The organism is Bradyrhizobium valentinum (assembly GCF_001440405.1).
Classification (GTDB): Bacteria; Pseudomonadota; Alphaproteobacteria; order Rhizobiales; family Xanthobacteraceae; genus Bradyrhizobium; species Bradyrhizobium valentinum.
This window is the reverse complement of the sequence record NZ_LLXX01000131.1, coordinates 43279-99907: the sequence shown is the minus strand read 5'-3', so window position 1 is coordinate 99907 and position 56629 is coordinate 43279. Positions and strand designations below refer to the sequence as shown.

At 63.4% G+C, this 56629-nt stretch carries 56 protein-coding genes and 1 tRNA gene (1 of these 57 cut by a window edge); 30 read left to right on the top strand and 27 right to left on the bottom strand.

The window, feature by feature from the left end:
• Both CP49_RS23165 and CP49_RS23160 read right to left on the bottom strand, forming a co-directional pair.
• On the bottom strand, positions 1 to 1450 hold the 5' portion of the coding sequence (locus CP49_RS23165) for an EAL domain-containing protein (protein ID WP_057852492.1). It extends 1034 nt beyond the left edge of the window; the window shows 1450 of its 2484 coding nt (coding positions 1-1450); the start codon lies at positions 1448 to 1450; its stop codon lies off the left edge, out of view.
• Between the two features lie 247 nt (positions 1451 to 1697).
• On the bottom strand, positions 1698 to 2777 hold the full coding sequence (locus tag CP49_RS23160) for a hypothetical protein (RefSeq protein WP_057852510.1): 1080 nt from the start codon (positions 2775 to 2777) through the stop codon (positions 1698 to 1700).
• A 245-nt stretch (positions 2778 to 3022) separates the two neighbouring features.
• Here CP49_RS23160 and CP49_RS23155 point away from each other — a divergent pair, with 245 nt between their 5' ends.
• Entirely contained in the window at positions 3023 to 4093 is a 1071-nt protein-coding gene (locus CP49_RS23155) for a patatin-like phospholipase family protein (RefSeq protein ID WP_057852509.1), read from the top strand.
• Between the two features lie 3 nt (positions 4094 to 4096).
• Here CP49_RS23155 and CP49_RS23150 read toward each other — a convergent pair whose 3' ends face one another.
• Entirely contained in the window at positions 4097 to 4525 is a 429-nt protein-coding gene (locus CP49_RS23150; protein ID WP_057852491.1) for a CBS domain-containing protein, read from the bottom strand.
• 189 nt (positions 4526 to 4714) lie between these two features.
• Positions 4715 to 5512, bottom strand: a complete 798-nt coding sequence (locus CP49_RS23145) for a rhomboid family intramembrane serine protease (RefSeq protein WP_057852490.1) — start codon at positions 5510 to 5512, stop codon at positions 4715 to 4717.
• Positions 5513 to 6082: 570 nt separating this feature from the next.
• Here CP49_RS23145 and CP49_RS23140 point away from each other — a divergent pair.
• The 5 genes from CP49_RS23140 to CP49_RS23120 all read left to right on the top strand — a co-directional run bounded on the left by CP49_RS23140 (position 6083) and on the right by CP49_RS23120 (position 9699).
• Positions 6083 to 6637: a PAS domain-containing protein gene (locus tag CP49_RS23140; protein ID WP_057852489.1), complete on the top strand. Its 555-nt coding sequence runs from the start codon at positions 6083 to 6085 to the stop codon at positions 6635 to 6637.
• A 229-nt stretch (positions 6638 to 6866) separates the two neighbouring features.
• Positions 6867 to 7643 carry a transporter substrate-binding domain-containing protein gene (locus CP49_RS23135; protein WP_057852488.1) on the top strand — a complete coding sequence of 259 codons (777 nt, stop codon included), beginning with the start codon at positions 6867 to 6869 and terminating at the stop codon, positions 7641 to 7643.
• 24 nt (positions 7644 to 7667) lie between these two features.
• Entirely contained in the window at positions 7668 to 8330 is a 663-nt protein-coding gene (locus tag CP49_RS23130) for an amino acid ABC transporter permease (RefSeq protein WP_057852487.1), read from the top strand.
• A gap of 3 nt (positions 8331 to 8333) precedes the next feature.
• A complete protein-coding gene (locus CP49_RS23125) occupies positions 8334 to 8984 on the top strand; it encodes an amino acid ABC transporter permease (protein ID WP_057852486.1) in 651 nt (216 codons plus the stop codon).
• Positions 8971 to 9699, top strand: coding sequence for an amino acid ABC transporter ATP-binding protein (locus CP49_RS23120; RefSeq protein WP_057852485.1), 729 nt, complete (start codon positions 8971 to 8973; stop codon positions 9697 to 9699). Before CP49_RS23125 ends, CP49_RS23120 begins: the two co-directional genes overlap by 14 nt.
• A gap of 2 nt (positions 9700 to 9701) precedes the next feature.
• On the opposite strand, the gene CP49_RS23115 is transcribed toward CP49_RS23120, so the two are convergent.
• Positions 9702 to 10289 (bottom strand): hypothetical protein, encoded by a 588-nt coding sequence (locus tag CP49_RS23115; RefSeq protein ID WP_057852484.1) that lies wholly within the window; start codon positions 10287 to 10289, stop codon positions 9702 to 9704.
• A 177-nt stretch (positions 10290 to 10466) separates the two neighbouring features.
• The gene (locus CP49_RS23110; RefSeq protein ID WP_057852483.1) at positions 10467 to 11240 is read right to left on the bottom strand and encodes an enoyl-CoA hydratase-related protein; all 774 of its coding nucleotides are present in this window, start codon (positions 11238 to 11240) and stop codon (positions 10467 to 10469) included.
• Positions 11241 to 11516: 276 nt separating this feature from the next.
• Between CP49_RS23110 and CP49_RS23105 the strand changes: the two genes are divergently transcribed.
• Both CP49_RS23105 and CP49_RS23100 read left to right on the top strand, forming a co-directional pair.
• Entirely contained in the window at positions 11517 to 12134 is a 618-nt protein-coding gene (locus CP49_RS23105; protein ID WP_057852482.1) for a PilZ domain-containing protein, read from the top strand.
• A gap of 331 nt (positions 12135 to 12465) precedes the next feature.
• Entirely contained in the window at positions 12466 to 13092 is a 627-nt protein-coding gene (locus CP49_RS23100) for a transglutaminase-like cysteine peptidase (protein ID WP_057852481.1), read from the top strand.
• A 131-nt stretch (positions 13093 to 13223) separates the two neighbouring features.
• Here CP49_RS23100 and CP49_RS23095 read toward each other — a convergent pair whose 3' ends face one another.
• Positions 13224 to 13541, bottom strand: a complete 318-nt coding sequence (locus CP49_RS23095; RefSeq protein ID WP_057852480.1) for a hypothetical protein — start codon at positions 13539 to 13541, stop codon at positions 13224 to 13226.
• 88 nt (positions 13542 to 13629) lie between these two features.
• Positions 13630 to 14088 carry an Hsp20 family protein gene (locus CP49_RS23090; protein ID WP_057852479.1) on the bottom strand — a complete coding sequence of 153 codons (459 nt, stop codon included), beginning with the start codon at positions 14086 to 14088 and terminating at the stop codon, positions 13630 to 13632.
• 238 nt (positions 14089 to 14326) lie between these two features.
• On the opposite strand from CP49_RS23090, the gene CP49_RS23085 reads away from it, so the two are divergent.
• Positions 14327 to 15214 (top strand): alpha/beta hydrolase, encoded by an 888-nt coding sequence (locus CP49_RS23085; RefSeq protein WP_156438589.1) that lies wholly within the window; start codon positions 14327 to 14329, stop codon positions 15212 to 15214.
• 156 nt (positions 15215 to 15370) lie between these two features.
• Positions 15371 to 15877, top strand: a complete 507-nt coding sequence (locus CP49_RS23080; RefSeq protein WP_057852478.1) for a hypothetical protein — start codon at positions 15371 to 15373, stop codon at positions 15875 to 15877.
• Between the two features lie 381 nt (positions 15878 to 16258).
• On the opposite strand, the gene CP49_RS23075 is transcribed toward CP49_RS23080, so the two are convergent.
• From CP49_RS23075 to CP49_RS23055, 3 genes are all read right to left on the bottom strand, one after another.
• Positions 16259 to 18013 (bottom strand): ShlB/FhaC/HecB family hemolysin secretion/activation protein, encoded by a 1755-nt coding sequence (locus tag CP49_RS23075; protein ID WP_197423192.1) that lies wholly within the window; start codon positions 18011 to 18013, stop codon positions 16259 to 16261.
• Between the two features lie 324 nt (positions 18014 to 18337).
• On the bottom strand, positions 18338 to 23083 hold the full coding sequence (locus CP49_RS23070; RefSeq protein ID WP_197423191.1) for a beta strand repeat-containing protein: 4746 nt from the start codon (positions 23081 to 23083) through the stop codon (positions 18338 to 18340).
• 715 nt (positions 23084 to 23798) lie between these two features.
• A complete protein-coding gene (locus CP49_RS23055) occupies positions 23799 to 24218 on the bottom strand; it encodes a hypothetical protein (RefSeq protein WP_057852473.1) in 420 nt (139 codons plus the stop codon).
• A gap of 25 nt (positions 24219 to 24243) precedes the next feature.
• Between CP49_RS23055 and CP49_RS23050 the strand changes: the two genes are divergently transcribed.
• Positions 24244 to 24558, top strand: a complete 315-nt coding sequence (locus CP49_RS23050) for a hypothetical protein (protein ID WP_420807633.1) — start codon at positions 24244 to 24246, stop codon at positions 24556 to 24558.
• The gene (locus tag CP49_RS46235) at positions 24555 to 24722 is read left to right on the top strand and encodes a hypothetical protein (RefSeq protein WP_197423190.1); all 168 of its coding nucleotides are present in this window, start codon (positions 24555 to 24557) and stop codon (positions 24720 to 24722) included. Before CP49_RS23050 ends, CP49_RS46235 begins: the two co-directional genes overlap by 4 nt.
• A 30-nt stretch (positions 24723 to 24752) precedes the next feature.
• Here the strand turns inward: CP49_RS46235 and CP49_RS23045 are convergent, their stop codons facing one another.
• The 3 genes from CP49_RS23045 to CP49_RS23035 all read right to left on the bottom strand — a co-directional run bounded on the left by CP49_RS23045 (position 24753) and on the right by CP49_RS23035 (position 26137).
• Complete coding sequence (locus CP49_RS23045; protein ID WP_057852472.1) at positions 24753 to 25160, bottom strand: PAS domain-containing protein; 408 nt, start codon at positions 25158 to 25160, stop codon at positions 24753 to 24755.
• A gap of 42 nt (positions 25161 to 25202) precedes the next feature.
• Positions 25203 to 25733: a gamma carbonic anhydrase family protein gene (locus tag CP49_RS23040; protein WP_057852471.1), complete on the bottom strand. Its 531-nt coding sequence runs from the start codon at positions 25731 to 25733 to the stop codon at positions 25203 to 25205.
• Positions 25734 to 25807: 74 nt separating this feature from the next.
• A complete protein-coding gene (locus CP49_RS23035; RefSeq protein ID WP_057852470.1) occupies positions 25808 to 26137 on the bottom strand; it encodes a DUF6949 family protein in 330 nt (109 codons plus the stop codon).
• A 221-nt stretch (positions 26138 to 26358) separates the two neighbouring features.
• On the opposite strand from CP49_RS23035, the gene CP49_RS23030 reads away from it, so the two are divergent.
• Positions 26359 to 27075 (top strand): hypothetical protein, encoded by a 717-nt coding sequence (locus CP49_RS23030; protein WP_057852506.1) that lies wholly within the window; start codon positions 26359 to 26361, stop codon positions 27073 to 27075.
• A 247-nt stretch (positions 27076 to 27322) separates the two neighbouring features.
• On the opposite strand, the gene CP49_RS23025 is transcribed toward CP49_RS23030, so the two are convergent.
• Together CP49_RS23025 and cysE are read right to left on the bottom strand one after the other, a co-directional pair.
• Entirely contained in the window at positions 27323 to 27541 is a 219-nt protein-coding gene (locus CP49_RS23025) for a DUF3126 family protein (protein WP_025590201.1), read from the bottom strand.
• 195 nt (positions 27542 to 27736) lie between these two features.
• Positions 27737 to 28564, bottom strand: coding sequence for a serine O-acetyltransferase (gene cysE / locus CP49_RS23020; protein ID WP_057852469.1), 828 nt, complete (start codon positions 28562 to 28564; stop codon positions 27737 to 27739).
• Between the two features lie 405 nt (positions 28565 to 28969).
• Between cysE and CP49_RS47675 the strand changes: the two genes are divergently transcribed.
• Positions 28970 to 29062: an ELP5 family protein gene (locus CP49_RS47675; protein WP_245310825.1), complete on the top strand. Its 93-nt coding sequence runs from the start codon at positions 28970 to 28972 to the stop codon at positions 29060 to 29062.
• On the opposite strand, the gene CP49_RS23015 is transcribed toward CP49_RS47675, so the two are convergent.
• Positions 29048 to 29800 carry an alpha/beta fold hydrolase gene (locus tag CP49_RS23015; RefSeq protein WP_057852505.1) on the bottom strand — a complete coding sequence of 251 codons (753 nt, stop codon included), beginning with the start codon at positions 29798 to 29800 and terminating at the stop codon, positions 29048 to 29050. The two genes, CP49_RS47675 and CP49_RS23015, sit on opposite strands and share 15 nt — an antisense overlap.
• Positions 29801 to 29855: 55 nt before the next feature.
• Positions 29856 to 31013 carry a hypothetical protein gene (locus CP49_RS23010; protein ID WP_057852468.1) on the bottom strand — a complete coding sequence of 386 codons (1158 nt, stop codon included), beginning with the start codon at positions 31011 to 31013 and terminating at the stop codon, positions 29856 to 29858.
• A gap of 273 nt (positions 31014 to 31286) precedes the next feature.
• On the opposite strand from CP49_RS23010, the gene CP49_RS23005 reads away from it, so the two are divergent.
• Both CP49_RS23005 and CP49_RS23000 read left to right on the top strand, forming a co-directional pair.
• Positions 31287 to 31532, top strand: a complete 246-nt coding sequence (locus tag CP49_RS23005) for a zinc-finger domain-containing protein (protein ID WP_057852504.1) — start codon at positions 31287 to 31289, stop codon at positions 31530 to 31532.
• 7 nt (positions 31533 to 31539) lie between these two features.
• Positions 31540 to 32742 carry an FAD-dependent monooxygenase gene (locus CP49_RS23000; RefSeq protein WP_057852467.1) on the top strand — a complete coding sequence of 401 codons (1203 nt, stop codon included), beginning with the start codon at positions 31540 to 31542 and terminating at the stop codon, positions 32740 to 32742.
• Positions 32743 to 32778: 36 nt separating this feature from the next.
• Here CP49_RS23000 and CP49_RS22995 read toward each other — a convergent pair whose 3' ends face one another.
• Entirely contained in the window at positions 32779 to 33201 is a 423-nt protein-coding gene (locus CP49_RS22995; RefSeq protein ID WP_057852466.1) for a hypothetical protein, read from the bottom strand.
• Positions 33202 to 33389: 188 nt separating this feature from the next.
• Between CP49_RS22995 and CP49_RS22990 the strand changes: the two genes are divergently transcribed.
• A tRNA-Leu gene (locus CP49_RS22990) sits at positions 33390 to 33476 on the top strand.
• A 159-nt stretch (positions 33477 to 33635) separates the two neighbouring features.
• The gene (locus CP49_RS22985; RefSeq protein WP_082646180.1) at positions 33636 to 34223 is read left to right on the top strand and encodes a TMEM175 family protein; all 588 of its coding nucleotides are present in this window, start codon (positions 33636 to 33638) and stop codon (positions 34221 to 34223) included.
• Here the strand turns inward: CP49_RS22985 and CP49_RS22980 are convergent.
• Positions 34220 to 34957 (bottom strand): lysophospholipid acyltransferase family protein, encoded by a 738-nt coding sequence (locus tag CP49_RS22980; protein WP_057852465.1) that lies wholly within the window; start codon positions 34955 to 34957, stop codon positions 34220 to 34222. The two genes, CP49_RS22985 and CP49_RS22980, sit on opposite strands and share 4 nt — an antisense overlap.
• 143 nt (positions 34958 to 35100) lie before the next feature.
• On the opposite strand from CP49_RS22980, the gene CP49_RS22975 reads away from it, so the two are divergent.
• Entirely contained in the window at positions 35101 to 35958 is an 858-nt protein-coding gene (locus CP49_RS22975) for an alpha/beta fold hydrolase (RefSeq protein WP_057852464.1), read from the top strand.
• A gap of 286 nt (positions 35959 to 36244) precedes the next feature.
• Here the strand turns inward: CP49_RS22975 and CP49_RS22970 are convergent, their stop codons facing one another.
• The gene (locus CP49_RS22970) at positions 36245 to 37864 is read right to left on the bottom strand and encodes an ABC transporter substrate-binding protein (RefSeq protein ID WP_057852463.1); all 1620 of its coding nucleotides are present in this window, start codon (positions 37862 to 37864) and stop codon (positions 36245 to 36247) included.
• A gap of 278 nt (positions 37865 to 38142) precedes the next feature.
• On the opposite strand from CP49_RS22970, the gene CP49_RS22965 reads away from it, so the two are divergent.
• From CP49_RS22965 to CP49_RS22930, 8 genes are all read left to right on the top strand, one after another.
• Positions 38143 to 39273, top strand: a complete 1131-nt coding sequence (locus tag CP49_RS22965) for a M20/M25/M40 family metallo-hydrolase (RefSeq protein ID WP_057852462.1) — start codon at positions 38143 to 38145, stop codon at positions 39271 to 39273.
• 248 nt (positions 39274 to 39521) lie between these two features.
• Complete coding sequence (locus tag CP49_RS22960) at positions 39522 to 40463, top strand: ABC transporter permease (RefSeq protein WP_057852461.1); 942 nt, start codon at positions 39522 to 39524, stop codon at positions 40461 to 40463.
• Entirely contained in the window at positions 40463 to 41353 is an 891-nt protein-coding gene (locus CP49_RS22955; RefSeq protein WP_057852460.1) for an ABC transporter permease, read from the top strand. Before CP49_RS22960 ends, CP49_RS22955 begins: the two co-directional genes overlap by 1 nt.
• 151 nt (positions 41354 to 41504) lie before the next feature.
• Positions 41505 to 43145 carry an ABC transporter ATP-binding protein gene (locus CP49_RS22950; protein WP_057852459.1) on the top strand — a complete coding sequence of 547 codons (1641 nt, stop codon included), beginning with the start codon at positions 41505 to 41507 and terminating at the stop codon, positions 43143 to 43145.
• 249 nt (positions 43146 to 43394) lie between these two features.
• Positions 43395 to 44930: a M81 family metallopeptidase gene (locus CP49_RS22945; RefSeq protein WP_057852458.1), complete on the top strand. Its 1536-nt coding sequence runs from the start codon at positions 43395 to 43397 to the stop codon at positions 44928 to 44930.
• Positions 44931 to 44935: 5 nt separating this feature from the next.
• On the top strand, positions 44936 to 46108 hold the full coding sequence (locus CP49_RS22940; protein ID WP_057852457.1) for a M20 aminoacylase family protein: 1173 nt from the start codon (positions 44936 to 44938) through the stop codon (positions 46106 to 46108).
• Entirely contained in the window at positions 46101 to 47525 is a 1425-nt protein-coding gene (locus tag CP49_RS22935) for an amidase (RefSeq protein ID WP_057852456.1), read from the top strand. Before CP49_RS22940 ends, CP49_RS22935 begins: the two co-directional genes overlap by 8 nt.
• Positions 47526 to 47672: 147 nt before the next feature.
• A complete protein-coding gene (locus CP49_RS22930; RefSeq protein WP_057852455.1) occupies positions 47673 to 48563 on the top strand; it encodes a crotonase/enoyl-CoA hydratase family protein in 891 nt (296 codons plus the stop codon).
• Positions 48564 to 48723: 160 nt separating this feature from the next.
• Here CP49_RS22930 and CP49_RS22925 read toward each other — a convergent pair whose 3' ends face one another.
• The 3 genes from CP49_RS22925 to CP49_RS22915 all read right to left on the bottom strand — a co-directional run bounded on the left by CP49_RS22925 (position 48724) and on the right by CP49_RS22915 (position 50709).
• Positions 48724 to 49698, bottom strand: coding sequence for an NADPH:quinone oxidoreductase family protein (locus CP49_RS22925; RefSeq protein WP_057852454.1), 975 nt, complete (start codon positions 49696 to 49698; stop codon positions 48724 to 48726).
• The gene (locus CP49_RS22920) at positions 49698 to 50306 is read right to left on the bottom strand and encodes a 2-hydroxychromene-2-carboxylate isomerase (protein WP_057852502.1); all 609 of its coding nucleotides are present in this window, start codon (positions 50304 to 50306) and stop codon (positions 49698 to 49700) included. The genes CP49_RS22925 and CP49_RS22920 overlap by 1 nt, the downstream gene beginning before the upstream one ends.
• Positions 50307 to 50445: 139 nt before the next feature.
• Positions 50446 to 50709 carry a thioredoxin domain-containing protein gene (locus CP49_RS22915; protein ID WP_057852453.1) on the bottom strand — a complete coding sequence of 88 codons (264 nt, stop codon included), beginning with the start codon at positions 50707 to 50709 and terminating at the stop codon, positions 50446 to 50448.
• Positions 50710 to 50858: 149 nt separating this feature from the next.
• On the opposite strand from CP49_RS22915, the gene CP49_RS22910 reads away from it, so the two are divergent.
• Entirely contained in the window at positions 50859 to 51881 is a 1023-nt protein-coding gene (locus CP49_RS22910; RefSeq protein ID WP_057852452.1) for a methionine synthase, read from the top strand.
• Positions 51882 to 51992: 111 nt separating this feature from the next.
• Here the strand turns inward: CP49_RS22910 and CP49_RS22905 are convergent, their stop codons facing one another.
• The 3 genes from CP49_RS22905 to CP49_RS22895 all read right to left on the bottom strand — a co-directional run bounded on the left by CP49_RS22905 (position 51993) and on the right by CP49_RS22895 (position 54037).
• Complete coding sequence (locus CP49_RS22905; RefSeq protein WP_057852451.1) at positions 51993 to 52637, bottom strand: hypothetical protein; 645 nt, start codon at positions 52635 to 52637, stop codon at positions 51993 to 51995.
• Between the two features lie 98 nt (positions 52638 to 52735).
• Positions 52736 to 53233, bottom strand: a complete 498-nt coding sequence (gene gpt / locus CP49_RS22900) for a xanthine phosphoribosyltransferase (RefSeq protein ID WP_057852450.1) — start codon at positions 53231 to 53233, stop codon at positions 52736 to 52738.
• A gap of 72 nt (positions 53234 to 53305) precedes the next feature.
• Positions 53306 to 54037: a competence/damage-inducible protein A gene (locus tag CP49_RS22895; protein ID WP_057852449.1), complete on the bottom strand. Its 732-nt coding sequence runs from the start codon at positions 54035 to 54037 to the stop codon at positions 53306 to 53308.
• 220 nt (positions 54038 to 54257) lie between these two features.
• Here CP49_RS22895 and CP49_RS22890 point away from each other — a divergent pair, with 220 nt between their 5' ends.
• Both CP49_RS22890 and CP49_RS22885 read left to right on the top strand, forming a co-directional pair.
• Entirely contained in the window at positions 54258 to 55676 is a 1419-nt protein-coding gene (locus CP49_RS22890) for a circularly permuted type 2 ATP-grasp protein (RefSeq protein WP_057852448.1), read from the top strand.
• Between the two features lie 16 nt (positions 55677 to 55692).
• A partial coding sequence (locus CP49_RS22885; RefSeq protein ID WP_057852447.1) for an alpha-E domain-containing protein occupies positions 55693 to 56629 on the top strand: 937 nt, incomplete at its 3' end.

The following is a 56629-nucleotide window of genomic DNA, read 5'->3' as shown; positions in this document are numbered from 1 at the left end:
CGATGGCGAATTCGTCGCCGCCAAGCCGGGCAACGAGGTTGTCGCCGCGAACCTCGGACTTCAACCGCTCGGCTACCATCTTCAACAGACGATCGCCCATCGGGTGGCCGAATGAGTCGTTGACGTTCTTGAACAGGTCGAGATCGACGCACAGCACCGCTACGCGCCGGTTGCTGGACGCCGCCCGCTCGAGCGCCTGGTAAAGGCGTTCCTGAAAGAAGTCGCGGTTCGGCAGGTTGGTCAGGCCGTCGTGATGGGCCATGTGAGCGATCCGCGCCTCCGCCTCGCGGCGCTCGGTAATATCGACGACGGCCACCAGATAACCGTCACGTCCGTCGAAAGCGACGCGGCGTCCGAATGTCAGCACATGAATTTCACTGCCGTCGGCCTTGAGATGCCGCCAGTCGCGGCTCGAATGATAGACGTCGCCGAGCTGCTGCAGCGCCTGGCTATGGCTGGCCCGTTCATCCTCCGGCCAGATCTGGCGAAGCTGCATCTGCAGGAAGCTTTCGCGGGGGTAGCCGTAATGCCGTACGGCCGCGTCGTTGACGTTCAGGAACCGGGTCGTTTCGGCATCGAACACCCACATCGGCATCGGATTGTTGTCGAACAGCAGGCGGAACGAAACCTCGCGTCGCTTCAGCGCCGTGACGTCGGAGACCGTCAACGAGAGCATGTCGCCGAACGCAGTCACGCCCAACCGCAGGCAGCGTTCCTCGCTGTCGATTTCGATCTGACCGCCATTGCCGCTGACGATGATGTCACGCAGACGCCGGATCACGTCTGGCGTGCACAGCAGGTTTCCGCCGGCGGCGAGCCGTCGCCACAACAATTCCGTCGACGGTTGCCGCAGCAGCCGCGCCGCCCCCTGATTGAGATGAACGATCTGAAAATCGGACGGATGACCATTCGCATCGCGAATCGCAGCCAGCGACAGCACGCCCTCGTCGGTCGCGGAGAAGATCGTATCCAGCAGGTTGAATTGCGCGTCGCGCTCGTTGACGTAGGCGCCGATCAAGGTGCCGCCCCAGCGTGACGACGTCGGCAGCGCCAGCACGTCATAGGTCCTAACCAGTCCGTCGCGCACGCAGTGCGCCATAGCTAGGTGCGGTCCACCGTTCTGCAGCGCGTGAGATGCAGCCTCGCCGAGCGCGGTCGCGCAATCCGGCGGCAATGCGCTCAGGGGAATGTCCCAGCGATCGTCATTGAGCCATTGCTGGATGTAGCGGCCGCTATGCGAGACGGCGAGCGCACCGTCGTCGTTCCGAAGCAGCGCGAGATGATCTGCCAGCCGGCCGAGGCTGCCCAGCATGACATCCTCGTAGCGCGGCAGCTTGTCGCCCGGACGCAATGCAGCCTGCCATTTGCGCTTCAGGACCGGGACGTCGGCGAACATCTCGGTGTTGAATTTTTCTGACGATTTTTTCGATGATCTGTCGGCCGCAACCATAACCTGCCCCGCCTAAGCGCACTCAATCCCGGGGCATCCAATGCAGCGGGGTTTAAGGCCGTGTAAAAACTGCGGCAGCGGTACGCCGATATGGCGATTATGACAGTTTTAAGTTGTGCGATGGTTAGCCGGCATTAGAGACTATGACAGCGGAAAGCCGACATTATTTGCAGCGTTTTCTTTACGCGAACCGGAGGCCACCCCCGGATCAAGTCCGAGGGCATGCTTCACTCGAAAACGCTATGGTCTAGCGCGCGACGACCTCGACCTCGCCGTCGACGCCGTTGACGACGTTGAAGGCACGCTCGAACACCTTGCCTTCGTTCTTGGCAATCGCCCGGTATTCGCCTTCGGACAGCACCACGCGTGGAAACGCGCCGATCGATTCCTTGATGACGTCGCCGCCCGGCGTGATCACCGACCATGCGGTGTTGGCGAGCGCCTCGCCGCCTCTGTCGCTGACGAGCTTCAGCGTAATCACCGCCGCACGGTGGCTGACGGTCACGTCCGTCAGCTTGCCGGCCTGGACGCGGATGTCGGAGCGCACGACCGAGTTGGCATCGCCATAATTGGAGATGATGTAGTACGTGCCCTCTGGCAGCAGCGCGACGTCGCCTGCTGCCACGTTGGGCACCAGCGAGGAACGCTCTGCGCCGGCGCCGCCTTCGAACTGGCTGCCCTTGTAGAGCGCGAACGAAATCTGGTTCGGTGGAATCTTGCTGGTGCCGACGCGGCCTTCGATACGCAGTCCGCCGGCCGGAAGCACGAAGGCCACGCGATCGGTCTCCGCCTTCAGGCTCACCGCGCGTACCGCGCTGACCAGGCCGAGGGCGACGTGAACGACGTAATTGCCGGGCGGCAGCACGATGTTCGGGGTCGCGCCGCGCTCCTCGCGGATCAGCTTGAACGTGCCGGTATCGTCAGGCTTGTCGGCGAACACCCGCCACACCAGCCCGCCGTTGATAACAGGCAGATCCTTGCCGTAGCGCGCCGTCAGCGACAGCACCGCCTGGCCTGCGGTCGCAGCCCCCGGCGGCGGCACCACCGGTGGCACCGTGGCAAGCGATGGCTGAACAATGGTGGGCTGGGTCAGCGGCGCGGGAATCGACGGGTTTGTCGTCGTGCCCGATGGCGGCGCCAGATTCATGGCAGGCCCGGTCTGGGTGTCCGGAACCACGGCGGGCGGCACCGGCGGCGGGCGGTCCGAGAACCACTGGGCCGAGACCGGAGCCGGAAGCAAAGCGGCCAGCATTAAGGCGAGCGCCAGCGCCGGGAAAGGCCATCCGCCCCGCCCGTATCCACCGACACCGTCACCCCACGAAATCATGGCCATGCTTTTCACCGAAAACGCGGCAAATTCAAGCCACCAACGGCCGGCTCGGCCCCCGGGAGGTTACGGAAGCGGGGTCAGCCGGGTAACACCCAATGTTGATCCCGAGGTCGCGGCCCCGTCACAATCCCCGTCTAGCCCGATTTGGCCGGGCATAAACCATGCTTACGGAAGGGACTGGCGGAAATTCTGGCGCGGCCACGCTGCGGCGGATATCCTTCAAGGCCGCAGGAGGGGTTGGCGTGTTGGATAGCTGGATCGGCCTCGGCCAAAAGAGCTCCGATGCCCAGGACAAGGCCCACGACAAGGTCGGACTCGGCAGTATCCGCCGGCCGGTGATCGGACTGGCGCTTGGTGGCGGCGCCGCACGCGGCTTTGCCCATATCGGCATCGTCCGCACGCTGGTGGCTCACGGGATCATGCCCAATGTCGTGGTCGGAACGTCGATCGGCGCCGTGGTCGGCGGCGCCTATGCCGCGGGACATCTTGATACCCTCGAAGAATGGGCGCGCACCCTGCAGCCGCGAACCGTCCTTTCCTATCTCGACATCCGCCTGAACGGATCGGGCCTGATCGGCGGCGCCAAGCTGGCGGCCCAACTTGAGGCGGCGCTCGGCCAGAGCCTGATCGAGGATCTGCCGGTAAAATTTGCCACCGTTGCGACCGAAGTGCGCACCGGCCACGAGATCTGGCTGACCCATGGCCCGATGGTGGATGCGATGCGCGCCTCCTACGCGCTGCCGGGAATATTCTCGCCGATCCTGGTCGGCGACCGCTGGCTGGTCGACGGCGCCCTGGTCAATCCGGTGCCGGTGTCGGCGGCACGCGCGCTCGGCGCAGAGATCGTCATTGCCGCCAATCTTTCCAGCGACGTCTTCGCGCACTCCACGACGATCTATTCCCACGGCCCCAGCACCGGCGTTTCGGTATCGGTGATGCCGGAAATGGTGCCGGAACCCGAGCCGCGGAAACGCGGCATCGGAAAATTCTTTTCCGCCGAGCGCACCATGAAGCGTGAGTTCTTCGGCGGCGGCGGCCGGCCGGGCATCTCCTCGGTGATGGTCGATGCCTTCAACATCATGCAGGACCGCATCACCCGCGCACGGCTTGCCGGCGACCCGCCGGATCTGCTGATCTCGCCCCGCGTCGGCAAGATCGGCTGGTTCGATTTTCATCGCGCCGACGACCTGATCGCCCACGGCGTGCGTGCGGCCGAGCGCGCCATCGATTCGATTCAGGAGGCGATCCACATTCTGGCGCCGCCGCCGGCGGGCGAAGCCGGGCCGGCGATTGAAAAGGCCGAGAAGGAATGACGATCAGGCCGTCTTGATGTAGTCGCGCAGCGCTTCCTGCTCGGCCTCGTACTCCTGGACGCGGCGCTTTACGATGTCGCCGATCGAAATCAGGCCGACCACCTTGCCATCCTCGACCACGGGCAAATGGCGGAACTTGCCAATCGTCATCATCTCCATAATCCCGGAAACGGTATCGGACTCGCGGCAGCTCACGACCTTGCTCGTCATGACCGCGCTGACCGGCTCCTCGAGCACCCTGGCGCCGCGCTCGCCCAGTACCCGGACAATGTCGCGTTCCGAAAGGATACCCTCAAGGTGCCCCTGGTTCATCACCAGCACGGCGCCGATCTTGCGCTCGCCAAGGATCTTGATCGCAGCCGAAAGCTTTACGTCCGGCTCGACGCTCAGGATGTGATGGCCCTTGGTGTCGAGAATTGAACGTACCGTCATTGTCGCCTCCTGAATCCCTTCGTGCCCCGAGAGCCCGACTTGTTCGCGAGTCTTCAATCAACAGTTCCGCGCCGCTTTCATTTCAGAGCACGGCCTGCAAGCGCGGCTGTCCTGCACGGCAGCGGCATTGGCTTGCGTTACAACTTTATGTGGATGATGGATGAAATCGTCCTTCGCCGCAAGCGGCGATCAGACGCGGCCAGCCTCGTCCGGCGATGAAGCATCCGCGGCATGCGGCGTCGCACGCGGTACCGGATCGAACAGCGAAAACAACATCAGGCCGGCGAGAAATCCGCCGATATGCGCCTGCCAGGCAACACTGGCGCCTTCGGCACCGATCGAAATCGACCCGAGGCCGAAGATGATGTTGACCCCGAACCACACCGCCAGAAATCCGAGCACGCGCGGATTGCGTAGCGCCCGGGCCAGCGACAGCGCTGGAACTTTTGCCGCCGCATCCGCATCGCCCCGGCTGAACGACAGAAAACTCCCCCGCACGAAGGCGAAGCGGATGGCGGCAGCCATCGCGCCGGATACAGAGGCTGAGGCGCCGATCATCGGCGCGATCGCGTGCTCATGGGTGACGAGATGCGCCAGTGCGCCCGCCGCGGCCGTCACCGCCATGAATACGAAGAACCTGACAGGGCCGAACCGGCGCGCCAGCGCGCTGCCGAACGGCAACAGCCACAGCACGTTGAAGCCGATATGGCTGAGATTGGCATGCAGCAGCGAATAGGTGACGAAGGTCCAGACCTTGGCGCCCGCCCCGCCGGGAAAGGTGATGTTAAGCAGCGTCGAATCGTAGCGCTTCGGAATGAAGCCGAAGACGTCGATGGTCCAGTTCTCAAGTTCCGCCGGCAGCAGCACCCGCAAATGAATCGCAGCGATCAGCGCGATGTAGGCCGTCAGGGCGCCCGGCAGCGTCAGGATCGGCTCACGCGGGGTGTCCGGCGGCTCGACCAGGGATGAGTAAGGCTGGGATTCCAAGGGGCCAGGACCTTGCAAGGCGGCTTCGCGGCATATTGGTCCAGATAGGCGGCTTTGCCCGCCCTGTGCAAGTGCACAATCGAGATTGTGGATGTCTCGGGGGGCGTCGATCCGACAGGTCGTGGGGTCCCGCCTCTGCGCCCCACCGCGAACGGCGCTGCGCCGCGTCCGGGACATGAGTTCGCCGCAAGAAAGAAAAAGGGAGGATGCTGAGAACATCCTCCCTTCCTTGCTGGTCTTCTCGCGCCCCTGGAGCCGGGATCACATCCCCACCCCTCCCCGCGCGATGACCAAACTGTTTTGACGCCAGCCTGTGTACCAACTGCGCCGAGACCTTTTGAGATAAGCCGGCGCTATCAGATGCGTTCCACCCTACGCACGCCGCCCCGCCATCGCCAACCTCATAGTTAATTTAACGTTAACAACGCAAAGCCGCGTCTCGCGCAGCCGAATCGCGTCGGCGGCATGGACGCTGCAAAGCCTGTCCTGCACAACAAGCAAGGGAAGCCGTGGTGCGCAAAAGCGGGACAGATGTGTCTCGCCGAAGCAACCCCGGGGCGAGGATAAGAGATGAAACATCCATCTAGTCGCGAGTTTTTCGCCTATTGGGATGCGAAACGCGGCGATGCGCGGGCGCCGGACCGCAGCGAGATTGAACCCGGCGCGGTGCGCGAACTGCTCGGCGACATTTTCGTGCTGTCCTACGACAACGACGCCGGTTACCCGTTTCGCGTCGCCGGAACGCGGGTCTGTGCCCTGCTCGGCCGCGACCTGAAGGATTCGAGCTTCTCCGCGTTGTTCACGGCGGACAGCCGCCGCGAGATCGAGAACATCATCAACTACGTCGCCGAAGAAATGCTGGCGGCGATTGCCGGCATCACCGCGACCTCGGAAGACGGCACGACGGCGCATCTGGAATTGCTACTGCTGCCGTTCAATAACCGCGCGCATGCGCCGATCAGCCTGACCGGATTGCTGGCGCCGTTCGAAAACGATCTCGGCACGATCAGGGATTTCAAGGTGACGTCCTGGCGTTATCTGCACCGGCCGCAAAAGCTCGTCCCCCGCGCCTTGCGCAAGCTCGCGATCGCGCGCGGATTCATGGTGTATGAGGGGCTGCGGTAGTCGCCAACCGATCGGTTTACTGAACGCCGCAGCACAATGCATGGTCGCGTGACCATGCGCAAAAACAACCCACAAAAAGCCTCCAAAAAAAGCACCGCCGAGCATTGCCTAAATGCAAGGCGTCAGGCAGGGTCGAACCGCGACGTGGAGCCGGGCCACATCAGCCGAATGATACGCACCGAGAGCGATTTCGGAGGCGGTGAATTGGCGTAACCTCGGAGATGTTAGAATGCCTTTCAAGAAACTGTTGCTTGCCGCTGCACTTGCCACTGCTGCGGCGACAACACAGGCGCATGCCGACGCCCTCGACTCCATCATGAAGTCAAAGGTGATCAAGATCGCGGTGCCGCAGGATTTTGCGCCATTCGGTTCAGCCGGCCTCGATCTCAAGCCGCAGGGCTATGATATCGACATGGCCAATCTGATCGGCAAGGAACTCGGGGTGAAGACCGAGATCATCCCGGTGACCAGTGCCAACCGCATTCCCTATCTGCAGACCAACAAGGCCGACCTCGTGATCTCCAGCCTCGGCAAGAACGAGGAGCGAGAAAAGGTCATCGACTTCTCGATCGCCTATGCGCCGTTCTTCTCCGGCGTGTTCGGCACCAAGGCCATCGCGGTCGCGAGCGCGGCCGATCTCAAGGGCAAGACCATCGGCGCCACCCGCGGTGCGATCGAGGAACAGGCGCTGACCGCCTCGGCGCCGGACGCCACCGTCAAGCGCTTCGAGGACAACAACGCCACGATCGCCGCTTTCGTGTCCGGCCAGGTCGATCTGATCGCCACCGGCAACACGGTGGCTGCCGCCATCGCCGAAAAGGTCCCTGCCCGCGCGCCGGCGCTGAAATTCGTGATCAAGGACAGCCCCTGCTATGTCGGGCTCAACAAGAACGAGCCGGCGCTGCTCGCCAAGGTCAACGAGATCATTACCAAGGCGAAGGCGTCGGGCGAGATCGGGAAACTGTCGGAGAAGTGGCTGAAAGCGCCGTTACCGCCCGGCTTCTAGACGCGAAGCGCTGGGAACGCCGCGGTGTCTTACAAGCTGCAATTCACTGAACTGCTGCCTTACTGGAACGTGCTTCTGTACGGGCTGCTCTTCACGATCGTGCTGACTGTTGTGTCGACGGCGGCCGGTATAGCCGTCGGCACCGCAAGTGCCGCGGCGCGCACGTTCGGCCCCCTATGGCTCGGCCGCATCGTCGCCGTGTATGTGGAGCTAATCCGCAACACGCCGTTCATCGTGCAGTTGTTCTTCATCTTCTTCGGCCTGCCGGCGCTGGGGTTGAAACTCAGCGAGAGCACCGCCGCCTTCCTCGCCATGGTGATCAATCTCGGCGCCTACTCGACCGAGATCATCCGCGCCGGCATCGAGGCGGTCCCCAAAGGCCACATCGAGGCCGGATTGAGCCTTGCGATGTCGAAATGGGAGGTGCTGCGCCATATCGTCCTCAACCAGGCATTTCGAAAAATCTATCCGGCGCTGTCGTCGCAGATCATCATCGTCATGCTCGGCTCGGCGGTGGTGTCGCAGATCTCGGCGGAAGACCTCACCTATGCCGCGAACTTTGTGGCGTCGCGAAACTTCCGCAACTTCGAGGTCTATCTGCTCGTCGCGCTGGCCTACCTCCTGCTTGCCCTCCTGACGCGCTCGCTGCTGCGCGCGCTCGGCCGCGTCATCTTCAAGGCGAGGTGAGCCATGCTGCAGTTCAGCTTCTGGGACATCCTCTCCAACCTTCTGGTCGCCACGCAGTGGACGATCGTGCTGTCGCTGATCGCGTTTTTCTGCGGCGGCATCGTAGGCCTGATCCTGTTGTTCATGCGGACGTCGCGGATCGCGCCGCTGGAATGGTTCACCAAGATCTACATCGAGTTCTTCCAGGGCACGCCGCTGTTGATGCAGCTATTCCTGTTCTTCTTCGGCATCGCGCTGTTCGGCGTCGAGGTCTCGCCATGGGCGGCGGCGACGCTGGCGCTGACGTTCTGGACCAGCGCGTTCCTGGCGGAGATCTGGCGAGGCTGCGTGGAATCGATTCCGAAGGGCCAGTGGGAGGCGTCCTCCAGCCTTGCGCTCAGCTACATCGAGCAGATGCGTTACGTCATACTGCCGCAGGCTTCGCGCATCGCGGTCGCGCCTACCGTGGGTTTCTCCGTTCAGGTCATCAAGGGCACCGCGCTCGCCTCGATCATCGGCTTCGTCGAGCTGACCAAGGCCGGCACCATGCTCAACAACGCGACCTTCCGCCCGTTCCTGGTCTACTCGCTGGTCGCGCTGATCTATTTCTGCCTGTGTTTCCCGCTGTCCTGGTGGGCGAAGAAAATTGAAGGCCGCCTCAATGTCGCTCGTTAGCATTCGTGACGTCAGGAAGAGTTTCGGTCCGAACGAGGTGCTGAAAGGCGTCTCGCTCGAAATCGCCAAGGGCGACGTGGTCGCGATCATCGGCCGCTCCGGCTCGGGCAAGAGCACGCTGCTCCGCTGCATCAATGGGCTGGAGACCTATCAGTCGGGCGCCATCGTCGCCGACGGGATCGAGGTCGGCGGCGCGAGTACCAATCTGCGCGAACTGCGGCGTCATGTCGGCATGGTGTTCCAGCAGTTCAACCTGTTTCCGCATCTGACGGCGGCCGAGAACGTCATGCTGGCGCCGACCGTGGTCAACAAGGTGTCGAAGGCGGAAGCCCGCACCACTGCCGCCGAAGTTCTGGCCAAGGTGGGATTATCGGAAAAGATGGACGCCTATCCGAGCGAACTATCCGGCGGCCAGCAGCAGCGCGTCGCCATTGCCCGCTCGCTGGCGATGCGGCCGAAGGTACTGCTTTGCGACGAAATCACCTCGGCGCTCGATCCCGAACTGGTCAACGAAGTGCTGCGCGTGGTCGAGCAACTGGCGCGCGAGGGCATGACGCTGATCCTGGTCACGCATGAAATGCGTTTCGCCCGCGACGTCGGCACCAAGCTCGTGTTCATGCACCATGGCAAGGTGCATGAAGAAGGCGTTCCGAAGGAGGTATTCGCCGCGCCACGGACGCCGGAACTGCAGCAGTTCGTCGGCCAGGTCGGCTGAACTCAAGACAGCGTCACATTATCGAGGAATGGCTTCCAGGAAAGCGCCTCCCTGTTGGCCTTGTCGAATTGTCCATCCTCCAAAAGCTTACCGACACATCTGAAGTATTCACAAAGGAATGATGCATCCGGCAATTGGTACACGTGCTGACCCGGGACCCACAGATGAAATTTCCTGGCGGAGCCAAGTGCAGACGTGATTGCAGGTTTAAGATCACCGACATTGTCCGGCCACCCTGGCGATGCGGTCCGAATTTTGAGGCTGTCTGAAAGACTGCGAAATTTAGAGCCAAGGCTGCGGAGTTCGGAAGCTTTCTTCTGATCCGACTTCCGGCTTAACCATTCCAATGAGACGCCAAGTACGACCCCGGTCAAAAAGACCGCCGCAAATTTAAGCCAACGCTGTTCGCCCAGTGCGAGAAGGTTATCGAAAGCGGTCGTGGCCACTGCGTTGCGAAAAACCGTCGTGGCCACATCGTTAGGATCGGAGAAGACGTTTTCCTCCAGCCATTTTTTGAGGACAGGCGTGATCGGTGGGATCAGCAGAAGACCCCAAATTCCAAACAGAAACTGTTTAAGCCATTTGGACATCGAGCCTTATTGTTTAGCACACTGAACAGCCATGCACCCGAATTAAAAGTTGCACTCGAGTACATGGCTTAGCGCGACAGCCGATTAGTCCTGGCCACGTCGATCACCTCGTCGCCACGGCCGCTGATCGCCGCCCGCAGCATCCAGAGCGTGATGAGGTTTATGTTGCGTCCTTTCTCAGCGTCCGGTGAACACCGCCGCACGTTTCTCGAGGAAAGCGTTGCGCCCTTCCACCGCATCGGCACTCCTGCGGATCTCCGCCTGCGTTTCGATCTCGCGGCGGAACTGATCGGCATAGTTGGCGTGTTCGCTCTCGTCGATCAGGCGACGCGTCGCGACGAGGGCGCGCGTCGGCCCGCTCGCGAGCCTACGCGCCAGCTCAAGCGCGCCGCCCTGAAGCGCCGCATCATCGAACACTTCACGGACCAATCCCCACTCTTTCGCTTGATCGGCCGAGAGCGGCTCGTTGGTCATCATCAATTCGACCGCGCGCTGCCGGCCGACGAGACGCGGCAACATCCAGGTCGAGCCGAGATCGGGGACCAGCGCGATGCGGCTGAACACCTGAATGAAGCGCGCCGAACGCGCGGCAACGATCATGTCGCCCGCCATCGCAAGGCTGAACCCGCCACCCGCCGCCACGCCGTTGACCGCCACCACTATCGGCACGCGGCACTCGCGCATCGCCTTGAACGCCGGCCAGTAATACTTCATCACGCCGGCCGCGATGTCGTCGCCGAGGATTTGCGCCGCCTTGAGATTTTGCCCCGAGCAGAAGCCGCGCCCGGCGCCGGTCAACACCAGCGCCCGCATCTGCGGGTCATCGTTAATCTCGCCAATGGCTGTCGCGAGATCGCCCAACAGATCGGGCGTCATCGCATTCAGGGTTTCAGGCTCATCCAACGTCAGCACGCCGACGCTGTCGTCGCGTTCCCGCTTCACTCCCGGCATTCCGTTCCTCCGTCCGCTAGCATTTTCGGCCGGGCCTGGCCGGGCGCGAGCGTAACCCTAATGCCACCGCGCGCAACTCCATGATGCCCCGTTCGTCGTATGAACGCGTCAGTACAATCCGGGCGCCACGTCGCTCGTGCGCCGATCGCTTATGGCCGCGCCAAATTGTCCGCAGCGAAATCTCGACCACTTCATGCAAACGCCGCTAACACATCATTAACCCTGCCGGCCTTAGGGTCTTCCTGACGCCGAAAGACCGGCTGTCTGGTGGCGAAGATGTCGTTTGCGCAAAAGAAAACAACCACGGTCCCGTCCGCTGAAGAGCGACGGCGCTTTCAGCGCGTCAAGGTCCACCTGCTCGGCCGCTATATGCTGCCGGATCGCCGCGAATTTCCTTGCCAGATTATCAACATGTCGCCGGGCGGATTGGCGCTGCTGGCGCCCGGCATCGGCAATGTCGGCGACCGCGTGATCGCCTATCTCGACCACATCGGCCGGGTCGAGGGCAAGATCACCCGCATCATCGACAACGGCTTTGCCATGACGGTGGGCGCGACCGCCCGCAAGCGCGACAAGCTCGCCGCCCAGCTCACCTGGCTCGCCAACCGCGATATCCTCAATCTGCCGGAGGACCGCCGCCACGATCGTATCGTGCCGCGCAACCCGATTGCCCTGCTCACGCTCGAGGACGGCAGCAAGATGACCTGCCGCATCATCGACCTGTCACTGTCGGGCGCCGCGATCGCCGCGGAGAACCGCCCGCCCCTCAAATCGCTGGTCATGCTCGGCAAGGTCCAGTCCCGGGTGGTGCGAAATCTCGAAGAAGGCTTCGCGCTGGAGTTCGTCCACGAGCAGATTGCCGAGACGCTCGAAGACGCAGTTACCGCGCGGTAAAGCGCCAGCCGCCAAAAAACCCTGACTTTTCAGCCTCAAAAGGCGGTATCCGCGTTGTCGGATGCCGCCTTTTCACTGTCCGGCGCCCGCCAAAGTCGGTTAACGGCGGGGCGCTTTTGCGGGCGCATCCGCTGCGATCGCAGCCTGCAGGTGTTAATAGCTAAAATTTGAATCAATTTCAGTTGTTTCAAATTTTAATCGAATTCAATTCAAGTATAGATCGAATTCGCCGCGCCTTTTACTAGTATTCACGTCAAATGTACTTGCCTGACTTAGCGGCAGCGCAAATCCTTTGTGCGAAACGTGGTCCCAACAAGAAACGGGAGCCACGATGTTGTTCAGGGGACAGGGGAAGGGACTGGCGGTCATCGCCGTCCTGTTGGGGATAAACGCTTCGATGAGCGTCCAGGCGAAAGCCGGCGACGCTCTCTATGCCAGCCTTGGCGAGGCCGCGCGTTCGCCGATCGGCTGGGTCGAATTCTGCGCCGAGAACGCGAGCGAATGCCGCGGCGCGTCACAGCCGCGCGACATCGTGATGTCGCAGACGGCGTGGCGGGATCTGCTGCGGGTCAACAAGTGGGTCAATGAGACCGTCAAGCCGATCACCGACATGGATCATTGGGGTGTGATCGAGAAATGGTCGTTGCCGACGGACGGTTACGGTGACTGCGAGGACTATGTGCTTCTGAAGCGCAAGATGCTGATCGACGCCGGATGGCCGCGCGAAGCGCTGCTGATCACGGTGGTCCGCGACAAGAAGGGCGAAGGCCACGCGGTGCTGACGGTGAAGACCGACAAGGGCGAGTTCGTTCTCGATAACCAGAACGAAAACGTCCTGGCCTGGACCGAGACCGGCTACCGCTTCGTCAAGCGTCAGTCGCAGAGCGATCCGAATATCTGGGTCTCGCTCGGTGACAGCCGCCCTGCGGTCGCCACCGCCTCGTCACGCGATCGATAACGAACAAAGGATTTTACGAACCCGCGACCCGGTCACATCCCCACCCCTCCCCGTCCCAGACCGGTTCGCGCGCGGCCAGGCTTCCCCCAAAGCCTGGCCGCACCTTTTTTGGACTACGAGTAGCTTGAAGCCTACGCCGCCAACGCTACCCGCGAGGTCGATTTTCGCCGCATCGGCTTGCCGCCGGGTGGTCCCGACGGTTTGTGGTCGAGCATCGAGAGCGCTTCGAGAACCTCATCGATCGTCACGATACGCCTCGTCCCCGCCAGTTCGCGCAGCGCGGGATTCGAAGTCACTGCCGCCGCATCCGAGGCCCAGGACGCGAGGATCGCGCGCTTTTCGCCCAGCGAAAGCGTAGCATCCGCGACCACATCGCGCGGGTGATCGAACACGGCTCCCGGATGCAGCACGGCATTCAGATCAAACACGTTGTCGGTCTGGTCGATCATCGGTGTGTCCTCCCCAAAGGTGGAAAACGCTTCCCGCCCGCACTATTCGGGCGGGAGCCTTTCGGTTCCTTCGCAAGGCGTGACGGGCTTAAGCCGCCGCCTTCGCCTCGATCTGCTGCACATTGCCCGGCGCCGCGCCATTGATCGCGATGCGGCGCGGCTTCATCGCCTCCGGGACTTCCCGGAACAGTTCGATCCGCAGCAGGCCATCCTCGAACGAGGCGCTCCTCACCTGCACATGGTCGGCAAGGCTGAACTGGCGCTTGAAGGGGCGCGCAGAGATACCCTGATAGAGATATTCGCGTTGGTCCTTCTCGGCCTTGCGGCCTTCGATCGTCACCGTGTTCTGCTCGGCGGTAACGGAAACCTCGTCGACCGCAAAGCCGGCGACGGCGAGCGAAATCTGATAGCGGTCTTCGCCCAGCCGTTCGATATTGTAGGGAGGGTAGTTATCCTCGCCCGCGCGTTGCGCGGTTTCGACGAAGTCGAAAAGGCGGTCGAAGCCGATGGTCGAGCGCCAGAGGGGAGTGAAGTCGTATGTGCGCATAGCCAAATCCTCCAGAGAGCAAGTTGGATACGAGCGGCACCGGACACGACCGGTGCCCGTCTCAGACCGGGCCCGTCAGGCGCCCGGACCGCCCAGCGGCGGCAGCAAAAAAATTAGAAAACCGCCATTTGGTTTCAAGGGGCCGACAAAAATTTTGGGCGCCTACTCGGTCGTCTCGGTTACTTTTGCGCCGCACGAACGATGTGCAATGATGCGCGGCTCATCGGGAGGGACCACCTTGGCTCACAGCGAGATCGACGCCATCCGCGCGTTGCTGGGCTCGAAGCCGCGGCCGGTCGGCTGGTCGGAGCGACGGCAGCGCCTCGACGAGGTCGGATCGACCTGGCCAGTGGCGCCGGACGTTCGATGCGAGGCCGTCGATTGCGACGGTGTCGCCGGCGAGTGGTCGATCGTGCCCGGCAGCGAGCCGACGCGCGTGCTGCTGTACTTCCACGGCGGCGGATATTGCTCCGGCTCGATTGTGAGCCACCGCCGCCTGGTGACGGAGGCCGGGCGCGCGGCAGGTACGCGCACGCTCGCGATCGACTACCGGCTTGCCCCTGAACATCGCTACCCTGCCGCCCATGAAGACGCGCTCACCGCGTGGCGCTTCCTGCGCCGGCAAGGCATTGCTGCGGCCGGTATCGCCGTCGGCGGTGACAGCGCAGGCGGCAACCTGACGCTCGGGCTCATCAACCGGCTTCGCGCGGCGGGAGAGCCGCTGCCCGCCTGCGCGTGGCTGATTTCGCCGTGGACCGACCTGACCATGTCCGGCGACACGCTCGCGACCAAGGACGCCATCGATCCGCTGATTCACAAGGCGTATCTCGATGAACTCGCGGATGCCTTTGCGCCGCCATCCATCAATCGCCAGGATCCGCTGATCTCGCCCCTGTTGGCCGATCTCTCGGGCTTTCCGCCGATCCTGATTCAGGTCGGATCGGCCGAGACGCTGCTCGCCGACGCCGCGCGGCTTGCCCAAACAGCAGGAGCGGCCGATGTCGATGTAACGCTGCAAATCTGGCCGCACATGATCCATGCGTGGCCGGTCTGGAATGCGCATCTCGAGGACGGCCGTCGCGCGCTGGCCTATGCCGGCCAATTCATCCGGGCCCAGATCCGCTAGCCCAGGCCCCCTCCGGGAGCCGCTCCCGCAGCTCAAAACCCCGATCGCAAGGGGTTTTGCCCGGAATCCCAAGCTTGCCTGGCAAATCCCGGGTTTTAGCGCCGGCCGGCCTGTGCTATTTGGGAACATTGGAATCACGTCCGGATCTGGAGTCGCATGATCGAACTCGACCCCCGGAGTGCCAGCCCCATCGCGCGTTTCGGCGGGCAGCCGATTGCGATCGCCGCTGCGGCCCTCGTTATTGTTGTACTTGGAGTAAGCTCTATCGCCCTGTGGCGCGCCTATACCGGCAGCGCCCCCGAGACCGATCGCGCTGTCGCGGCCCGGCAGTTGCAGGCCCGCGCCGCGCAGGCGTCCGAGCAACTAGTCGAGAAGACCAAGGGCCTGGAAGCGACGCAGCAGGAATCGATCGATCAGTTGCAGGTGGTGCAGGATCAGTTGCTGACCGTGCGCCGTCTGCTCGCCGCGCAGCAGGCCGACACCAGGAAGCTTTCCGAGCAGGTCGGAACGCTCACCGAAGCGATCGACGGCTTGCGGCAATCCTTTGCCAGCGCGCAAGCCTCCGAGCCCGCCGCGGCCCCCGCGCCGCGTAACCGGTCAGCCAAGGCAAAGCCCCGCGCGAGCCGGAGCGTGAACCGCAGCCGCGCCAAGGCGCGCGGCTGACCGGTCTGGACAGCATTTGGCAATGAGGTCCCGCTCGGGGGCTGACGCGCGGCTGGCCCGAATTTGCGCGTCGATCAATACTTTGCCCGTCCGGCCGCCTCACAAGGACCGCGATTGCACGTACCTTGGAGACAACGAGCGGCCATGACATCATGCAGCGTTGCGGCGGGATATTTTCCACCGTTGCGGCACGCGTTGCCGCAACTTTTTTCCGCCTTTGTGAACTGGTTCACATATCCCCGCTAGAATCCCGGGCATCCTGTAATTCACCGGATGGCGTGAGCCGATTTCAATATCCGGGGCTGGCAAGGTCGTTGACGGTATACTGCGTCGACGGCCTTGTTCTTTTTGGTCCCTTCAACCGCCGCGGTTTGCAAACCTTCAATAGTTCACCGACGCCTGCAAGGATACGCGCCAGGATCCGGCGCGGCTGTGCAGCCCGTCACTCGTTGCCCTCGCCGCCAGCAGCTTTGAGTTGAAGTTCGGCCCGGCCGCAAAATCGAATCCGGCCCCGACCGACGACAGCGTGGAGTCGCGCCGGAAGAACAGATCCCGCCCCCACCCGACATCGGCCAACAGGAACGGCGCCAGCGTGCCCGACATCCACGAGGGCAGGCTCGGCATCGCGACGTAGAGCGAGTTGCGCAGGATCAGGGCCTGGTCGACCACACCATCTTCGGTCACATAACCGCGCACGCCGTGCATCCCGCCGAGGGTGATGCGTTCGGTGTCCGGAAGCGGCTTGGAAGATGCCAGCATGGAAACTTCCGATTTCAGCGACAGGCCCTTCGGCAGCGACGTCACTCGGCCAAACTCGGCGGTGACGAGATTGGTCTGCGCGTCGGTGACGCGTCCGTTGGTGAAGGCGCTCCAGGCGCCCGAATTGTTGCCGGACAGAATGCCTCCCGGATTCGACTTGAAGCGAACATCGAGGTTGTTGGTGCCCAGATTGTCCGACCAGCGCCCGTTCCAGCCCATCACCAATTGCGCGACGTCGGCACTGCCCTCCGCGACAGGCGTACCATCGAATATGGTCTTGCGGAGCTGGTGCTTGAGTTCGACGCCACCAAGCAGATCACCGGCCACCGGTGGCACCAGATCGGACAGCGCGGTCCGAACGATCGCAGACGCCTGGCTCGTTTGAGTCTTTATTCGAAACAGATTGTTGGGCCGCTCATTGGTCAGCACATGATCGCCCACGACTTCAAGACTCGTGCGCAATCCGAGCGGCGTGAGCAACCGCCCCGCCTGACTGACATACTTGGCATCGTCGGGCCGATGGAACAGGCCGTCGTCGACCCAGAAATTGCCGCTACCGGTGAGCTGATAGGACGCGACGAGGTCGGCCGAGGGCGCGCCGCTGGCGCCGACATAATAGCGATGACGGTCGGTCAGCAGCGTGCCGCTGTTGGCATAGCCGGCATACACCTGCCACGGCTTGCGGTCCGTCACCTTGATGTCGACGTCGGTCATGCCGAGATCCTTACCGGGACCGAACACCGCTTCGACCTGACGAAATGGATTGCGGTTGGCCCAGTCGAGGTCGGTCTCGAGTTTGCGCGCATCGATTTCCTGTCCGGGAACGAGCCGGATGCGGTTTTGCGGATAGCTCTCGGGTGCGGCCCCCGTCACCTTGATGTCGGCAACCTTGAAGGCGATCACGCGCAACTGGAGCACGCCGGACGATACTTCCTGCGGCGGCAGCGTGACCGATACGAACGGTCGCCCGGCCTCGCGGTAGGCCGCAGCCACCGCTGCCTGCACTTCGGCAATCAGCTTGCGGCTCAGCGGCCGGTCGAGGAATGGTCTGAGTTGCTCGCGCAGCGCCGTGGCGTCGACGCCGCTGACCTGATCCACATTGACGCCCTTCGCTGCGCTGATCGGCTTGGCGCTGGCGTTTGCTCCAATCAGGACGATGGCTTGAACATCCACGCCGAGCGGCGTTGCGTCATCGCTCCTAAGCAGATCGTCGGTACCGATCTTGATCGCCGGCGCGCGGCGCGGCGGCTCCGGTGGCAGATTGCGCTCCACCACCTGCGCCTGCGCGATGCCGTCAGGCACGACCGTAGCGCCGCAGGCCATGATCAGCGCGCAACATCCGCCGATTGCCTTCGCATGCCGTGCGGATGTTCGCACCCGCGGTGTCATGCGAGATCCGAAACTGAAAGCGTCAGCATCATGATGTCCGGAGCCTGCGAGGGCTTCGGGATATCGACGTGTGTATCCGCATGAGCTTGCACGTTCCGACGTTCTGTCGCACACGGCGAACAATGAATAAGTCGATCAATATGGTTTATGGATTAATAACCGTTTAAGGCGAGTTCCACGTGTGGCATAACTGCAGCGTGTGCACGGTTGAAACGCTCGCGCCTCCACCAACTTCCGCGTGCATCGAGGCGACGATATGTGCAACTGATGAGCTTAACAGCAAGCGTCGCGCTCAACATCGCGGCTCAACAATCAATTGTCGACAAAGGCTGGCAAGCGATCGTTCATCGCTTCGATGAATCGGGCTCGTGTGCCAATCCGCCGGTTGTTGGGATGAGGAAGCTCAAGGCATCGCCTGGATTTGCAGATGATAGCGGGAGATGATGGCTCGATGCTTACGGGCTCACGCATCTGCTCGAGCGGCTGCGGCGCGGGCAAAGGCACGCGCGACTTCACGTAAGCTCCGAGTTCTGCAGTTGGTACGCGAGCAGGCGCTGGCGTAGCGGCCGCTGGCGCAATCGTAAGGTTCGCGCCAACGAAGGCGAAGGCGTAGTTCGATGAGGCCGCCAGCGTTCCCTGCGTAATGCCGTAGACGCCGGCATCGCTGGAAGTCGTCGCCGACGTCGCGAGCGCTCCTGATAGCGTGTCGCCATTGACGAGGCCCGCGCCGCCGACCTGATAGGTCAGCGCCGGATTGGCATCGCCATAGGCGCGGCTCGTGGCGTCGGCCGTCACAGTAATCGAGCGCGGCGTGACGGTCAGCGTACCCAGTGCATCGATAAAGCGATAGGCTTGCCCGGAGCCGCTGACGGCGCTGCCGCTCGCCGTGATCGCGTAGCTGCCGACGTTCGATAATGATGTCGCCGCCGTCGATACCGAGAGGCCGTTGATAATCGCTGCCGTATCGCCGGCATGCAGCCCGTAGACCGAATAGGTGAACGCCGGATTGGCGTCACCATAGACCCGCGACGCATTGGCCGGATCGACCCGCAGCACGTAGTTGACGCCGTAGAGCTGCGGATAGTAGCCGGCGCTCGGCGCCGACCAGACGGTGGCGAAATCCCAGCCTGCATAGGTCGACGCATAGTTTGCCGGATCCTGCATCTGGCTGGTGGTGAGACCCGTGATGCCGGTACTGGCGCCGCTGCCGACGGCATTTGTCCGCCCGGACGTATCGGTGTCCCAGTATGACGACGTGATGGTGCCGGTGGCCGATCCGATCAGGCCGCCGGCCACTGTGGTGCCGGAGGGCGAGATGGCACTGACCGCACCCGTCGCGTAGGTCTGTGTGATCGTGCCCGTGCTGCTGTGGCCGCCGATCAGTCCGCCCACGATTGCTGTCCCGGCAGCGGCGGTGGCGGTGGCCGCACCGGTCGCGTAGGACTGCATCACGGAGGCTCCGCCGACGTTCCTGCCGATCAATCCACCCGCCGCTGACGTACCGGAAACCGAGATCACGCTGACCGCGGCACCGGTTGCGTAGGATTGTGTGACTGTGCCCGTGCTGGAGTTGGTGCCGATCAACCCGCCGGCCGCCACCGTTGTAGCCGCGAGCGCGGACGTGGCGTTGACGGCTCCGGTCGCATAGGACCGAGTGACGGCTCCGGAGTTGCTGCCGATCAGTCCCCCGGCTGTCGATGCGCTGGCAGCCGCCGTGGCTGTGACCGTTCCAGTCGCGTAGGACTTGCTGACGGAAGCCCCCACGGTGTTGATGCCGACCAGTCCTCCTGCGAAAGCTGTGGCGGTCACGGCTCCGGTTGCATAGGACTCGACGATGGTTGCGGCCGGCGAGCCACTGCTGTTGTAGCCGACCAGGCCGCCGACTCCTTGGCTGCCACCGCTGACTGCTCCAGTGGCATAGCTCCTGAGGATGCTGCCGTTGTTGTTACCGGCGAGGCCGCCGGCGCGCGTGCCCGCGGTGCCCGCCGTCACGTTGCCGATCGCGTAGCTGTCCTGGATGGTGCCGCCCGCGTTGTTCCATCCGATGAGGCCGCCCATGGACGAACTGGTGGTGGTTGTGCCGGCGACCGTGACGGCCGCCCAACTATTGGCGACGCTGCCTGAGGATTCGCCTGCCAGTCCGCCGCCATAACTACCGGCCGTAACCGTGCCGGTCGCGGAGGCATTGCTGATAGTCCCCCTCGACAGGCCGACCAGGCTTCCGACGCGCGCCGCCCCAGCGATAGTTGCTGCTTGCAAGCTGACATTGCTCAGCGCGGCTCCGGCTCCGACATATCCGAAAAGTCCGACATGGTTAGTCGACGGCAGATCGATCGCCAGGTTCGAGATCACACGGCCTTGGCCGTCAAAGCTTCCCGCAAACTGGTTGGAATAATCGCCGATCGGCGAGAAGCCGCTCGCCGACCACATGCCGGGATACTTGCCGCCCACAGCAAGTCCACTCGAAAAATCAATGTTGGATGTGAGCCTGTAACTCGCATTGAGGTCCATCGCCATCAGCTGCAGCTGATGCGCGTTGGTAATGGTGGTTTGGTATTCCCAGCGGCCGAACGGCCGGGTCTGGCCGTCGACCATGAACCAGCCGGTCGAGCCCGTCCCCGGAAAGCTGAAGCTGCTATAGGCGCTCTGCTTGAAGGCGTAATTGGCGGCGGCGGATAGCGCGGGGTCGCTGGTCACAGCCGTCACGCCGGCCGAACCGCCGGAGCCGACGCCGGAGGCCTGCCCCGTGGTGTAACTATCCCAGTAGGATTGCGTGATGGAGTTGCCATTGAAGCCGACCAGGCCGCCGACAGCGCTCGGGCTGCCGCCCGTGCCGGTAACGGCGCCCGTCGCATAGACCTGTGATATCGCGCCGGCGGTCGGGCCGGCAGCGATGTTGTTCAGCCCGACGGCGCCGCCGACGTAGAGCGGTCCGCTCACGGTGCTGTTCGAATAGCCATTCGACACGGTCTGAAAGTTGTAGCCGACGAGACCGCCGGCGCCGGCTTCGGTGGCGGTGACCGATCCGCTCGAGTAGACGTTCGTGACCGCCCCGTAGTTGTTGCCGACGATCGCGCCGACAGAAGTTCTGCCGATTATGGTCGCACCGATGACGCCGACGTTGCTCACCGAGGCGCCGGTGCCGAGATAGCTGATCAGCCCGATGTTTGGGGTTCCCGGCCGGTTGATGAAGAGGCCAGAGATCGTGTGGCCCTGGCCGTTCAAGTTTCCGGTGAAGCTGGTCCCGGCGCCGATCGGATCGAAGCCGGCGCCGCTGTTCCAGCCGGACGTGATGCCGGCGTCGATGTCGCGGCCGAGCGCATAGGTGCCGGCCTTGTTGTTGTTCATGTTCTGCAAGTCATAGACGGTGTTGACCAGCATGTACGTGTTGAGCGTGGCGCCGCCGGCGACATTGCCGCTGTAATTCGTCTGCGTCGGTGCCGAGTATTTGGTCGCGTTGACGGTCGAGCTGCTGCCGGTCGGATTGTAGAAGATCGAGACCGTCCCCGCTGTCGATATCTGGCTGCCGCCGAACGTCACGGTGCCGGTGCCTGTGCCGGCGTTGTCGGCGCGCAGCACGACGCCGCCGCCGCCGGTGCTCGCGATATTGGCGTTGACCGCGATGTTGCGATAGGCGCTGAGCGTCAGCGTCGCACTGGTCGACCAGTTGATGCCGCTGGCCACCGTGATGTCGCCGTTGCCGCCGCTGCCGGTCGCGGTCGTCTCCTGGGTGACGTTGCTGCCGCCGTTCAGCGCGGTCGCGATGGTGCCGGCGAGCGTCGCATCGATCGTCAGATCCACCGGATCGAGCAGCCAGGCGCCGCCGCGGCCGGCGTTGATGCTGCCGCCGGTGAAGTTGAACACATGCCCCGAGGTCTCGATGAAGCCGCCGCGCAGACCCTGGGTGCTGATGGCGCCGGCAAACGACGTCGTGCCGTCCGACCACACCACCACATTGCCGCCGGCGCCAGACGTGCCGTCGGCCGTGATCGTCGCACCGGCTTCGATCGTCGTGCTCTGCGCGTTGGCGATGGTCTGCGGCAAGAACTTCAGCGCAACATCGGCTCCGCCGGCGCGGTCGCCGCCGATCAGCACGGTGCCGCCCAATGTCCCGCTGGCGTCGATCGCAGCGCCCGACGTCAGGGTGATGTCCGTGCCCGTCACCACGACGGTGCCGCCGGCGCCGCCGTCGCCCTTCGCCGTGATCGTGCCGCCGACCACGACCTTGTTGCCGCCGACGACGACGTCGCCACCGTTGAACGAGCCCCGCGCCACGTTAGCTTGCACACGCCGCGCCACGACCTTCTGCGTCACGTTGACCGAGCCGCCCTCGGCGGTGAGAAAAATTCGTCCGCCTTTGCTGGCAAAGCCTGTTGCCGTAATGGCCTGCCCGGTGTTGCCGGCGAGCGCGTAAATGTTGCCGCCATTGGCGCGCAATTCGACTTCGGCGGCGCGGATCGCGCCGCTGTTGCGGATCTCGCCATCCTGCGCCGGACGGCGCACCAGCACCTTGCCATTGCCGAGCGAGCCGTCGCTCAGCAGCACCTCGCTGCCGGACGCCATCCCGGCGGTGCCGTTGCGTGCCGTCAGCGAGCCGTCGTTACGAACCTGGCGCGCGATCAGCACGACGTCGCCCTTCGACGCGCCGATCTTGCCGAGATTGACAACCGAGGCGTTGCTGTTGCCGCTGAAGGTCAGCGATCCGCCGGCGCGGAACTCCGCATCCCTGACATCGAGAGTCGAGGCGACGAAACTGCCGCCGGTCGTGACCACGCCGCCCGGGCCCACCACGATTCCCGACGGGTTGACGAGGTAGACTGAGCCGGTCGCCGACAGGACGCCGTTGATTGACGACGGCACATTGCCGGTCACGCGGTTGAGCGTCGCGCCGCTGCCGTTATTGAACTGGACCTGGTGGCCCTGCCCGATCGAAAAGCTCGACCAGTTGACGATCCCGGTGCGGCTCGACTGGGTGACCGTGAGACTGCTCGGCGAAGTCGAGCTGATCGCAACATTCCCGCTCGCCACCGTCCCGCCGGTCGGCAGCGATTGCGCCATCGACGGCTGCGCGCAACCCAAACTCCACAACAGCGCGATCAAGCTGACGGAAGTTCGAAACTCTCCGGTGCACGGTTTGATGGCCGACGGGAGACACGACGTGGATGAGACGATCATCGAACCAACATCCGCTTAAGGCCGGCCGCATTTCAAAGCTGTTCGTCTCCACAAATTCTTTGTCTGATATCCGCGAGTTCCACGCGCGGAACCGCAACGTGGCAAGCGACCACCTAAGGATGCATCAAAGAACAAGCGCAAGTTTTAGGAAAATTGCGAACAATGACGTTGCCGGCGGACTCCGGCTATTGCGCGGAACGTGACTGTGCGCGGTCGGGCCTATCCGAGACGATCGCCCCTGCGACGTGGTCTCGCCATACGACGCGGCCTGGACTTCATCTGTTCGATCTCCCAGAACATCCAGACGAAAGCTGCACCCAGAGCAGTCACGACAATCAGAAACATCAATGTCAACGCAGGCGTTGTGAGCATGTTCAACATCCCCCGATGTGACGCGAACGGCATTCCTCCAAACAACGGTCTCGGTAACATTGCGGCGCGGCTTTTCATCCCGCCGTGGTCGTGGCCTCGACGAAGTCGACGCACTCGCCGCCGGATCCTCGCGGGTCCGGCGTCAAGTCTAGAACGATTTCTCGGAGATGGCTTGAGCTATTTTGGGCTGTTTTGCGCTCTTCCTTCAGCGGGCCGGAAAGCGATATCAGCAGCCGCGGCAGATGCCCTTGATCTTGCGGTCGACTTGCTTGTTCTCTTCATTGATCTCGGCGTCGCCGGTCGTCGTTCGTGATCTTCCCATGCCGGTTGTTGCGCCGCCGCCTGACGACTGCGCGGTGCCGGCACTGTTGGTGCCCGGCGGGGGTGGCGACGCAAGCCCGGACGGGTTTGCCGTGGCACCTGGACCTTGACCGGCATTGGGAGCGGCAGGCCCGATGCCTTGCGTGCCGGCCCCGGTCGTGCCCGTCCCGGTGGAGCCCGCACTCGGCGCGCCCGCGGCGCTGCCGCTGCTGCTACCGGCTGATGACCCACCCGCGGATCCGCCCGTGCTCTGAGCAAACGATGCGATCGGGGATATCAGGATTGTGATCGCCGCAACTGCGGCGGTTGCAGATGCCAGCTTCATCGGAAATCTCCTTTTCGGAGCAACGATGGCGTCCCGTCGTTGGTTCCTGCCGGAACGAAACCGCCGCCAGATCATTCATTCACATCCGCTCGACGCCCGGAGTGGTCACGCTTTGCGCAAATTGATCGCCTTCGACGACGACACGCTCGACAAGCTCACCCAGCTTGCGCGCGACCGGATGGCGACGTTTCAGGAACTGGCCGACGAAGCCTTTGCGGACCTGCTCAAGAAGCACGGCATTCCGATCGATCTCAAGGATGCGCTGCGAAAGAGTGCGAGGCTTTCCAAGGACGCGACGCCGAAAAAGACAAGGTCGAGAACCGCAAGGACGCCATCATGAATTCCGACCCGGACCCTTTCGAGCAAGGCCAGAACGCTGCACGCCAGAAGATCCCGGCGGAAGCCAATCCGTATCAGGATGGCAGCGACGAGCATGCGCTCTGGGCCGCCGGCCATGAAAAGGTCGCCGGCGCCCGCGAGGCGAACGAGAGCGAAGGCACCTGAGCCGCCCGTAACTTTCGTTCGACGCGATCGTTACGCCGCAACTCCGGTCTGAGCCGCAACTTCGGCCTGGCCGGTCCGATCCTCGACCATGCTGACGAACAGGTGCGATTCACGGTCCGGACCGCCGATCTGAAGCCGCCGCACCGCGATGGTGCGCCTGCCCCTGACCGGGTTATCGACGGTATCGACGATCGCTTCGAGCTGCTGCTTTCGCTCGAGCAACTGGCGGTCCCGTTTCTCGATCAATTCGGCAGCCTGAATGGGAAACAGCTCTCGCGGCGTCTTTCCCATGATCTCGCTGCGCGACATGCCGATCATTTCCTCAGCCGCCTTGTTGACGAACAGGTATCGCAGATTGCGCGCATCCTTGACCAGAATTCCCTCGGGTACGTTTTCGACAATCGCCGCCAGAAATTCTTCCGTCCGCTTCCGCGGCACGCGAGAGTGGCCGATGCGGAACCAGAGAACAGGCCGCCGTCTTCAGCCGATCTTCTTCAATCCGTTTTTGAATCGTGGGCCGTTGAGCGCGTAGAATTTCGCGGCGCTGCCCATCGCCGTCACCTGCTCCGGCGTGAGCGTGCGAACGACGCGCGCCGGCGAGCCGATGATCAGCGAATATTCCGGATATTCCTTGCCTTCGGTGATGACCGATCCCGCGCCGACAATACTGCCGCGGCGTATCCGCGCGCCGTTCATCACGATCGAGCCCATCCCGACCAGCGCGTCGTCTTCGAGCGTACAGCCGTGCAGGATGACGTTGTGGCCGACGGTGCAGTTCTTGCCGATCGTGAGAGGAAAGCCGCGGTCGGTATGGCAGGTTGAATTGTCCTGCACGTTGGAGCCTTCGCCGATCTCGATCCACTCATTGTCGCCCCGCAGCACTGCGCCGAACCATACGCTGGCGGAATTCAGAAGGCGCACCTTGCCGATCACGACGGCGGTATCTGCAATGAAATAATTTCCGTCCGTGGGGAGTTCAGGCCCCTGCCCGTCGAGTTCGTAGATCGCCATAACGAAAAGGTCTCCGTTGGCGGGGACCTTGGCACAGCCGCAGGTGCCGGATCAAGCGAGCAGGCCCTCCGGTCTCAGGTCAGCAAACCCGTGGCACGCAGCGTCATCAGGAAGAACGTGCCGGACATCATGCTCCAGAAGCCCGACAGCACGGTCGCCATCATCACGAATTCGAAGCGGCGGCGCTCGATCTTTGCGCCGCGCAACGTGTTGCGCATGATGATGAACGGTGCAGCAAAGACCAGAAACGGCACGGCCGCAAACGTCTTCGGCGCCACGCCTTCGCCAAGCAACCCGAACCCAGCCGGTCGCTCCGCCATCGCCTGATAGCCGCTGGCGAGCATGCCAGCGAATGCAAAGCCGATGCAAAGGGAGAACAGGGAATTCAACGCATCGGGTGACATGGCAACTTCTCTTAACTCGACCAACAGCGCGCCCAGCTTTGGCAAAATTGGCCCGCGGCCGCCACAGTATCCTTAAGGAAAGGTTAACGACGGGCCGCCGGGACCTCGTTTGCGCATGGCTGCCGAGGCAGGAAACCCTGCGAAATCATGCGGAAATCACCCGCCCCATGGCATATTCGCGGGATGATTCGCCCCGCCCTTCCTCGACCGACGCTTCGTTCATGACCTTGCTTTCGACGGCCCAGCACCTTGCCCGCGACACCCGCAGGGACCCGCGCTCGCACAGGGTCCTGATCATGGCCGCGATAGCTGTCGCCGCGGGCGCCGTTGCGCTGGTCGCCTATTTGCTGTGGCCGACCTGGATAGCGCGCCCTGCCAGCGCTCCGGAACGGTTGCCGGTCAGTGTCGGCGCTACGCTCTTCAACGTGCCGGCAGCGGCGATCCGCCGGAAGATCCAGCGGCATTCCGGACCGCAGGAGCGGGTCGATCTCAGCTTCGTCTTCCCATCGCTGGAGCCGCCGGATGCGCCGAAGCACGTCAGCGCCGATACGATCGAGGAGAAGGTGCAGCCGATCGACCGGATATTCCTGTCGATATCTGCCCACCACGACACGCTGGCGCCGGACACGCGGGTCCGCACGATCTATCCGCGCTACCTCGAACAGGCCGCAACTCCGATCGATGCCGGATTGACGATGCGAACCTTTCGCGATGGCTCGCCCTACGCCAACGAGGATCTGTTCTCCGCCGCTACGCCGAGCCTCAACGCGCGCTGCACGCGCGATGGCCCGACGCCCGGCATGTGCCTGAGCGAGCGCCGCGTCGACGGCGCCGACCTGACGTTCCGCTTTCCGCGGAGCTGGCTGTCGCAATGGCGTGACGTTGCAAATGCGATGGATCGCTTGACGGCGCAGATGCGCGGGCCGAAGGGATTGTGAACCGGCGTCGTAGCAATCACTCGCCCCTCATGGTGAGGAGGCGCCTTAGCGCCGTCACCGGACGATGCTTCGCATCGCCGGGAGAACCATGTGGCCCCGCTAGTGCCATTCATCCTTCGAGACGCCGCTATCGCGGCTCCTCAGGATGAGGTCTGACAGGCGCAATTGCGCCGTGACACTTGCAATACAAGAAAGATGAATTGGTAGGCCTACGCTTTGCCCACCCTACGACGTCGCGGCACGCGCCTCACCCGACGTCGGCGAGATCTTCCTCGAGAATCGCCATCTGAAACTGGAACGAGCGATCGTCGTCCTCGTCATCGACGAACAGCACGCCGATGAACTCCTCGCCGATATAGACTTCGGCGGAGTCGTCCTTTTTCGGCCGCGGCACGACGCGGATCTTTGGATTGCCGAATACGCGCTTGAGATAGGCGTCGAGCTTCCTGACTTCCTGAACGTCCACGGCGGTCTCCAATCGGATTTTCTAAATTTCCGGGGAGGTTTTAGGACGAGACGGCGCAGACCGCCAGAGCCTTTTCGGTTCTGATTGGATCAGAACCGAGGCTCTATTCCTTGTTTTGACGCGTTTTCTTCACGCTTCTCTTGAAAACGCTATCCGCGTAACTTCACAAAGATCGCAGGCAGAATGTGTGGAAAATCAAAGCCCGATTGCGCCGAGCATCTGATCCATGGTGCGCGACGGCTCCGCACAGCCGGCCTCGCCGACGATCTTTGCGGGAACGCCGGCCACCGTCACGTTGTGCGGCACCGGCTTGACCACCACCGAACCCGCGGCGATGCGCGCGCAATGGCCGATCTCGATATTGCCGAGAATTTTTGCGCCAGCCCCGATCAGCACGCCGCGCCTGATCTTCGGATGGCGGTCCTCGTTCTCCTTGCCGGTGCCCCCCAGCGTGACGCCGTGCAAGATCGAAACGTCGTCTTCGATGACAGCAGTCTCGCCGCAGACGAAGCCGGTCGCGTGATCGAGGAAAATGCCGCGGCCGATTCTGGCGGCAGGGTTGATGTCGGTCTGAAACACCGCCGATGACCGGCTCTGCAGATAATATGCAAAATCCTTGCGGCCCTTTTGGTAGAGCCAGTGCGCCAGGCGATGGGTCTGTAGCGCGTGAAAACCCTTGAAGTAGAGCAACGGATCGATGAAGCGCGAGGTTGCGGGATCGCGGTCGTAGACCGCGACCAGGTCGGCGCGGAACGCGTTGCCGAGATCGGGTTCGTCGCGCAGCGCCTCGTCATAGGTCTGGCGGATCAGATCGCCCGATAGCGCCGAATGATCGAGCCGCTCAGCGAGACGATGCACCACCGACTCTTCGAGGCGCTCGTGATGCAGCACGGTCGAATAGATGAAGGAAGCGAGCTCGGGCTCGCGGCGGACGATGTCCTCCGCCTCGCCACGGATGCGGTCCCAGACCGGATCGAGCGCGGCAAGTTTCGACGCTTGCGGATTGACCTGATGCACTGCCATGATTGCTCTCGCAAATTCACTGGTTTCGTTGATATTATAGCACGGCGGGCGGACGGCTGTCCCCGGCAGGCTTCGGCAAAGTAACCCCCGCCGAATGCCCCCTGGGGTCAGTTCAAGGTGGTCAGCGATTTCGGGAAATCAAGCCGGCCGGCGTCCGACTATCGGTGAATTTCGGCAGACCCGCCATTCGGCGGATGCTGCCCCGATGGGGGAAAGCCACACTAGCACGCAGGTATTGCGGGCGCGGACTGCTGCGGACTCGCGGTCGGCCTGGATCGCCGCCATCGCCATCCCATTGATGTTGCTGGCCCCCGCCCTGTGGAATGGCTATCCCCTGCTACAGTGGGATACCGGGCGTTCATCTGCGCCGTGATATCAGGCCCGCATGATCGTTACGGCGCACGCATGGCATGGCTTGCCACCACGGTGATGCTGATCGCCGCTATCAGGCATTTCACCGGTGACGAGGCGTCGCGCGATCGCTCATTGCCGGCGTGACAGAAAGTCGGTGACGCCGGTCTTGTAGACCTTGTCGCCGACCGCGCGCATGTGATCGCGGTTCGGAATGTCGAGCACCTCGGCGCCCGGAATGATTTTCCCTAATGCGGCCGCGGAGCCCGCGATCTCGTCTTTGGTGCCGACCGCGATCAGGACCGGCACGCTGATTGCGGCGGCCTCTTCCGATGTCATCAATCGCCGCGAACCGCGCAGGCAGGCGGCAAGCGCGCGGCGGTCGGAACGGGTCTGCTCGGCGAAAGCGCGAAAAGTCCGCCCAACCGGATCGGTGACGTCCTCCAGCGACGGCGCTTCCAGCGCTATGGCCACATTCTCGCCGGGGCCGCCGCCCTCGATCAGCCCGATCCCGATGCCGCCGAGGATCGCCGAGCGCAGCCGCTGCGGCTGCTCGCGCGCCAATATCGCCGTCATGCGCGATCCCAGCGAATAGCCCATGATGTCGGCGCGCTCGATTGCCAGATGATCCAGCAGCGCGATGACGTCGCTTGCCATGATCGCAATTTCGTATTCAGCGGCATCGTAGAGCTTCTCGGAATCGCCGTGGCCGCGATTGTCGAGCGCGATCACGCGGCGGCCGTCTTTCCTTAAGTCGGAAACCCAGGTCGGATAGATCCAGTTGACGTTCTTGCTGGAGGCAAAGCCGTGCACGAGAACGATCGGATCACCCTCGCCTTCGTCGAGATAGGCAATTTCGACAGCGCCGTTGTGAAAACTCGGCATCATCAGTTCCACTTTTTTGGGGGATTGGAATGGGCGAGCTGCAATGGCTGCAAGTCTAACCCTGCGCGACAACGCCCGCCAGAGCCGGGCCGGACGGCAAGCCTGCCGCCACCTGCCTTCTTAACCGCCGCGCCTTCTTGCGACGCAGCCACGCTTCGGTAGCCCGCTCGGTGGTCGCCTTGATCGACGACAGAAAACCGAACAGCGCCAATAGCGCACTAAACACCCACATCGTGAGATTGAACGTCCCGGCAGCCAGCAGCAGCGCGCCGCGGCCGAGGACCTTCAGAATCGCGCGGGTCTGGCCACCCTTGGATTCGGCAAGCCGCGCGGCGCGTGCGACGTCCTTCGGCCCCTGCGCGATGCGCAGCGTATCGAGCGCCCCGCGCGTGCCGGCTTTTTCGCCGACGCGTCCGATGTCTTTCGCCAGCCGCACCAGCGCGCCGGCCTTGTCGGCACGGAACGCCGCCTTGATCGCGCTGATGGTCTGGCCGGGCCGCAACACCGAGCCCTTCGCGACCGCCTGCTGCAGCACCGGTGCATCGACGACTTCGCGCACTGAGCGCCCGGCCCATTGCGTCAGTCCCTCGCCCAGCCGCCCGACCTTGCGGGCATCCTTGACCATGGAAAGACCAGCGCGCACCGGCCCCATGCCGCCAACGGATACATAGGTCGCGGCGGTCACGGCGAGGCCTACCGTGGCCAGGCCCAATATCAGCCGGTCGACCTCCCCGCCCGTCGCCAGATGCTTGCCTTCGCGCACGACATCCCTGATGTCGCCGAACACGAAGAGATCGCCGGCGACCGTGCCCGACAGGCTCGCGACGTCGTCGGCATTGCCGGTCACCAGACCCGTGGCAAAACGTTTGGCAAAATGCGACGCCGAACCTGCCTCTGTCACGGCATCGCTGACGCGCTTCGACAGTTCGGCGCTGACGACAATGCCTTTGTCGCGGGCGAGTTCGACGAAGCTGTTGGCGAGATCGGAATCGCCCTCCGCGAGCGCCGCCTCGATATGGTCGGCGACCAGCGCCCGATTGCTCCGCAGGGCGGAACTGATGTGGATATCGGACAGCGCAGAGGGGTCGTCCTGCGCCGCCAGAATGGCGCCGGCCTCGCGGGCATGCGGCCACAGCGCCGCGCACACCGCCACGCTGAGCGCCAAGCATCCCAACGCCCCTGCCAAAGCCGAACCGAGCCGCAACCGCCTCATCCAAAAAAACCTAATGTTTTCGTCTTTCTCAAAATGGTATGCCGTTTTTAAGACACAACTGCCCCGACGAAAGAAGGGCTTTTCTCCGACGACAAGATTGTGTCGAATTTGCATGAGCAAGTATGCGGCGGGGACCTCCAAGAATCGCTCAGGAAACGGCTCTAGGAATCATCGGCACCCCCCACTATGGTGCGCGGCATTTCGAATCTGCCGCATCGTGTTGCGCGTCGCGTTGATTGCGTCCGCCCATCGTTGCTATCCAAGGTGAAACTGATGTCCGACCATGTCGTCCCGCATTTCCATAACGACGCCGGAGTCTCTGTAATCGAGATCGGTTCGCAGGAATTCATGTGCGTGGGCGCCAATCCGCCGTTCGACCATCCGCACGTGTTTCTGGACCTCGGCAACGACAACGAGATCATCTGCCCCTATTGCTCCACACTGTACCGCTTTGCCGCCGACCTCGGCGCAGGCGAAGCGCGCCCGCCCGAATGCGTCCTGAAGGATAAGGTCGCCTGACCTTTCGGTGGCTGCCGCGCGCACCATCATCGTTGCTGGTGCCGGGATCGGGGGACTGACGGCAGCGCTTTCGCTCGCAGCCAAAGGCTTTCGCGTCATCGTACTGGAAAAGGCCGAACGGCTGGAGGAAGCCGGCGCCGGCCTGCAGCTTTCGCCCAACGCCAGCCGAATCCTGGTCGATCTCGGCCTGCGGCCGCGGCTCACGCCGCGCGCGGTGACGCCCGAGGCCATTAATATCATGAGTGCGCGGGCGGGCGGTGAGATCGCCCGCCTGCCGCTCGGCGAAGCGGCCAGCCTTCGTGCCGGCGCGCCCTATTGGGTGATGCACCGCGCCGACCTGCAAGGTGCCCTGGCGGCAGAGGTCAACGACCATCCGGACATCGACTTGCGGCTCGGCTGCCAGTTCGAAGATGTGACCTCGCATGCCAAGGGGCTGACTGTGGTCCAGCGCCGGGGCGATGCGCGGCAACAGGAGCTGGCGGCGGCGCTCGTCGGCGCCGACGGCATCTGGTCGGCGGTGCGGAACCATTTGTTCCCGCAGGTGCAGCCGCAATTTTCCGGCCTGATCGCCTGGCGTGGAACTTTGGATGCGACGACGCTGCCACGCGAATACACCTCGCCGCGGGTGCAGCTCTGGATGGGGCCTGACGCGCATCTCGTCGCCTACCCGATCTCGGCGGCGCGGCAGATCAACGTGGTCGCGATCGTGCCGGGAACCTGGAACCGGCCGGGCTGGAGCGCGCCTGGCGACGCCAACGAACTCAAGAACGCGTTCGCCTCGCGGCGCTGGCCCGCAACCGCGCGGATGCTGATCGGCGCCGTCGACGGGTGGCGGCGATGGGCGCTGTTCACGCTGCCCGACATCGGCGAATGGACGGACGGCTCGATCGCACTGCTCGGCGATGCCGCGCATGCGATGCTGCCGTTTGCCGCGCAAGGCGCGGGAATGGCGATCGAGGATGCTGCTGTGCTCGCCAAATGTTTGAGCGAAAGCCCGAGTGACAATATCGCGGGCATCCCGGCGACGCTGAAGCGCTACGGCCGTCTGCGGCGCGGCCGCGTATTGAAGGTGCGGCGCGCCGCGCGGCAACAGGGGCGCATCTATCATCTCACCGGACCGCTGGCGCTGGCGCGCGATCTCGCCATCAAGGCGATGGGCCCACAGCGCATGCTGGCGCGGCAGGACTGGATCTATGATTGGCGGGTGTGAGCGGAAATTCGAATTTCCGCTTGGGAAGCCGGTACCTTAATTTCCAGCACGGCTGGCCTTCGGACGGCCGCCCTTGGCGGGAGCCGACGCGATCGGCGCCGCTTCCGGCTTCGAGTCCTGGCACCTGTTCTTCTGCCAGGCTTCTTCGGCCAGCTTCGACTGTCCGCGCAACGCAATGTAGTCATTGCGATAGGCAAGCTCCGCCACCACGGACCCGGCGGCGCCGGTTTCGGCCTTCGTCATCAGACCCTGCAATTCCGCCGTGCGGGCGGCAAGGCTCTTGCGCTCCGGCTCGAGCTGCTTGCAGTCATAGAGATCGTATTTGGCCGGATCGGCGAAGGCCGGCGAAATGGTCTCGCTCATCCCGGCGCAGCCGGACAGGCCGGCCCCGAGCGCAACCAGCGCCAGCGCGGCAAAGCAGCGCGAGAATGACCGGCAGTGGGACGGCGAGTTGGGCATCGGACCTTCGTTAGGTGGATTAGGTTGAGATTGCCTAAAGCTCGCCGCAGGTAAACACCCCAAGTGTCCGCATTGAGGCTTTGCTTTGGCGCGCGCGCTCACTTAAAGGTGGGGAGCGTTTTGGCCGGGGATTATCCCAATTCCACTTCTCCGGAAAACGCGCTAAGTATCTGATCTCCTGAGACTAAGCGGACGTGGCGGAACTGGTAGACGCAAGGGACTTAAAATCCCTCGATGGCAACGTCGTGTGGGTTCGAGTCCCACCGCCCGCACCAGCCTTCGCTCGCGAAGCGAGTGAAGGCTGCCGCGCCGAAGCCGACAGGCGAAGGCGGGCTGTGTGTCGGCGAGCTACGGCTTGGCAAGCCACCGCCCTGACCGGCGACGTAGCGTAGCTTGATAATCGGGTGGCCGGAGACGGACTGGGGGACTGGGGGATCACATTGCCGCAAGTCGGTCTGTTCGAAATGCGCCGGCTGGAGATGCTGAGCAACACCATCTTTGGCGTTGCCATGACGCTCCTCGCCTATGATCTGCCGAAAGCCAGCAGTTTCGCCAACGCGCCCGGCTGGCACGATGTAATGCGCGTCTACGCGCAACCCGTCATCGCGCTGACGATCAGCTTCGTGGTCGCCGGCCTGTTCTGGTTCAGCCATCACCGGCGGCTTGCGGTCGCGCCGGAAGGCGGACGCGGCGTGGTTTTCCTCAATCTGTTCTTCCTGCTGTCGATCATCATTCTGCCGGTGACGAACGGCCTCTATGGCAATTACCGGCTCGAAGGCGTGGTCGCGGTGCTCTACGGATTCCATCTCACCTTGATCGCCGCGCTGAACGCGCTGTTGTGGATTCTCGCCCTGCGGGGCCGCAGCGAACCGCCACTGCTGGCAACGGCGCTGGTCCCGCTCGTCGTGTTCGTGATCGGCACGGCAACAGCCTTCGTCGCGCCGAAGGTTGCGCAGTTCATCTGGTGCCTGGCATTCCTGGCACCGCTGGGCGGCTGGGTCGCCGCGCGGCGTGCAGGCTAGCGCGAAACCTTCGCCTCACTCACCATCAGCAACCGGCTTGCCTCTTCGGCGATCATCCGCTCCATCTTCTCCTGAAATTCCTTGCGCGGCAGGCCTGGCGCGATCGGCGGCAGGAACGACAGCGTGATCGTGCCTGGGTGCATGATCAGGGTCTTCTTGCCCCAGAACAGCCCGGAATTGCACGCGGCCGGCACGACCGGGACGTCGAGGTTCGTGTATAGGGCCGAGATGCCGGCCGACTGAAACCTCACGGGCTCGTCGATCGCCTGGCGCGTGCCTTGCGGAAACAGCAGCACCTGACGCCCCTCGCCGACTGCGTGCTTTGCTTCGTCGACCATCTGCCGCAGCGCATGGCGGCCTGCCGAGCGATCGACCAGGATCATCGGATAGTGCTCGAGAAACCAGCCGACCATCGGCAGCTTCCGGAGCTCCTTTTTGGCGACGATGCTGGCATCGGGGAATATCACGCAGAGCGCCGCGGTCTCCCACAGCGACTGATGATTGCACGCGATGATGCAGGGTCCGTCGGGAACGTGCTCGCGCCCCTCGACGCGATAGTCCAGCCCTATCACGTACTTCATCAGGAACAGGATGCCGTTGACCCACACCTGGGACACCGCGCGCACCGTCGCGCTGCTCGCCTTGAACAGCGCCATGAACGGCACCGACAGCGAAACAACGACCGTCAGGATCACCACGGCGGCATCGAATATTATAGACCTCAGATAATGCAAACGTCCGTCCCTCGGGCCTCAATGCGGCTTCCAATACAGCACTTTTCCCGGGTTGCACAATTCCGGCCGGCCCGCTGGAATATGTCCCACCATGGATCGGCCCGATTGCCGATCCAGGATCGTTGCCGATCCAGGATCGCCCCATGCCCGTCCAGGAAAAATTCGCGATCGCGCCGCACCTCGCCTTCGACGCCATCACTGCCGGCGCACCCGGCGCGCCGCTCGTGCTGCTGCTGCACGGTTTTGCGGAATCGATGCATTGCTGGCGCGCCCAGGTCACAGCCCTCGGCGACATGGGTTATCGCGCCATTGCGCCGAGCCAGCGCGGCTATTCGCCCGGCGCCCGGCCCAATCCGCGCGAGTTCTCGCATTACCTGATCGACCGCCTGATGGACGACGCGATGGCGATCGCGGCGGCTGCAGGTTATGGGAATGCGCGTTTTCACCTTGCCGGCCACGATTGGGGCGGCAGCATCGCCTGGGGCATCGCCTATCGCCATCACGAGCGGCTGGCCTCGCTCACCATTCTGTCCCGGCCGCATCCGAATGCGTTTAACCGCGCGCTGGCAACCGACGGCGAGCAGGCGCAACGCTCAAAGCACCACAAGGCGTTTCTCGAACCCGATGCCGCAGATATCGTGCTAGCGGACGATGCCAGATGGCTGCGCGATCGTCTCGCCGCCAATGGCGTCCCCACTGAGGCGATCGAGATGCATCTCGCCGTGCTCGGCAACAAGCAAGCGATGGAAGCGGCGCTCGCCTGGTATCGCGCCCGCGGCGCGATCCGCGGGCCGCTCGGCCCGATCCGCGTGCCGACGCTCTATATCTGGGGCGACGCCGACGACACCGTCGGCCGCACCGCCGCCGAAGGCACGGTGGATTTCATCGCCGCGCCCTATCGCTTCGAAGTGCTGCCCGGCGTTGGGCATTTTGCGGCGGATCAGGCGCCGGAACGTGTATGCGAATTAATGCTGGAACATCTCGCCGCGCATCCGGTCTAAAGGAACGCACTGCCGATAAAAATGTTGTCATGCACAAAATGGAGCATGACGAATGGCCAACGAACAACATCAGGACAAGCCTGCCGCAACCCGGAGCAAACCGCCCCGGAATGAGCGGCCGCCGCAAGCGCAACCGCCGCAAATCCAGCCGCCGCTTCTGAGCGATGGACCGGAACTGGTGCGCGACACCCATTGCTGAACGTTGACGGTAGCTGAACAACGAAAACGCGACGGAGAACAACCTCCGTCGCGTTTTTTTGTCGTCCGACCTGAACTGTCGCGCGCCCTACTCGCTCTTGTCGACGTTCCAGAAGACCGGCGTCGCCGGGCCGTCGACAATGCCGGTGAGCGATTTGCGCCAGCCGCTCGGGATCAGATACTGGCCGAGCGGGATGTAGATCACCTGTTCATAAGCCTGCTTCTGGATGTCAGCAGCGATTTTCTTCTGCTCCTCCGGAGAGCCAGAGCGCGCAAACTTGTCGCGGAGTTCTTCGATCTTGGCGTCTTCAGCCCAGCCGAACCAGCCGCCGTTCTTGCCGCGGCCGCCGACTGAAGCATTGGCCACCGGATTGGAGACGTCGGCTGCGACCCAGTTGGTGAAGAACATGTTCCAGCCGCCTTCCTTCGGCGGTTTCTGGCTGGCGCGGCGGGTCACCACGGTCTGCCAGTCGGTAGCCTGCACGTCGACCTTGAAGCCGGCTTCACGCAGCAATTGCGCCGCGACGATCGGTTGCGCCTTCAGCGTCACGACGTCGCCGGGAGCCATGATCACGATCGGCGTGCCGTCATAGCCGGACTCGGCGAGCAGCTTCTTCGCCTCCGCCATGCCATTGCCCTTTATCAAAGTCTCGGCGCCGACGTCGGTCTCCAACGGGGTGCCGCACACAAAAATTGCGCCACACATCTTTTGATACTTGGCATTGCCAACCAGCGCGTCGAGCACGTCCTTCTGCTTCATGGCCAGAAAGGCGGCGCGGCGAACCTTGACGTTATCGAACGGCGGATAGAGAAAGTTCATCCGTCCCAGCGTCTGGAAACCGAACTTGTTGAGGACGTCGACCTTGATATCCTTGTTCGCCTCCAGCACCGGCAGCAGGTCGAACGGCAGATTCTCCATGAAGTCGATATCGCCCGACTGCAGGGCGTTCACCGCGGTCTGCGCGTCCGGCATGGTGATCCATTCGACGCGGTCGACCTTGACCACCTTGCCGCCAGACGTCCAGCTCGGCGGCTCCTTGCGAGGCACGTAATCGGCATTCTTTTCATACACAGCCTTCACGCCTGGCTGGAACTCCGCCTGCACGAACTTGAACGGACCGGAGCCGACCTGCTCCTTGATTTGCTGCCCGGCCGGTGTTTCCGCGAGCCGCTTCGGCATCATGAACGGCGTGTAGGACGACGGCTTGCCGATCGACTCCAGCACCAGCCCGTAGGGCTCCTTCAGTTTCAGCGCAAAGCTCTTGGCGTCGATCGGCTCCAGGCTGGCGACGAAATCCATCAGCTTCTGGCCCATGGTGTCGTTGCGGCCCCAGCGCTTCAGCGAGGCGACGCAATCCTCCGCCGTAACCGGCTGACCGTCGTGCCACTTCAGGCCGTCGCGCAGCGTGAAAGTGTAAGTCAGCTTGTCATCGCTGACCTTCCAATCGGCCATCTGCGGCTGGATCTTGAAGTTGGAGTCGGTCGCCAGCAGCGTGTCGTAGACCATGTAGCCATGGTCGCGGGTGATGTAGGCGGTGGTGAAACCGGGATCGATAACGCGCAGGTCGGAATGCATCACGGCGGTGATGGTCTTGCCTTTCGCCATGACCTGCGACATCGGGGCCAGCGATGTCAGCGCCACCGAAAGCGCAAGCACCGACAGAGCGGATGCTATCGTGGGACGTTTCCAACGCATGATATGGAACATTCGATCTCTCCTGACGTGAAACTGGTCAAAGCCCGCTGATTCATTATGCATGCGGTTCGTTATTTGGGCGAACTAACACGCTGTAAATCTTGGATATTTGAAGACTTGCATCAAGCGCGCGACGCGTCAATCGGGTTTGATGGCGTGGCCGCCCTTTCGAATGCGCGCAGCCCCGCGTTCATGTTTCACTTTACAAATCCGCACGAGATCATTCTCGTATGCGGCGAGGCCGGTGCCCGCTTGTTCGAAAACCAACATAAGAAAACCAAGAGAAGTCCATGAACCCAGCCAATCTTCCCTTTGATTCCGAGGCCATGCTGCAGGGGCTGCGCGGCTGGGTGGAATGCGAAAGCCCGACATGGGACGCAGGCGCGGTCGAGCGCATGCTCGACCTCGCCGCGCGCGACATGGCGATCATGGGTGCGACCATCGAGCGCATCGCCGGCCGCCAGGGCTTTGCCGGCTGCGTCCGCGCCCGCTTTCCGCATCCCAAGCAAGGCGAGCCCGGCATCCTGATCGCCGGCCACCTCGACACCGTCCACCCGGTCGGCACGATCGAGAAGCTGAAATGGCGGCGCGAGGGCAACAAGTGCTTCGGCCCCGGCATCTTCGACATGAAGGGCGGCAACTACCTCTCGCTGGAAGCGATCCGGCAACTGGCGTGCGCTGCCTTTACGACGCCGCTGCCGATCACCGTGCTGTTCACGCCCGACGAGGAAGTCGGCACGCCCTCGACCCGCGACATCATCGAGGCAGAGGCCGCGCGCAACAAATATGTGCTGGTGCCGGAGCCGGGACGGCCCAATAACGGCGTCGTCACCGGGCGCTATGCGATTGCGCGTTTCAATCTGGAAGCCGTCGGCCGGCCGAGCCACGCCGGCGCGACGCTCTCGTCCGGCCGCTCCGCGATCCGCGAAATGGCACGCCAGATTATAGCGATCGACGGCATGACGACCGAAGATTGCACGTTCTCGGTCGGCATCGTCCATGGCGGCCAATGGGTCAATTGCGTCGCCACCACCTGCACCGGCGAGGCCCTGAGCATGGCCAAGCGCCAGGCCGATCTCGACCGCGGCATCGAGCGCATGCTGGCGCTGTCCGGCAACAGCAACGATGTGACCTTTACCGTAACGCGCGGCGTGACCCGCCCGGTGTGGGAACCTGATGCCGGCACCATGGCGTTATACGAAAAAGCGCGCGGGGTTGCCGCGCAGATGGGCGTCGATCTGCCCCATGGCAGCGCCGGCGGCGGTTCCGACGGCAATTTTACCGGCGCCATGGGCATACCGACGCTCGACGGCCTCGGCGTCCGCGGCGCCGACGCCCATACGCTGAACGAACATATCGAGGTCGACAGCCTTGCCGACCGCGGTCGGCTGATGGCGGGACTTCTGGCGACGCTGGAGTGATGGCGGTCTCTCCGCCGTCATTGCGAGCGAAGCGAAGCAATCCATGGTGCCGCATAAAGGAAGAATGGATTGCTTCGTCCCTACGCTCCTCGCAATGACGAGGGGATGGCGCTTCACCCTAACCGCTTAGCTGCATCGCAAAAAACGCAGGCGCAATGGCACGGGACTTGCTGAAATGCTACGCTGGTGGCTCGGAAATCACGTCTAGAACCGGCGCTGCCCAATTCACCCACAAATAACGGATCAAGATGCTCGGATATCTGCTTCGCCGCATTCTCGCCGCCATTCCCGTGATGGGCGTGGTCGCGCTGTTTGTGTTTCTCTTGCTGCGGCTGACGCCCGGCGATCCCGCCGCGATTCTGGCCGGCGATAATGCGACGCCCGAACAGCTCGATCGCATCCGCACCTCGCTCGGCCTCAATGAACCGCTCTACACCCAGTTCTTCACCTGGATCGGAAAGCTGCTGCAAGGCGATCTCGGCGTGTCGCTGATCTCGAACGTGCCGGTCTTGAAGATGATCAGCCAGCGTGTCGAGCCGTCGATTTCGATTGCCCTTTCCACCATCATCCTGGCGATTGTCGTAGCGGTGCCGCTCGGCGTCATCGCCGCGTGGAAGCACGGCACCTGGATCGACCGCTTCGTGATGGGGTTGTCGGTGGTCGGCTTCTCCGTGCCGGTGTTCGTGATCGGTTACGTGCTGATCCAGATCTTTGCGATCGAGCTGCGCTGGGTGCCGGTGCAGGGCTTCCGCAGCATCACGGCAGGCTTCGGCCCGTTCTTCGAGCGCATCATCCTGCCGACCTGCACGCTGTCCTTTATCTATGTCGCGCTGATCGCGCGCATGACGCGGGCGGCGATGCTCGACGTGCTGGGCGAGGATTACGTCCGCACCGCACGCGCCAAAGGCATCAGCGAGACCGGCGTACTGCTGCACCACGCGCTGCGCAACGCCGCCGTGCCTGTGATCACCGTAATCGGAACGGGTTTCGCGCTGCTGATTTCCGGCGTCGTCGTCACCGAGAGCGTGTTCAACCTGCCCGGCATCGGCCGCCTCACCGTCGATGCCGTGCTGGCGCGTGATTATCCCGTGATCCAGGCGATGATCCTTCTGACGTCGCTGATCTATGTCACCGTCAATCTGCTGATCGACGTCGCCTACACCCTGCTTGACCCGAGGATTCGCTACTGATGGCGATCGATACCCTTCCCGAACCGTCAATCCCGGTCACCACGCCGTTTCGGCCGAAACTGGGATTCCTCACGGCGACGCCGATCATTGCGGTCGCGACCGTGTGTCTCGCGCTGATCATCGCCATAACCATTCTGGCGCCGCTGCTCGCGCCGCACGATCCACAATTGCTGGCGCCGGCGCAGCGGCTGAAGCCATCAAGCGCGCAGTTCCTGCTCGGTACCGACGCCTATGGCCGCGACGTGCTGTCGCGCATCATCTATGGCGGGCGGATTTCGCTCCTGATCGGCCTTGGCGCGGCGATCTTCTCCATCGGCATCGGGCTCGTGATCGGCCTCGTCTCCGGCTTCTTCAAATGGGTCGACGCCGTGATGATGCGGGTGATGGACGGCCTGATGGCGATCCCGAGCATTTTGCTCGCGATCGCCGTGGTGTCGCTGTCCGGCGCCAGCCTGATGACGGTGATGGTCGCGATCACCATCCCCGAAATTCCGCGCGTCGCACGGCTGGTGCGCTCGGTCGTGCTGTCGGCGCGCGAGGAGCCTTATGTCGAGGCCGCGATCTCGGTCGGCACCAGCCTGCCCAAGATCATGTGGCGGCATTTGATGCCGAACACGGTGGCGCCGCTGATCGTGCAAGGCACCTATGTCTGCGCTTCCGCCATTCTCACCGAGGCCATCCTGTCGTTCCTCGGCGCCGGCATCAGCCCGGAAACGCCGACCTGGGGCAACATCATGGCCGAGGGCCGCGCCTACTTCCAGGTCAAGCCGTCGCTGATCTTCTGGCCGGGCCTGCTGCTGTCGATCGCCATTCTGAGCGTTAATTTGATCGGCGACGCCGCCCGCGATGCGCTCGATCCGCGCATGAAGCAGCGCGAGGCTGGGAAGTGACGGCTTCAAAGCTTTTGAAGCCGTCATCCCGGGGCGATGCGAAGCATCGAACCCGGGATCTCGAGATTCCGGGTCTGGTGCTAGCGCACCATCCCGGAATGACAGCCTCTGAACTCGTCGCTTCGCTCGCAATGACGGCTGAAAGACCTGCATGACCAACATCGTTCTCGACATCGACAATCTCGTCGTCGGCCTCGGCAAGAATCCTTCCGGCCAGCGCATCATCGACGGCGTCTCCTTGCAGGTACGCGAAGGCGAGACGCTGTGCGTGGTCGGCGAAAGCGGCTCCGGCAAGTCCGTGACCTCGCTGACCGTGATGGGGCTCTTGCAGAAAGGCGCGCTGGTGCCCTCGAGCGGCAGCGTCAAGCTGGTCGGCGAGGAACTGCTGACCGCCAGCGACCGGCGGCTGCGCCAATTGCGCGCCACTCGGATGGCGATGATTTTCCAGGAGCCGATGACGGCGCTGAACCCGGTGGTCCCGGTGGGCCGCCAGATCGACGAAGTGTTGCGCGTTCATACCGATCTCGACGCCCGCGCGCGGCGTCAGAAGATTCTGGCGATGATGGAGCACGTCCGGCTGCCCGACGTGGCACGCATCTTCGCCTCCTACCCGCACCGGCTGTCCGGCGGACAGCGCCAGCGCATCATGATCGCGATGGCCTTGGTGCTCGAACCGAAACTCCTGATTGCGGACGAGCCCACCACCGCGCTCGACGTCACCACGCAGAAGCAGATCCTCACCCTGATCCGCGACCTGCAGCGCGATCACGGCACCGCGGTGCTGTTCATCACCCACGACATGGGCGTCGTCGCCGAGATCGCCGACCGCGTCGCCGTGATGCGCTACGGCCGCCTGGTCGAGACCGGCACGCTCGATGGCATCCTCCGCACGCCGGCGATGGAATACACCCGCAATCTGCTATCTTCGGTGCCGAGCCTGGTGCCACGGGCGCCGCGGGCGGAGACCGAAGAGCCCGTCGTGCTGGAAACCAATGAGCTGGGCAAAGTCTATCGCGAGCGCTCCTTCTTCGGCAAAGCCCGCGAGGTCGACGCCGCCAAGGACGTCACGCTTACTCTGCGCAAGGGCCGCACGCTTGGTATCGTCGGCGAGAGCGGTTCCGGCAAGTCGACCGTGGCGCGCTGCATCGTCCGCCTGATCGATCCCACTTCAGGCGGCGTGCGTCTTGCCGGCCGCGAGATCTCCGACCTGTCGCGGCGGCTGCTGCAACCGCACCGCAAGAAGATCCAGATCATCTTCCAGGACCCTTACCGCTCGCTCAATCCGCGCGTCACCGTCGGCGAAACCATCGCAGAGGGCCCGATCAATTACGGCATGCCGCGCGCGGAAGCGCTGGCAAAGGCGCGCGAACTGCTCGAACTGGTCGATCTGCCGGCGGATGCGATCTCGCGCTACCCGCATCAGTTTTCCGGCGGCCAGCGCCAGCGCATTGCCATTGCGCGCGCGCTGGCGCTCGATCCCGACGTTCTCGTTGCGGACGAAGCCGTGTCGGCGCTCGACGTCTCCGTGCAGGCGCAGGTGCTCGAACTGCTCGACGAAATCCAGCAGCGGCTGGGTATCGCGCTGCTGTTCATCACCCATGACCTCCGTGTCGCCGCGCAAATCTGCGACGACGTCGCTGTGATGCAACATGGCCGGATTGTGGAACAGGGCCCGGCGGCGCAGGTGCTGACCCATCCGCAGCAGGCCTATACCCGCGCCCTGCTCGATGCTGCGCCGGGACGAGGCTGGGATTTTGCCAATTTCCGGCCGGTGGAAGTCGCGGCGGAGTAATCAAGTTCACTGTCATTCCGGGGCGATGCGCAGCATCGAACTATGGGGCGCCCTTGCGCCCCTGAGAATCTCGAGATTCCGGGTCTGGTCCTTCGGACCATCCCGGAATGACGGGCTCTCAAATTCGTCGCCTTGCTTCGCGCAGCTATTCCGTATCACGCGGCATGCAAAACGGAATTGCTTCAATCCTTGCGCTTGCCACGATGTCCCGCTTAACGTCCCCCAACGAAAAACACTGGCTGAGGTAAAATGACTCGCATCGCCGTCGGCGGCTTTCTGCACGAGACCAACACTTTCGCGCCGACCAAGGCGACCTACCAGGATTTCGTTCACGGCGGCGGCTGGCCGGCGATGGCTCACGGCTCCGATGTGCTCAAGGTCATGCGCAAGATCAATGTCGGCCTTGCCGGCTTCGTCGAGGCGGCCGAAGCCAATGGCTGGGAGCTGAAGCCCACGATCTCCGCGGCCGCCAGCCCATCGGCGCACGTTACCAAGGATGCCTTCGAACGCATCATGAAGGAGATGGTCGACGGCATCGCTGCGGCCGGACCGATCGACGCCGTCTATCTCGATCTGCACGGCGCCATGGTGACCGAGCATTATGACGACGGCGAAGGTGAAATTCTCGCCCGCGTGCGCAAGGTGATCGGCAACGATCTGCCGCTGGTGGCAAGCCTCGACCTCCACGCCAACGTCTCGCCCGAAATGGTCGCGCAGGCCGATGCGCTTATCGCCTACCGCACCTACCCCCACATCGACATGGCCGATACCGGCCGCGCCTGTGCAAGACACCTCGCGCTAATGCTGAGGACGAAGCAGCGTCTTGCAAAAGCGTTCCGGCAACTGCCGTTCCTGATCCCGATCAGCTGGCAATGCACCAACGACCAGCCGACCAGGGGCATCTATGAAAAGCTCGCCGCGCTCGAAAGCGACGCGGTGCCGGCGCTGTCCTTTGCGCCCGGCTTTCCGGCGGCGGATTTCGCACATTGCGGCCCGAGCGTGTTCGCCTATGGAAGGACGCAGGCTGACGCCGACGCCGCGGCCGACAGGATCGTCGCACTCGTTGAGAGCCATGAGGACGATTTCGACGGCCGCATCTATTCGCCAGATGATGGCGTCCGCCTCGCCATGGAACTCGCGAAATCGGCGACCAGGCCGATCATTATCGCCGACACCCAGGACAATCCCGGCGCCGGCGGCGATTCCGATACTACGGGCATGCTGCGTGCGCTGGTACGCAACAAGGCATCCCGTGCCGCGACCGGCGTCATCTACGATCCGAAGTCCGCCAGGGCCGCCCATGCGGCGGGCGTCGGCGCAACGGTCACGCTCGATCTCGGCGGCAAGTCGGGCATATCAGGCGATGCGCCATACAGGGAAACCTTCGTCGTCGAAAAGCTGTCGGACGGAAAATTCGTGGCTCCAGGCCCCTACTACGGCGGGCGCGACATGGACATGGGGCCATCGGCCTGCCTGCGCATCGATGACGTCAGAGTGGTCGTCGGCTCCTACAAGGCGCAGCTCGCCGATCAATCGATGTATCGCTATGTCGGCATCGAGCCGACCGAACAGAAAATACTGGTCAACAAGAGCTCGGTGCATTTCCGCGCCGATTTCGAACCGATCGCCGAAAAACTCCTGATCTGCGCTGCTCCCGGCGCGATGCCGGCCGATACTGCTACTCTCCCCTGGACGCGGCTTCGTCCCGGCATCCGCATCAAGCCGAACGGCCCTGCCTTCACCCCATCCGCCCCATTACGCGCAACCGCTTCAGTCACGGGATAACAGACATGCCCACTATCGAACGCATCGACGGCTATGCCGAGGAACTCACCGCCATCAGGCGCGATCTGCATGCCCATCCCGAGATCGGTTTTGAGGAAGTGCGCACCTCGGGCATCGTCGCGGAGAAGCTGAAGGGATGGGGCATCGAGGTACATCGCGGGCTCGGCGGCACCGGCGTGATCGGCGTGCTCAAGGGCAACGGCAGCGGCGGCAAGCGCATCGGCCTGCGCGCCGACATGGACGCGCTGCCGATGGAGGAAAATACCAACCTGAAATGGCGCTCGACCATTCCCGGCCGCTTCCATGGCTGCGGCCATGACGGCCACACCACCATGCTGCTCGGCACCGCGCGCTATCTGGCCGAAACCAGGAATTTCGACGGCACTGTCCATTTCATCTTCCAGCCTGCCGAAGAAGGCCTGGGCGGCGCACGCGCCATGATCAAGGACGGCTTGTTCCAGAAATTTCCCTGCGACGAGGTCTACGGCCTGCACAATGCGCCTGACCTGAATCACGGCGAGATCGCGATCCTGCCGGGTCCGGCGATGGCCGGCGCCGACTTCTTCGACATCACAATCCAGGGCTACGGCGCGCATGGCGCGATGCCGGAGCGGTCCAAGGATGCGGTCGTGATCGCGACCACGCTGGCGCAGGCCCTGCAGACCATCGTCAGCCGCAACGTCGATCCCCTGAAGTCTGCGGTGCTGTCGGTCACCCAGATCCATGCCGGCTCCGCCAACAACGTGATCCCCGGCGATGCCAGGCTCGGCGGCACCGTGCGTGCCTTCGACGACGGCGTGCGCGCGCTGATCCGCGACCGCATGCGCAAGATCTGCGCCGGCGTTGCTGCGACCTTCGAGTGCGAAATAGCCATCGATATCCGCGACACGTTCAGCGTCCTCATCAACGAGGAGGAACAGTCCAGGGTGGTCGAAGCGGTGGCGAAGACGATCGTCGATCCCGCCAACGTCTTCACGCGGGCGACGCCGAAGATGGGAAGTGAGGATTTCGCCGACATGATGCAGGCGGTGCCCGGCGCCTATTTCTGGATCGGCCATGACGGCTCGGTGCCGGTGCACAATCCCGGCTACGTGCTCGACGACAAGATCCTGCCGATCGGCGCCAGCATGTTCGCCCGCATCATCGAAACCCGTTTGCCGGTAGGTTCGCATGCATAAACCAGCCGCCGAAGAAGAGATCACCTCGCTGCACGACCTTTCCGCCGTCGACCTGATCGCCGGCTATCGCGCCAGGCAGTTCTCGCCGTCGGAAGTGCTGGACGAAGTGATTGAGCATGTCGCCGCGTGGGAGCCGCACATCAAGGCGCTCTATTTGTTCGATCCCGACGGCGCACGCGCTGCCGCGAAGGCTTCGACCGACCGCTGGCAGAGGGAAGAGCCCGCAGGCGCGCTCGACGGCGTGCCTGTTACCATCAAGGACAATATCGCGACCAAGGGCCAGCCGATCCCGCTGGGCGCCGCCAGTGTCAGGCTGATACCGGCAGAGAAGGATGCACCGCCGGCCGCGCGGCTGCGTGAATCCGGCGCCATCATATTCTCCAAGACGACGATGCCGGACTACGGCATGCTGTCGTCCGGCCTTTCCAGCTTCCATCCCCTCACCCGCAATCCGTGGGACCTAACCAAGAATCCCGGCGGCTCCTCCGCCGGCGCAGGCGCGGCAGGCGCGGCCGGTTACGGCCCGCTGCATCTCGGCACCGACATCGGCGGCTCGGTACGGTTGCCGGCCTGCTGGTGCGGCCTCGTCGCGCTGAAGCCGAGCCTCGGGCGCGTTCCGATCGATCCGCCCTATGTTGGCCGCGTCGCAGGTCCCATGACCCGCACCGTCGACGATGCGGCGCTGATGATGTGCGTGCTGGCGAAAGCCGATCGCCGCGACGGCATGAGCCTGCCGGCCGACAGCAGCATTCACTGGAAGACACTCGATAAGTCACCGCGCAAGCTGCGCATCGGCCTGATGCTCGATCCCGGCACCGGCCAGGCGCTGGAAAGCGACGTGCGAAGCGTTATCGTCAGCGCGGCCAAGACGTTCGAATCCGCCGGCGCCGTCGTGACCGAGGTCGACGGCATCCTGACGCGCGAGATGCTCGACGGGCTCGATAACTTCTGGCGCGCCCGGATGTGGGACGATCTTTCAAGACTGTCGCCCGAGGAACGAGGCAAGACGCTGCCCTACATCCTCAAATGGGCGGAGGCCGGCGCCAAACTCAGTGGCGTCGACGTCATCAGGGGCTTCAACGCCACGATGGCGATCCGCGCTGCAGCAGCAAAGCTATTCCACGACCTGGACTATGTAGTTTCTCCGGTATCGCCGGTGGTGAACTTCCCCGCCGAATTCGCCGCACCGATCAACGACCCCAGCAAGCCGTTCGAGCACATCGCCTACACCGTGCCGTGGAATATGTCGGAGAATCCGGCCGTCTCGATCAATGGCGGTTATGACAGCAAGGGTTTCCCGATCGGCGTGCAGATCATCGGCCGCCGCTTCGACGATCTCGGCGTGCTCGGCATGGCCAAGGCGTTCGAGGGCCTGCGCGGTCCGCAGCGGCCGTGGCCGTCGCCGCCGAAGAAGTAGATTCTGGACACCTCCGTCATGGCCGGGCTTGTCCCGGCCATCCACGTCTTTACCCTCTCGATGGACAGAAAGACGTGGATGCCCGGCCCAAGGCCGGGCATGACGATGCGTTGAGCAGTCAAACAAGAACATAAGGAAGGAATCCCCATGGCGTATGAGACCATCAAGTACGAGGTCGACGATCAGATTCTCACCATCACGCTGAACCGGCCCGACAAGCTCAACGCCTTCAACGGCACGATGCAGCAGGAATTGATCGCCGCATTCGATGCGGCCGACAAGGACGACAATGTCCGCGCGATCATCGTGACCGGCGCGGGCCGCGGCTTCTGTGCCGGCGCCGATCTTTCCTCGGGCGCTAATACCTTCGACCGCGACGCGCGGCGCGACCCGGTGAAGCGGCTGGCCAATGGTTCGGTCGACTACAGCGATCCTCAGGTGCGCGACGGCGGCGGCCAGGTGACACTGCGGATCTTCAAATGCCTGAAGCCGGTGATTGCGGCGGTGAATGGCCCTGCCGTCGGCATCGGCGTCACCATGCAGCTCGCGATGGATATCCGTATCGCCTCGGAAGCCGCGCGCTTCGGCTTCGTGTTTTCCCAGCGCGGCATCGTGCCGGAGGCCGCCTCGAGCTGGTTCCTGCCGCGTATCGTCGGCATCTCGCAGGCGCTGGAGTGGTGCTATTCGGGCCGCGTCTTCCCGGCGCAGGAAGCACTCGCCGGCCGCCTCGTCAGCAAGGTAGTGCCGCCGGACGATTTGCTGCCGACCGCACGGGCACTCGCCAAGGAATTCGCCGCCAAGACCGCGCCGGTGTCGGTGGCGCTGATCCGGCAGATGATGTGGCGCATGATGGGGGCCGATGACCCGATGGAAGCCCACAAGGTCGACAGCCGCGGCATCTACGCCCGCGGCCGCTCGGAGGACGTCAAGGAAGGTGTGGTGTCGTTTTTGGAAAAGCGCCCGGCGCAATTCAAGAACAAGGTTTCCAGCGACATGCCGGATTATTTCCCGTGGTGGCAAGAGCGGCAGTATGAGTGACCGTTGCCGAAACTCACTTTCCGTCGTCCTGGCCAAGCGAGCAACGCGAGCGCGAGCCGGGACCCATAGCCACCGGCCGTAGTTTTGCGTCGGGCTCCTGCCACGTTGCCTTCTCGATAGATCACGCGGTATGGGTCCCTGCGTTCGCAGGGACGACGCATCACTCCATTACCAACGCCACGCGCCCGATCGCCTTTCGATCGATGAGAAGCCGCATCGCCTTTGCGTAATCCTCCAGCGGCAGCCGGTGTGACACGTTGGGCCGGATCTTTCCGGCTTCCGCCCATTCGGTCAGGGCCTTGATCCTGACCTCGCCGAGCGCAGGGTTTCTTCGCACTGCCTCGCCGGCGCGGACGCCGAGCACGCTGGCGCCCTTGATCATCAGAAGATTGGTCTTCGCGAGCCCGATGCCGCCGGTAAAGCCGATGACCAGCAGCCGCGCGCCCCAGTTGATGCAGCGCATCGAATTCCCGAACACCTCGCCACCGACGGGATCGAACACCACATCCGCGCCCTGCCCGTCGGTGATGCGCTTGACGGCGTCGCGGAACGGCTCGCGGTCGTAGCGGATGAGATGATCGGCGCCCCTTGCCTTCGCAATCGCAAGCTTTTCGTCGCTCGAAGCGGTTGCGATCACGGTCGCACCCAGCATCTTGCCGATCTCGACAGCGGCCAGACCGACGCCGCCGCCGGCGCCATGCACCAGCAGCACCTCGCCGGCTCGAAGCTGCCCGCGGTCGATCAGCGCGTGGTAGGCCGTGCCATGGCCAGCCAGAAACGTCGCGCCCTCGGCATAGTCGAACGTCGACGGCACTCCTACGAGCTGCGAGGGGCTAGCGACCGCTTCATCCGAATAGGCGCCGTGCCGCATCTTGACGATCACCCTGTCGCCGACTGCGACGCCTTCGGCCGCGTTGACCTCCACCACGTCGCCGGCGGCTTCGACGCCCGGTGTGAACGGCAGCGGCGGCTTGAGCTGATACTCGCCCGCCGCCATCAAAATGTCGGGAAAATTGATCCCGGCGGCGCGGACGGCGATGCGCACTTGCCCGGGGGCCAAGGGGGCTGCGTCAAAGGTTTCCAGACGCAGGCTCTCGGGCGGACCGAGCTCGCGGCAGACGACGGCCCTCGGCATCAGGCGGCCCGCGCTTTCACACGCTCAAGTGCCTCGCGGATCAGCGGCATCCGGTCGTTGCCGAAATACATGTCGGTCTTGTCGACGAAGATCGTCGGCGAACCAAAACCGCCGCGCGCCATCACCTCGTCCGTGTTGGCCTTGAGCTGGTCCTTGATCGCCTGCTGGCCGATGCCGTCGAAGAATTTGACGTGGTCGACGCCGACTTTCCTGCAGACCTCCGTCAACACTGAATCCTGCGAGATGTCCTTGTCGGCGCCCCAATAAGCCTCGAACACGGCGGTGGCGAACGGCACCATGTCCTGACCAAGCCAGATGCAGCCGCGCATCGCCTTGACGCTGTTCACCGGGAACACCGTGGGCGGCATCTTGATCGTAAGCCCCGCGGACCGCGCCCAGTCGGCGAGATCCTTCTTCATATAGCGCGCCTTCAACGGCACCGGCGTCTCACGCTGCGCGTAGACGCTCGGGTTGACGGTATTGAAGATGCCGCCGACCAGGATCGGCCGCCAATTGATCTCGACGCCGAGCTCCTTGGCGAGCGGTTGGATGTTGTGAAAGGCGAGATAGGTCCAGGGGCTGGAACAGTCGAAGAAGAATTCGAGCATGGGTTCTTCCTTGTGATTGGTTTTCTTGATCCTCATCCTGAGGAGCGCGCAACGCGCGCGTCTCGAAGGATGAAGGCCCGTCTGTGGCCTCATGGTTCGCGCGGCGATGCGAGCCTCCTCACCACGAGGGGTTGCAGTGTCACTTTCGTCCCGCCAGCTCCTTCGCCCTCTGCCCGAACATATTCCGCCGCGCCTCCTCGTCGAACGGCTCCTTCACGAACTTGCCGATCGCCAATCCCGCCTGCACCTTCGGCCGGGCGCGGACCTCAGCGTACCAGCGCTTGACGTTCGGCTCGCCGGCCCGGATGTTGACGGGGATGACCCGATGGGGAAGCCCGAGTTCCTCCGGCATGATCGAGATTTTCCAGCCGTTGGGCGTCGGCGCATAATGCAGGTCGATCATGGCTCCCCTTGCCTCGCCCCTTCCTTGCGCCCCGCCCGGGATTTTGCTTGAAGGCGCGCTTCGCGCTTTTGGGCGACTTTCGTTGTTCTGTACCTCGATCATAAGACATGGCAGACAGGCGCTCAATCACGACCAAACGGGAGGCTCCCATGCTGTTTCCAACCACGATCGCAGGCTCCTTGCCGAAGCCGGAATGGCTGGCCGAGCCGAACACGCTCTGGGCCCCCTGGAAATCGAAAGGCGACGAGCTCGCCCGCGCCAAGCGCGACGCCACCATGCTGGCGGTCAAGCTGCAGGAGGATGCCGGCGTCGACATCGTCACCGAGGGCGAGCAGGCCCGCCAGCATTTCGTCCATGGCTTTCTGGAGAAGGTCGAGGGCATCGATTTCGCCCACAAGGTCGAGATGGGCATCCGCAAAGACCGCTACAAGGCGATGGTGCCACAGGTCGTTGCGCCGCTGACGCTGAAGGGCCGCGTCCACGCCGATGAAGCCCGCGTCGCCCGCACCCATACCACCCGCAAGCTGAAATTTACCCTGCCCGGCCCGATGACCATCGCCGATACTGTCGCTGACCAGTACTACGGCGACAAGGTCAAGATGGCCTTCGCCTTCGCCGAACTCCTCAACAACGAAGCCAGGGCGCTGCAGGCCGACGGTGTCGATGTCATCCAGTTCGACGAGCCCGCTTTCAACGTCTTCATGGACGAAGTCTCCGACTGGGGCATAAGAGCGCTGGAGCGCGCCGCCGAAGGCCTGACATGCACCACCGCCGTTCACATCTGCTACGGCTATGGCATCAAGGCCAATACCGACTGGAAAGAGACACTTGGCAACGAGTGGCGCCAATACGAGGACATCTTCCCCGCGATCGCCAAGAGTCCGATCCAGCAGGTCGCGATCGAGTGCCGCAATTCGAAAGTGCCGCTGGATTTGCTGGCGCTGCTCCCGGGCAAGGTGGTCCAGGCCGGCGTGATCGATGTCGCGAGCGACACGGTGGAGACGGCGGAAGACGTCGTAAAGGTGATCGAGGCCGTGTCGAAATTCGTACCGCTCAGCAACATCGTCGCGACCACCAATTGCGGCATGGCGCCGATGCGGCGGGATATCGCGGAAGCGAAGCTGGCGGCACTGGGTGCGGGCGCGAAGCTGGCACGGCAGAAGCTGGGATAGGAGTTTTGATCCGCACGGATCAAGACACGGCACGCTGAGCTCCCCCCTTGCGGGGGAGAGTTGGAGAGAGGGGTAAGCCACACGCACCGCCGTTGCGGCTTACCCCTCTCCCTAGCCCTCCCCCGCAAGGGGGGAGGGAACGTACTGTGCACTCGGATGCAGCAACGGCCGATATCCAGCACTGAGCGCGCGCAACGTTGATGGCGGTGTCAGCAGCATCGCGATTTCGATTTCACTGTTCACCTCGCTGTAGCCAGCCATCGACCATTGCAGCGCCCTGCCCTGCACGATCAGAAAACTCTGCTCACCCGCCTGCACCATCGCACCATCAGGCAATTGCGCCGCCGAGATCGGCAGCGGATGCAGCCGCTTCTTCCCGCGGTCCAACCGCTCGCGATGCAGCACGTTATCCATGTCTCGCGCGCGAATGTCCGCAACGCTATTGCCCTGTTCCCACGCCGCGCGGAAACGGTTGGCGTCGTCGCGGCGGCAGAAGAAACAGGGACGATGGCCGGCCGCGAATGCGGTGGCCTCGTCGAGAAAGAACAGCTCGGTCCAGCTCCGCCGACCCATCACCGGCCGCCGCCAGCCCCTGAACGCGCAGACGCAGGTGATCCAGGCCGGGCTCGACCAGCGCTTCTTTAGTAGCGTCTTGGTCGCGGGATCGTGGATGATGCCGCGATTGCCCGTGAACAGGCCGCGATGCGGGGTGGCGATGATGTCGCCTGTGGGTGTGACGCGGTTTTGAAGGGGCATTTGTGGCTACCGTCATTCCGGGGCGATGCGCAGCATCGAACCCGGAATCTCGAGATTCCGGGTTCGCCTCTTCGAGGCGCCCCGGAATGACGAATACATCAACCCGCCCCGTCGCGGATCGGCGGCTGGAACGACAGCGCGGTGTCCCAGGGAAAGTGAATCCAGGTGTCCTGCGACACTTCGGTGATGAACGTATCGACCAGCGGCTTGCCCTGCGGCTTGGCGTAGACGGCCGCGAAATGCGCGTCCGGCATCATCGAGCGCACCAGCCGCCCGGTCTTGCCGGTGTCGACGAGGTCGTCGACGATCAACAGCCCCTTGCCCGTCCCGCCGCCGAGTTTTGCCACATCGGCCGAAACACCCTTGAGCGCCTTGAGGTCGCCCTGCCTGGTGTGGTCGTAGCTCGCAATACAGACGGTGTCGATCACGCGAATGCCAAGCTCACGCGCAACGATGGCCGCTGGCACCAGCCCGCCACGGGTAATCGCGATGATAGCCTGAAACGGCCCGACCTCGTTGAGCCGCCAGGTCAACGCCCGGCAATCGCGGTGAAACTGGTCCCAGGAGACCGGAAAGGCCTTCTCCGGCGGCGCCATCACGAGCGCGCTCCAGCATGATTTGTCACTGTTGTTCTCCGTAGCTTTTTTAAAACCGGATCACTCGCATCGCTACCTCGGCACGTTCGCCAGCATCTCCTTCACCGCATTCATCGCAGCGTTGAGCTTTTCGGGATCGCGCGAGCGGACCACAAGATTGGTGTTCGGCTTCTTGTCCTCATCCATGAACGGATAGCTGCCGATTATCGTGTCGGGATGGGCAATCGCGATCTCGCGCAAGGGACCGCCGATATCGCCTTCCCGCGCATTGGCGCGGACCGAATCCGACAGCATCCGCACCCCCGATTTCAGCTTCGGCGAAACGATGTCCATCATCGCCTGCATGATCGAGGGAATGCCGGCCATCACGATGACGTTGCCGAGCTTGAAGCCGGGCGCCAGAATGGTGGCGCTCTGGATCAGTTCGGCGCCGTCGGGCACGCGCGCCATGCGCAGCCGCGCCTCGTTCAAATCCTGCTCGCTCCAGCGCTCGCGGAAGCGCGCCACCACTTCCGGGTGGTGGTCGATCTTGACGCCGAAGGCTTTCGCGACGCTGTCGGCGGTGATGTCGTCATGGGTCGGGCCGATGCCGCCGGTCGTGAAGACGTAGGTGTAGCGATGCCGCAGTGCATCAAGGGCGTCGACAATGTCGGCCTCGTCGTCGGCGACGATACGGACCTCCTTGAGGTCGATCCCGATATTGGTCAGGTACTCGGCGATGAAGCCGATGTTCTTGTCCTTGGTCCGGCCGGACAGGATCTCGTCGCCAATGACCAGAATACCCGCCGTGACGATCTCGCTCATGACTTCTCCCCACCTGTCCCGGTACCTTGCGCAAGCAACGCATTGAAGTCACGGGTGTTTGCTGCCGAAATAAGCACCCGGCAGCCTTTTTTTAGGGCAGCGCGGCCGGCTACCCACACGAAATGCCGCAAGCCAATGCATATCGCGCTGGCCCGAGCCTTGCTACCATCCCGTGAAGTCATGCACTGTGCCGCATGGCTTCGAGAGATAGTCAAGATTTATGGCAGTTGCCTTCGACGAAATGAACGGGCCCGGCGGCGACCTTCGCCCGGCCTATCGGGAGCTCTCCCGTTGGCTGAAGGAGACGCCTCCGGACGCCCTGGAATATCGCCGGCAGGAGGCGGAACTGCTGTTCCGCCGGATCGGCATCACCTTCGCTGTCTATGGCGACGCCGAAGCCCAGGAACGGCTGATCCCCTTCGACGTGATCCCGCGAATCATGTCGGCGAAGGAATGGACGGTGCTGGAAAAGGGCCTGAAGCAGCGGGTCCGCGCGCTCAACATGTTCCTGCGCGACATCTATCACGGCCGCGATATCCTGCGCGCCAACATCGTTCCCGACGACCTGATCTTTCAGAACCCGGTGTTCCGTCCGGAGATGAACGGCCAGAGCGTGCCGCACGACGTCTATGTGCACATCGCCGGCATCGACATCGTCCGGGTCGACGCCGACAACTTTATCGTGCTGGAGGACAATGCGCGCACGCCCTCGGGCGTCTCCTACATGCTGGAAAACCGCGAAATCATGATGCGGCTGTTTCCGGACCTGTTCGCCCGCCACCGCGTAGCACCTGTGGAACGATATCCGGACGAACTGCTGTCGGCGCTGCGCTCGGTTGCGCCGCTCTCGGCCTCAGCCGAGCCTACGGTCGCGCTGATGACGCCCGGTGTCTACAATTCCGCCTATTACGAGCACTCCTTCCTCGCCGACAAGCTCGGCATCGAGTTGGTTGAGGGACGCGACCTCATCGTCAAGAACGACGAGGTGTTCATGCGCACCACCGAGGGCTTAAAGCGCGTCGATGTGATCTACCGCCGCGTCGATGACGATTTCCTTGACCCCCTAACGTTCCGCCCGGATTCGGCGCTCGGCGTGCCCGGGCTGATGTCGGCCTACGCGGCCGGCAACGTCACGCTGGCGAATGCGGTCGGCACCGGCATTGCCGACGACAAGGCGATCTATTCCTACATGCCGGAGATCGTGAAGTTCTATCTCGGCGAAGAGCCGATCCTGAAGAACGTCCCGACCTGGCGCTGCCGCGAGCCGAAAGACCTCGCGTATGTGCTCGACAATTTGAGCGACCTCGTCGTGAAGGAAGTCCACGGCTCGGGCGGCTACGGCATGCTGATCGGCCCAGCCGCGACAAAAGCGACGATCGAGGCGTTCCGCGACAAGCTCAAGCGCGAGCCGGAGGGCTTCATCGCCCAGCCGACGCTGGCGCTGTCGACCTGCCCGACCTGCACTGCCTCCGGCCTCGCGCCGCGCCATGTCGACCTGCGGCCGTTCGTGCTGACGGGAAGCAAGCACGTCACCATCGTGCCGGGCGGATTGACGCGGGTGGCGCTGAAGGAAGGCTCGCTGGTGGTCAATTCGAGCCAGGGCGGCGGCACCAAGGACACCTGGATACTGGACGAATAGAGAGCGAAATCCTCGTATGCTGTCGCGCACCGCCGAAAACCTGTACTGGCTGGCCCGCTATGTCGAGCGCGCCGAATATATCGCGCGCACGATCGACGCGACGTTGCGCGTGACCGCCCTTCCCGCCACCTATATCGGCAAGACCAATGAATGGGAATCGGCGCTGCTGACGGCCGGCGTCAGCGCCAGCTTCTACGATGTCTATCAGGAAGCCACCGAGCAGAACGTCGTCGAGTATCTGGCATTCTCGCCGTCCAATCCGTCGTCGATCAAGAACTGCATCGAGGCGGCGCGGCTCAATTCGCGCTCGGTGCGCACCGCGCTGACCTCGGAGATGTGGGACACCATCAACTCGGCCTGGATCGAGCTCGGGGAGGTCTGGGGCAAGGGCACCTCGAGCCGCGAGGAACTGGCGCGATTCCTGCGCTTCGTTCAGGAGACCTCACTGCGGTTCGACGGCTCCGCCTACCGCACCATGCTGCGCAACGACGCCTACTGGTTCTCGCGGCTCGGCCTGCACCTCGAGCGCGCTGACAACACCGCCCGCATTCTCGACGTGAAGTATCATGTGCTGCTGCCCGAGGAAGAACATGTCGGCGGTCCCCTGGATTACTATCAGTGGACCTCGATCCTGCGCTCGGTGTCGGCGCTAACCGCCTATCACTGGGTCTATCGCGAGACGTTGAAACCCTGGCTGATCGCGGACCTCCTGATCCTCAACGACACGCTGCCGCGGTCGCTGGCGAGTTGCTACAGCAATTTGGTGCGCAACCTCGACCAGATCGGCGTCGCCTATGGCCGCCAGGGCGCCTCCCAGCGCCACGCCCGCGGGGTGCGCAACCGGCTTGAACACAGCCATATGGACGATATCTTCCAGCACGGCGTCCACGAGTTCATCCAGGAATTCATCGCGGACAACTCGCGGCTCGGTGAGATCATCACCAGGCAGTATT

Bases quoted from the DNA above. Each gene is read 5' to 3' on its own strand.
- CP49_RS23080 (WP_057852478.1), top strand. From the start codon at position 15,371: ATGATCGAACTCGACCCCCGGAGTGCCAGCCCCATCGCGCGTTTCGGC.
- cysE (WP_057852469.1), bottom strand. From the start codon at position 28,564: ATGGCAGTGCATCAGGTCAATCCGCAAGCGTCGAAACTTGCCGCGCTC.
- CP49_RS23050 (WP_420807633.1), top strand. From the start codon at position 24,244: ATGGCGTCCCGTCGTTGGTTCCTGCCGGAACGAAACCGCCGCCAGATC.
- CP49_RS22895 (WP_057852449.1), bottom strand. From the start codon at position 54,037: ATGAGCGAGATCGTCACGGCGGGTATTCTGGTCATTGGCGACGAGATC.
- CP49_RS23135 (WP_057852488.1), top strand. From the start codon at position 6,867: ATGCCTTTCAAGAAACTGTTGCTTGCCGCTGCACTTGCCACTGCTGCG.
- CP49_RS47675 (WP_245310825.1), top strand. From the start codon at position 28,970: ATGGCATGGCTTGCCACCACGGTGATGCTGATCGCCGCTATCAGGCAT.
- CP49_RS23010 (WP_057852468.1), bottom strand. From the start codon at position 31,013: ATGAGGCGGTTGCGGCTCGGTTCGGCTTTGGCAGGGGCGTTGGGATGC.
- CP49_RS22925 (WP_057852454.1), bottom strand. From the start codon at position 49,698: ATGCCGAGGGCCGTCGTCTGCCGCGAGCTCGGTCCGCCCGAGAGCCTG.
- CP49_RS23110 (WP_057852483.1), bottom strand. From the start codon at position 11,240: ATGCCGGGAGTGAAGCGGGAACGCGACGACAGCGTCGGCGTGCTGACG.
- CP49_RS22955 (WP_057852460.1), top strand. From the start codon at position 40,463: ATGGCGATCGATACCCTTCCCGAACCGTCAATCCCGGTCACCACGCCG.
- CP49_RS23140 (WP_057852489.1), top strand. From the start codon at position 6,083: ATGAAACATCCATCTAGTCGCGAGTTTTTCGCCTATTGGGATGCGAAA.
- CP49_RS22975 (WP_057852464.1), top strand. From the start codon at position 35,101: ATGCCCGTCCAGGAAAAATTCGCGATCGCGCCGCACCTCGCCTTCGAC.
- gpt (WP_057852450.1), bottom strand. From the start codon at position 53,233: ATGGCGCCGCCGGAGAAGGCCTTTCCGGTCTCCTGGGACCAGTTTCAC.
- CP49_RS23105 (WP_057852482.1), top strand. From the start codon at position 11,517: ATGTCGTTTGCGCAAAAGAAAACAACCACGGTCCCGTCCGCTGAAGAG.
- CP49_RS22940 (WP_057852457.1), top strand. From the start codon at position 44,936: ATGCCCACTATCGAACGCATCGACGGCTATGCCGAGGAACTCACCGCC.
- CP49_RS22910 (WP_057852452.1), top strand. From the start codon at position 50,859: ATGCTGTTTCCAACCACGATCGCAGGCTCCTTGCCGAAGCCGGAATGG.
- CP49_RS23035 (WP_057852470.1), bottom strand. From the start codon at position 26,137: ATGTCACCCGATGCGTTGAATTCCCTGTTCTCCCTTTGCATCGGCTTT.
- CP49_RS23030 (WP_057852506.1), top strand. From the start codon at position 26,359: ATGACCTTGCTTTCGACGGCCCAGCACCTTGCCCGCGACACCCGCAGG.
- CP49_RS23090 (WP_057852479.1), bottom strand. From the start codon at position 14,088: ATGCGCACATACGACTTCACTCCCCTCTGGCGCTCGACCATCGGCTTC.
- CP49_RS22920 (WP_057852502.1), bottom strand. From the start codon at position 50,306: ATGCTCGAATTCTTCTTCGACTGTTCCAGCCCCTGGACCTATCTCGCC.
- CP49_RS22890 (WP_057852448.1), top strand. From the start codon at position 54,258: ATGGCAGTTGCCTTCGACGAAATGAACGGGCCCGGCGGCGACCTTCGC.
- CP49_RS22950 (WP_057852459.1), top strand. From the start codon at position 41,505: ATGACCAACATCGTTCTCGACATCGACAATCTCGTCGTCGGCCTCGGC.
- CP49_RS22945 (WP_057852458.1), top strand. From the start codon at position 43,395: ATGACTCGCATCGCCGTCGGCGGCTTTCTGCACGAGACCAACACTTTC.
- CP49_RS22995 (WP_057852466.1), bottom strand. From the start codon at position 33,201: ATGCCCAACTCGCCGTCCCACTGCCGGTCATTCTCGCGCTGCTTTGCC.
- CP49_RS23095 (WP_057852480.1), bottom strand. From the start codon at position 13,541: ATGATCGACCAGACCGACAACGTGTTTGATCTGAATGCCGTGCTGCAT.
- CP49_RS23150 (WP_057852491.1), bottom strand. From the start codon at position 4,525: ATGACGGTACGTTCAATTCTCGACACCAAGGGCCATCACATCCTGAGC.
- CP49_RS23100 (WP_057852481.1), top strand. From the start codon at position 12,466: ATGTTGTTCAGGGGACAGGGGAAGGGACTGGCGGTCATCGCCGTCCTG.
- CP49_RS23005 (WP_057852504.1), top strand. From the start codon at position 31,287: ATGTCCGACCATGTCGTCCCGCATTTCCATAACGACGCCGGAGTCTCT.
- CP49_RS23115 (WP_057852484.1), bottom strand. From the start codon at position 10,289: ATGTCCAAATGGCTTAAACAGTTTCTGTTTGGAATTTGGGGTCTTCTG.
- CP49_RS22905 (WP_057852451.1), bottom strand. From the start codon at position 52,637: ATGCCCCTTCAAAACCGCGTCACACCCACAGGCGACATCATCGCCACC.
- CP49_RS22960 (WP_057852461.1), top strand. From the start codon at position 39,522: ATGCTCGGATATCTGCTTCGCCGCATTCTCGCCGCCATTCCCGTGATG.
- CP49_RS23070 (WP_197423191.1), bottom strand. From the start codon at position 23,083: ATGGCGCAATCGCTGCCGACCGGCGGGACGGTGGCGAGCGGGAATGTT.
- CP49_RS23040 (WP_057852471.1), bottom strand. From the start codon at position 25,733: ATGGCGATCTACGAACTCGACGGGCAGGGGCCTGAACTCCCCACGGAC.
- CP49_RS22915 (WP_057852453.1), bottom strand. From the start codon at position 50,709: ATGATCGACCTGCATTATGCGCCGACGCCCAACGGCTGGAAAATCTCG.
- CP49_RS23125 (WP_057852486.1), top strand. From the start codon at position 8,334: ATGCTGCAGTTCAGCTTCTGGGACATCCTCTCCAACCTTCTGGTCGCC.
- CP49_RS22965 (WP_057852462.1), top strand. From the start codon at position 38,143: ATGAACCCAGCCAATCTTCCCTTTGATTCCGAGGCCATGCTGCAGGGG.
- CP49_RS23120 (WP_057852485.1), top strand. From the start codon at position 8,971: ATGTCGCTCGTTAGCATTCGTGACGTCAGGAAGAGTTTCGGTCCGAAC.
- CP49_RS22935 (WP_057852456.1), top strand. From the start codon at position 46,101: ATGCATAAACCAGCCGCCGAAGAAGAGATCACCTCGCTGCACGACCTT.
- CP49_RS22970 (WP_057852463.1), bottom strand. From the start codon at position 37,864: ATGTTCCATATCATGCGTTGGAAACGTCCCACGATAGCATCCGCTCTG.
- CP49_RS23160 (WP_057852510.1), bottom strand. From the start codon at position 2,777: ATGATTTCGTGGGGTGACGGTGTCGGTGGATACGGGCGGGGCGGATGG.
- CP49_RS23055 (WP_057852473.1), bottom strand. From the start codon at position 24,218: ATGAAGCTGGCATCTGCAACCGCCGCAGTTGCGGCGATCACAATCCTG.
- CP49_RS46235 (WP_197423190.1), top strand. From the start codon at position 24,555: ATGAATTCCGACCCGGACCCTTTCGAGCAAGGCCAGAACGCTGCACGC.
- CP49_RS22930 (WP_057852455.1), top strand. From the start codon at position 47,673: ATGGCGTATGAGACCATCAAGTACGAGGTCGACGATCAGATTCTCACC.
- CP49_RS23015 (WP_057852505.1), bottom strand. From the start codon at position 29,800: ATGCCGAGTTTTCACAACGGCGCTGTCGAAATTGCCTATCTCGACGAA.